Genomic DNA, 56,083 nt, shown 5'->3' on the forward strand with positions numbered 1-56,083 from the left:
GCCCGCGGCCGGCGCGCGGCGGCAGGCTGACGCCAGGCCCGGCCGCGTCGCCACGCCTCAGGCGGCGGCGCGCACGCCGGCAACCTGCGCCAGTGCCTCGTCGCGCGTCAGCACGGTGGCGTATTTCTGCGCCATGTCGAACAGGTTGGCGTCATGCGGACCCAGCGCGCGGTCGCCCACGCAATCCGACACCACCAGCGGGCGGAAGCCCAGCGACATCGCGTCAACCACGCTGGCGCGCACGCAGCCGCTGGTGACGCAACCCGCCACCAGCAGCGTCTGCACGCCACGCTGCGTCAGCCAGGCCGCCAGCGAGGTGCCGAAGAACGCCGACGGCACCGTCTTGCGCACCACCAGTTCGCCCGGCGCCGGCGCCAGCTCCGGCACGATCTTGCTGTTGTGGCCATCCTCCTTCAGCGTCAGCATGCCCGGCACCTTCAGCGTGAAGATGTTGTGGTCGCTGTCGTCGTCGGCGAACACGATGCGGCTGTGCGCCACCGGCCAGCCCTGCTCGCGCGCGGTGCGCAGCAGCGGCTGGGTATTGCGGATCGCCTCGGGGATGTTGCCGCCGCCAAACACCGCCGGGTCGGCGAAGCCGTTGACGAAGTCGATGATCAGCAGGCCGTATGGGGCCTTCAGTGGAATCGACGCGCCGAAGCCCTGACGCTGGTAAGTCTGCACGGCGTCATCCATGGCACGCGTCCTTGTAGAGAGAAGCGGCCGGCGCGTGGTGGCCGTCCATCACCTTGCCGCGCACCACCACGGGCTCGCCGTCCAGGCTGACGGTGCAGTGGCGCACCGGGATATCGATATGGCAGGCCGTGGTGCGGCTGCCGCCGGCTTCGTTGTTGGGACCGAACGAGCACAGGAAGTTGCCCTCGTAGGCACGCGCATCCATGCCGATGGTGGCCTCGCGGTCGTACATCGCCAGCGCCGACCAGCTGGCGCGCGGCTGCAGGCCCCAGCCGATATGCGACATGGCATAGGCCTCGGGGTCGTTGAACGAGGCCATGTAATCGGCCAGCAGTTCGGCGTCCACGCCTCCCTCGATGCGGCGCACATAGCCGGCTTCGACCGTGATGCGGATCGGCGCCTGGATGTAAGACTTCATCGGCAGCAGGATGTCGCCGCGGTCCAGCACGATGGTGCCGTTGGTGCCGCCCTCGTCCGGCCAGGTCAGCACGAAGCCGCTCGGCCAGTGGTCCCAGCGGCCGGGCTCGTCGACAAAGCCGTACTCGCTGATCGCCGGGAATTCGCCCAGGCGGCAGCGCAGGTCCATGCCGGCGTCGGACACGATATGCATCTCGCGCGCCTTGCCCAGCCGCGCGGTCGCGGCCTTGACGCGGGCACGGTCGGCCTCGGTCGGCACCAGCCGTGCCAGCACTTCGGGCGGTTCCACCGCCAGCAGGATCCTGGTGCCTTGCGCCAGGATCTCGTGCTGCTCGGGCGAGAACAGCAGCGTCATCAGGTCCAGCACCAGGTCGCTCGCCTTGAGCGCAGCGATGGCGGCGGGATTGCCGGTGAGCGGCGTGGTACCGAGGTAGGCCAGCGCGTCGCGGCTGAGCGCCTTTTCGCCGTTGACAGGCGGCAGGTCGAGCCGGTTGACGATGGCGCCCATCGATGCCGCCGCCACCATCGCGGTGCGCAGCGTCTGCGGATGCGTGGCGGCGCCGGTCAGCACGGTGACGGTCTGTCCCGGCTCAAGCTTCGACAGCGTCAGCACCTGCTTCCACGCCGCGGTCAGGTCATAATCGCTTACGGGCATGTTCGCTCCTTGATCAGTTCAGCGCCGCACCCAGGAAGTCGCCGAAGGCGCGGTAGAAGCCGGCCTCGTCGTCCCACGGGATCATGTGGCCGGCGTTGGCGACATGCGCAAGCAGCAGCGCGGGCAGCAGCTTGCGCATCTCCTGCACGTCTTCCTCGCGGATCACGTCGCCGCGGCCGGCGGTCATCAGCAGAGCCGGCACGGCGACGTGCGGCAGGTTGGCGTGGATATCGTCCTCATGGAAGCCATTGAAGCTGGCCAGGATCGCGCGCTCGTCGCAGGTATGCAGCCATTGCGCGCGCAGGCGCAGCTGGTCCTCGGTCCAGGTCGGGCAGAAGCGGCGCATGCCTTCCACGTCGATGCCCTGCTGCGCCAGCCGGATCGAATCGATGTACCACGGCAGTTGCGACGGATACGGGCGGCGGCCCGGGCCCGACACCGGCGGATCGACCAGCACCAGGCGCGTCAGGCCTGCCGGCTTGCTGCGCGCGGCGCGGATGCCGATGCGCGCGCCCATCGAATGGCCGACGATGGCGTAGCGCTGCAAGCCAAGCGCTTTGGCAAACGCGATCACATCGGCAGCCTGCGCATCGAGGCTGTAGTCCAGCTCAGCGCCGGCCTGCGACAGGCCGCGGCCGCGCACGTCGAGCACATAGGTATCGAACTGCCGCCCGAACTGCTCGCCGACAAAGCCCCAGGTCACTGCCGGGCTGGTGATGCCCGGCACGATGATGACGGCATCGCGCTGCGCGCGCGCGCCGCCCTGCCCACCATAGCGCAGGTAGTGCTGGCGGATGCCGTTGGCGTTCACGTTGGCGCCGTAGAGAAAGGTGCTGTCTGCCATGGCCGCCCCCTTCAGTACGCGCCCGACAGCAGCGCGCCGGCGCCCGGCACCACCGGCTCCAGCCCGAGCCGCTTCAGCAGCGCATAGGTGGTGGCGACGGCGGCGGTAACCACCGGCTTGCCGGTCATTGCCTCGACCTTGGCCACGGCCGGCAGCGACGGCATCTGCACGCACGCCGACAGCACGATGACATCGGCGTCGGCCGTATTCATCTGCGCGACGATCTCCGGCAGCCGCGCCGGGTCATGGCGGCCCACCTCAAGGTTGTCGGGGATTTCCAGCGCGCGGTAGTCGACCACCTCATAGCCTTCATTGCGGATGTAGTCGACCACCAGCTCGGTCAGCGGCTTCATATAGGGTGCCACCACGGCGATGCGCTTCGCGCCCATCACCTTGAGCGCATCCACCAGCGCGCCGGCGCTGGTGATCACCGGCGCGTCGCCGCCGTTCTCGGCGGTATGCGCCTGCAGGCGCTGCTCGGACACGCGGTGGTAGCCGTGGCCCATGGCCATGATGGCCACCAGGCAGGCGTAGCCGAGCACGTCGACGCGGGCGTCGCTCAGTTCCACCGCGCAGCGGTCGGATTCGGCGTCCATGGCCGCCAGCTCTTCCTTGACCACCTTCTTCATCCGCATCCGGCTTGAGTGGAAGGTGAAGCGTTCCGGGCGCACCAGCTGGCGCGCGGCCAGCATCGCCGGGATCTCGGTTTCCATGGTGGTGTTGGAGCTCGGCACGATCTGGCCGATTCGGAAAACTTTCTGCACTGTCGACTCCGTCATCTGTTTGTCTGTCTACCCTGCCTGCTTCGCCCTGGCGGGCCCTGCATGCTGCGATTTATTTTAGTGTACACACTTTATCTAGGCAAACAGAATCTGCGCCGCCGCGAATTCACTCGTTCAGTGCATACTTAACCAATCAATCCCTGTTTTTGCGCGTAAATTCACCGATACAGCGCGATGTGCGGCGTCTTCACGTTTTCAGTAAGGGTTTTCCATAGGTTCATCAATTTCTTCTTTTACTTTGATATTTTGAGTGTGTACACTCGTTTTCAACGGTCGGCCGAGTGGCCGCCCCAGCCCCCATCGACCTTGTGTCATTGCCAGGAGAAAGAACGTGCAAGGCAAACCGCGAATCGCAGTTGTCGGCGCCGGACTCGGAGGGACGGCCGCGGCCGCCCTGCTGCAGCGAGCCGGCTTCCAAGTCAGGCTGTATGAACAGGCACCGGCGTTCTCGCGCCTGGGCGCGGGCATCCATGTGGGGCCCAACGTGATGAAGATCATGCGGCGCATCGGCATCGAGAACGCGCTCAACGACATGGGCTGCCACCCCGACTACTGGTACAGCCGCGACGGCCTGAGCGGCGAGGTGATCGCGCAGATCCCGCTGGGCGACTACGCGGAACGCCACTACGGCGCCAGCTACCTGACTGTGCACCGCGGCGACTTCCACAAGTTGCTGACCGACGCCGTGGCTCCCGACACGCTGTTCTTCAACAAGAAGCTGGAAAGCGTCACCGACCAGGGCGACGTGGTGCAATTGCGCTTCACCGACGGCACGGTCGAAGAGGCCGACATCGTGATCGGCGCGGACGGCGTCAACTCGCGCATCCGCGAGACGCTGCTGGGCGCCGAGCCGCCCAAGTACACCGGCTACGTGGCGCACCGCGCGGTGTTCCCGATCTCGCGCGTCAAGGGCTTCACGCATGAGCGCTGCACCAAGTGGTGGACCGACGACCGCCACATGATGGTCTACTTCGATACCAGCAAGCTCGACGAGATCTACTACGTCACCGGCGTGCCCGAGCCCGACTGGGACATGAGCAAGAGCTGGGTCCCGAGCAGCATCGAGGAAATGCGCGCCGCATTCGACGGCTGGCACGAGGGTGTGCAGTCGCTGATCGAAGGCACCGTCGAAGTGACCAAGTGGCCGCTGCTGGAGCGCGACCCGCTGCCGTTGTGGAGCCGGGGCCGCCTGGTGCTGCTCGGCGATGCCTGCCACCCGATGAAACCGCACATGGCACAAGGCGCCGCGATGGCGATCGAGGATGCCGCGATGCTCACGCGCTGCTTCACCGAGACCGGCGTGGACGACTTCGCCTCGGCATTCGCGCTGTATGAAGCGAACCGCAACGAGCGCGCGAGCAAGGTCCAGCTGGTCTCGCACAACAACACCTGGCTGCGCAGCAACGAGAACCCCGACTGGTGTTTCGGCTACGATGTCTTCAACGTGCCGCTGGTGTCGGCCGGGACCGGGACGCTGTCCGCAGCGGCCTGACGCCTGACCAACCCTGTCCGCCGCAGCCCCTCATCGAAGGGGCGCGGCGCAGCGATGCGTGATGTTCAAACCGCCCCCAGCCCCCCGATGAACACGCCCCGCCCCCTGACGCTGCAAGTCAATCACGCCGAGCACACGCTGAGCGTGGCCCCTGACACGCCGCTGCTCTACATCCTGCGCAACGACCTGTGCTGCAACGGGCCTAAGTACGGCTGCGGCCTGGGCCAGTGCGGCGCCTGCACGGTGCTGGTGGACGGCATGCCGGCGCGCGCCTGCGTGCTGCCGGTCAGGGCCGTGGTCGGGCACGCCGTCACCACGCTGGAAGGACTGGGCACCGATGCGCAGCCCGACCCGGTGCAGCAAGCGTTTATCGACGAGCAGGCCGCGCAATGCGGCTATTGCCTGAATGGCATGATCATGACCGCCAAGGCGCTGCTCGCGCAGAATCCCGATCCCGATGAGGCCCAGATCCGCGAGGCGCTGCGCTTCAACCTGTGCCGCTGCGGCACCCATGTGGAAATCGTGCGCGCGGTGCAACGTGCCGCGATGCTGCAACGGCAGACGGCCGGGGGGTCGGCATCGTGAATGAAGGACTCGTGCCCCAGGCCACCCCTGCGACCGCGGTCGCGGGCAGCATGCCGCCGCCCGCCGCCGACTGCCTGGTTGCCCGGGTGCTGACACCGCCTGGCCTGCGCTGGATCGACGGCAAGCCGCTGGCGGCACGCCTGCTGGGCGCGCAGCACGAGGCCGCGCTGGCGCTGCCGGGCGTGCGCGCGGTCGTCATCCGCAACAACTTTGCCGGCGTGGCGGCGGCTTCCGGCGCACAGGCCGCCAACGCAATCCAGGCGCTGCAGGCACGATGGTCCGCCCCGCCCCGCGCCGACGACGCACCGGTAACGCGCCACGCGCTGGCCCGGCGCGGCAATGCCGATGCGGTGCTGGCCGGCGCCGACGCGCGCCACACGCAGCACTACCAGTGGCCGCTGGCCGGCACCCGCGGCGAGGCGTATTGCACAGCCGTCGCCGACTGGCGCGACGGCAAGCTGACCGTGTGGCTGCCGAGCACGCGCCCTGGCGCGCTGCGCGCCGAGCTTGCCGCGCTGCTGGGCATCGCGCCGCAACAGGTGGTGCTGGCCTGCTGGCAATCGCCCGATGACCGCGCGGACCCGGCGCTGCTCGCGCCGCACGCCGCCGCCGACGCGGCGCTGCTGGCCCACGCCGCCGGACTGCCCGTGATGCGTCGGCTGTGTGCCGCCGATGTAGGCCTTGCCGATGCCGCGCTCGATGTGCGCGTCGACACCGCGCTGGCCGGCACTGCCATCGAAGCCTACGCCGCAACGCTGGCGGGCACCGCCGCCCCGGCCGTACCGCTGGCGCTGTGGCTGACGCATACGGCATCGCCCGTGGCGGACGGCATCGATGCCGACCATGCAGGCGCCACCACCATGCCGCCCTATCGCATCCCGCATGTCGACCTGGTTGCGACAGGCAACGCCGCCGCGTTCGATGCCGCGCCACTGGCGGCCGCCCGGGCCCAGGTGTTCGCCCGGGAATCCCATCTCGACGAGCTTGCCGCCGCCTCCGGCACCGATCCGGTCGCACTGCGGCTGGCGCATCTCGACGATGCGCGCGGCACGGCACTGGTACGGCAAGTGGCCGAGCGCGCCGCCTGGACGCCGGCCGCGCCCCGCGCCAACACAGCGGCAGGCAACGTACAGCGCGGCCGCGGCTTTGCCTATGCCCACACCATCGATCACGAAGCCGGGCAGACCTGGTCGGCATGGGTGGCCGAGGTCGAGGTCGACGGCACCACCGGCGAGCTGGCGGTCACGCGCGTGACGGTGGGGCATGACAGTGAATCGCTGCCGCGCGCGCAAGCCGCGCCGTCCGCGCGCTCGCTGGAGCTGGCCGTGGCCGATGCTGCCCTGCAGCTGACGTCGGCCACGCCCGCCTTCGACACCTGGCCGGCCGAGGCGCCATCTGCCAGCCAGGCGCTGCCGGCCGTGCCGGGCAGCGCCCTGCCGGAAGTCCGCCTGGCCGGCACGCTCGCCCCGCATGACGCGCTGGCTGCCAGCCCGACCGGCACCATGCCCGCCGCCGCGGCCGTGGCCAATGCCATCTACGATGCCACCGGCGTGCGCCTGCGCGCGCCGCCCTTCAGCGCCGACCGCATCCGGCTGGCGCTGGCCGAGGCCAGGCCCGGCAACCAGCGCAGCAAGCGCGGCTGGATCGCCGCAGCCGCCGCAGCCGCTGCCGGCGTGTGCGCCACGCTGATGCCCTGGCGCGCGCCGATCGCACCGGTGGCGCCGCCCGAGGCCGGCTTCTACTCCGCCGCCACGCTCGAACGCGGCCGGCTGGTGGCCGCCGCGGGAGACTGTGCGGTTTGCCATACCGCGCCGGGCGGCGTGAAGAACGCCGGCGGCCTGCCGCTGGAGACGCCCTTCGGCACGGTCTACAGCACCAACATCACCCCGGATGTGCGGACCGGCATCGGCAACTGGTCCTTCGCCGCGTTCGAGCGCGCCATGCGCGAGGGCATCCACCGCGACGGGCGCCGCCTGTATCCCGCGTTCCCGTACACCGCATTCGCGAAGATCAGCGACGGCGACATGCAGGCGCTGTATGGGTACCTGATGTCGGCAGAGCCGGTGAAAGCCGAAGTCCCGCAGACGCAGCTGGCGTTCCCCTTCAACCTGCGCCCGCTGCTGGCCGGCTGGAACCTGCTGTTCCATCGCAACGAGCGCTTTACACCGGACCCGTCGCGCTCCGCGCAATGGAATCGCGGCGCGTACCTGGCCGAAGGGCTGGGCCACTGCAGCGCCTGCCATTCGCCGCGCAACGCGCTCGGCGGCGAAAAGGGCGGCCGCCAGTACCTGACCGGCGGCAGCGCCGAAGGCTGGGAAGCGCCGCCGCTGACCGCGCTGTCGCAAGCACCGCTGCCCTGGACCGAAGCGGCGCTGTTCACCTACCTGCGCGGCGGCTATGCGCCGCACCATGGCGCCGCGGCCGGACCGATGGCACCGGTGGTCGAGGAACTGGCGCAACTGCCTGAGTCCGACGTGCGCGCGATTGCGCACTACGTGGCCTCGTTCGGCACGCCAGCGCCCTCGCCTGCCGTACTGGCCGCACAGGCAGCGCAGCTCGAGCAGCGCAGCGCGCAGGCCGCGCGCACCCTGGGCGGTCCCGGCGAACGCCTGTACCAGAGCGCATGCGCGGTCTGCCACCAGTCGGACCAGGGCATCGCCCAGTTCGGTGTCAAGCCTTCGCTGGCGCTCAATACGAACCTGCACAGCAAGCTGCCGGACAACGTGATCCAGGTGCTGCTGCAAGGCATGCCGGCACCGCCCAACAGCGAACTGGGGGCGATGCCGGCCTATGCCGACACGCTCGACGACCAGCAGATCGCGCAACTGACGCAGTACCTGCGCGCGCGCTTTGCGCCCGACAAACCCGCATGGCAGGACCTGGAGAACACCGTCGCGCGCCTGCGCGCGATGCCTGCCCACTAGGACTAGCAGACCCGGCGGGGCCGGCTCGCCGCGCCTACCGCATCCACGCTGACCGCACCTACGCCGTGCCTGGCAAGGCGCTTCGCCACCGGGCAGGGAACGTGCATTCCCGCGCCGGCGCCATGCGCGCCACGCGCGGGAAAACCCCGAGGAGGGAAAACGCAATTCGGCCTTGCCCGCCAGTTTCATGTAGCTTACGCTGAACGATCATGTAGTGCGCACTACATGAGTGCCGCGTGGCTCGCAGCGGTGCCGCCCCGCACAAGGACGGCGCGCCGCAAGCGGCAGACGAGACAACAAAACTAAAAGATTGGCCCTTTACATCACCGGAAGCGCTGGCCCGGGGCTTGCATAGTCCCCCGCAGCGCCGACCGGGAGGCCGGGCCTGGACCAACCAAGGGTAGACAACAAGGAGTGACTATGTCGTATCAGAACCAAGCAGGTGTTGCGAGCGTGCTACCGGGTCAGTTCTAGCCTCGCCAATTGGAGTACTCACCACGTTTCGTTGCAATTCGGTGCGATTGCCCCGGTGTGATCATCACGCATTAGTCAGTACCGTCTGGCCCTGCTTCGATACGTGTGCGTCCGAGTTCAAGAACCAGCCTATAAAGACAGGTAGACAACATGTCGTCATCAATTTCATCCATGGCAACAACGACCATCCCGGAAGTCACGCTAGGCGCGTCCCCACAGCCCAGCGCGCGGGGAGCGTCGCCTCAAACCATCACGATCGAGCAAGGCATCCGCGCGGCCGGCGTCGGCCGGTTCCAGTATCGGCTCTTCGTCATCTTCGGCCTGGTCTGGCTGGCTGACGCGATGCAGGTGCTGTCGATCGGCTTCACCGCGCCGTCGATTGCGGCGACCTTTGGCATTCCCGTACCGACCGCTCTGCAGACCGGGACGATGTTCTTTGTCGGCATGCTGATCGGCGCTTTCGTGTTCGGCCGGCTGGCTGACAGGATCGGCCGCCGGCCCGTGCTGATGATGGCGGTGGTCATCGACGCCATCTGCGGTGTCGCTTCCGCTTTCGCACCGGACTTCCAGTGGCTGCTGTTGCTGCGCTTCCTGACCGGCATCGGCGTCGGCGGCACGCTGCCCGTCGACTACACCATGATGGCCGAGTTCCTGCCCTCGGACCGGCGCGGTCGCTGGCTGGTCCTGCTGGAGTCGTTCTGGGCCGTCGGCACGATCCTGCTCGCCATTCTTGCGCTGATCGCCGTGTCGCGAGGCAATGATGCCTGGCGGCTGATTTTCCTCGTCACGGGCATCCCGGCCCTGGTCGGCGTGGTGTTCCGCTTCTTTGTTCCCGAGTCTCCGCTCTACCTGAATAAATCGGGTCGCTCGGCCGAGGCGCGCGCGGTGCTGCAGCGTGTCGCCACCGCCAATCGCGTGTCCGTTGAAATCGGCAACCTGGAGCCGCAGCCGATGGAGCGCAAGTCGGTCTTTGCGCTGTTCGCGCGCGGCTGCCGGCGCCGCACCATCTGCCTGCTTGCCGCCTGGGCGCTTATCTCGATCGCCTACTACGGCGTTTTCGTCTATCTGCCGGTCAAGCTGGCGGGCCAGGGCTTTGGCTTCATGCGCGGCCAGGTCTTCCTGATCGTGCTCGCGCTGGTGCAGCTCCCCGGGTTCGCGCTGGCCGCGCACGGCGTCGAGCGCTGGGGCCGCAAGCCGACCCTGATCGGCTTCCTGCTGCTCAGCGCGGCAGGCTGCATGCTCTACAGCCTGGGTACGTCCACCGCGCTTATCGTCGGCTCGACCCTGCTGATGAGCTTCTCGCTGCTCGGTACCTGGGGCGCCCTCTACGCCTTCACGCCCGAGGTGTACCCGACCGACCTGCGCGCCAGCGGGATGGGCACTGCGGGTGCGATGGCGCGCTTTGGCGGCCTGTTCGCGCCGTCCATCATTGCACCGATCATGGCCAGCCAGTTCACCCTCGCCCTGGCGCTGCTTTCGTCATTTCTTGCCGTGGCGGCGATCGCCATCTACATGGTGGATATCGAGTCGAAGAACCGCGCGCTTGACTAGCGCAAGGCGCCGCCGGACGCTCCCGGCGGTTCAGGGAGCCCGCCGGCGGCGCTGGCGTGGGCGGGTCCCGGAAGCGAAGCCACGGGCAGGGCGGCCCGCTTCCATTACAATCCGGCTGCAACGGCGCGGCGCGCTGGTCGACCCGATCTCGCCGCCCGCTTCACCTGCTTGCCCCTATCCCGCCGAGCCCTCGCCGCCAGCCATGAAACAAGACCCGCGCTTTCCCAACCTGTTCATCCTCGACCACCCGCTGATCCAGCACAAGCTCTCGCACATGCGCGACAAGGAAACGTCGACGCGCACCTTCCGCGAACTGCTGCGCGAGATCACGCTGCTGATGGGCTATGAGATCACCCGCAACCTGCCGCTGACCACGCGCCGCATCGAGACGCCGCTGGTGGAGCTGGACGCGCCGGTGATCGCCGGCAAGAAGCTGACCATCGTGCCAGTGCTGCGCGCGGGCGTGGGCATGAGCGACGGCCTGGTCGAGCTGATCCCGTCGGCGCGCATCGGCCATATCGGCGTGTACCGCGACGAGCAGCACCGCCCGGTGGAATACCTGGTGCGGCTGCCCGACGTGGAGGACCGCAGCTTCATCCTGTGCGACCCGATGGTCGCCACGGGCTATTCGGCTGCGCATGCCGTGGATGTGCTCAAGCGGCGCGGCGTGAAGGACGAGGCCATCACCTTCGTTGCGCTGGTGGCGGCGCCCGAGGGCGTGGAAGTGTTCCAGAAGGCGCATCCGAACGTGCAGCTGTTCGTGGCCTCGCTCGACAGCCATCTCGACGAGCACGCCTACATCGTGCCGGGCCTGGGCGATGCGGGCGACCGCCTGTTCGGCACCAAGAACTGAGTGGCGCGCGGCGGGCTGGCTTGCGCTTGACCGGCCTCAATAGTCCGCGCCACAGGGCTCCCTACACTGGCGGCAGGCGCCGGCGAGACCTCGCCGGCGGCCATCGCCAAAGCAAAGGGAGCCAAGCATGGAAGCCTTCAAGATCCTGTTCAGTACCAGCACCGGCCTGATGAGCCTGGGCGTGATCGTCTTCATCATCGGCATGGGGTGGTTCTTTGCGCGGATGTTCGCGCGCAAGATGCGCGAGGATGCGGCAGCGGCCAAGGCGCAGCAACAAGCGCAGCGTCGCTAAGGGAAAGGGCCGCATCGTGCGGCCCTTTCCGTCATTGCGTCAGTCCGGGTCTTTACTTCTTCTTGCCCAGCAGGCTCCCCAGCACGCCGCGGATCAGCTCGCGCCCGACCTGCGAGCCCACCGTGCGCGCGGCCGACTTGGCCATCGACTCCAGGATCGAATCGCCGCGGCCGGTCTTGCCGGTGCCCTTGGTCAGCGTGCCGAAGATGTCGCCGGCCGTGCCGAGCCAGCCGCTGTCCTGCTCGCCCGCTGGCTGCCCCGCCGGCGCGCCTCCGGCGCCCTTGCCGTTGCCATTGCCGACCGTCGCCACGCTGCCGCGCAGCTTTTCATAGGCGGATTCGCGGTCCACGGTCTTCTCGTAGGTGCCCGCCACCAGCGAACCGGCGATCAGCTGCTTGCGCTCTTCCTCCGTCGCCGGGCCGATGCGGCTGCCCGGTGCCAGCACCCAGGCGCGCTCGGTCACGCAGGGCGTGCCCTTGGCATCCAGGAACGACACCAGGGCCTCGCCCACGCCCAGTTCGCCGATCGCGGTTTCCAGGTCCAGCTTGGGGTTGGCGCGCATGGTGGTGGCCGCCACCTTGACCGCCTTCTGGTCGCGCGGGGTAAAGGCGCGCAGCGCATGCTGCACGCGGTTGCCCAGTTGGCCCAGCACGGTGTCGGGGATGTCGATCGGGTTCTGCGTGACGAAGTACACGCCCACGCCCTTGGAACGCACCAGCCGCACCACCTGCTCGATCTTGTCGAGCAGCGCCTTGGGCGCATCGTTGAACAGCAGGTGGGCCTCGTCGAAGAAGAACACCAGCTTGGGCTTGTCCAGGTCGCCGGCCTCGGGCAGCTTCTCGAACAGCTCGGACAGCATCCACAGCAAGAAGGTCGCGTACAGCCGCGGCGCGTTCATCAGCTTGTCGGCGGCCAGGATATTGACCACGCCCTGGCCCTTCTCGGTCTGGATGAAGTCTTCCAGGTTCAGCATCGGCTCACCGAAGAAGACATCCCCACCCTGCGATTCCAGCGCGATCAGCCCGCGCTGGATGGCGCCGATCGAGGCGGCCGAGATATTGCCGTACTCGGTGGTGAACTGGCCGGCGTTGTCGCCGACGTACTGCAGCATGGCGCGCAGGTCCTTGGCATCGAGCAGCAGGAGGCCATTGGCGTCGGCAATGCGGAACACCAGGTTCAGCACCCCCTGCTGGGTGTCGTTCAACTCCAGCATGCGCGACAGCAGCAGCGGGCCCATGTGCGAAACCGTGGCGCGCACCGGGTGGCCCTTCTCGCCGAACACGTCCCACAGCGTGGTCGGGCACGCGCCCCATGCCGGCTCCGGCAGGTTCAGGTCGGCCAGGCGCTGCTTGAGCTTGTCGGACGGCTGGCCAGCCTGCGAAATGCCGGTCAAGTCACCTTTGACGTCCGCCATGAAGACCGGCACGCCCAGTCGCGAGAAGCCCTGCGCCAGGGTCTGCAGCGTGACGGTCTTGCCGGTGCCGGTGGCGCCGGTGATCAGCCCGTGCCGGTTGCCCATCTGCGGCAGCAGCACCAGTTCATGTTCGGCGTTCTTGGCGATGAGGATGGGGTCGGCCATGATGTTCCTGGGGTTTTGAGGTCTGGCACCGCGGGACTCGCCACGGCAGCGGCGCGGGCAGGCCCGCGTGATAAAATCCTGGGCTGATTATAGCCAGCCGCCAGGCATATCCGTCACCTGGCGCGCGCTGTCCGAGGGCTTTGCCACCCCGGCCACGGCGCGCATGGCAACCCCGCACAACATCACCGCAGATCACCGCATTCCGCTTCGGAGAGAATCATGGCCGGTCACTCGAAATGGGCCAATATCAAACACAAGAAGGCCGCCGCTGACGCCAAGCGCGGCAAGATCTGGACCCGCCTGATCAAGGAAATCACCGTTGCCGCCAAGCTCGGCGGCGGCGATGTCGACTCCAACCCGCGCCTGCGCCTGTCGATCGACAAGGCCATGGACGCGAACATGCCCAAGGACAACATCCAGCGCGCGATCCAGCGCGGCGTGGGCGGCATGGAAGGCGCCAACTACGAAGAAATCCGCTACGAAGGCTACGGCCTGGCCGGCGCGGCCATCATCGTCGACTGCCTGACCGACAACCGCACCCGCACCGTGGCCGAAGTGCGCCATGCGTTCTCCAAGCACGGCGGCAACATGGGCACCGAAGGTTCGGTGGCGTTCATGTTCACCCACTGCGGCCAGTTCCTGTATGCCCCCGGCACGCCGGAAGACAAGCTGATGGAAGCCGCGCTCGAAGCCGGCGCCGACGACGTCGTCACCAACGACGACGGTTCGATCGAAGTCACCTGCCCGCCCAACGATTTCTCGGCGGTCAAGGCCGCACTGGAAGCCGCCGGCTTCAAGGCGGAGGTGGCCGACGTGGTGATGAAGCCGCAGAACGAAGTCAGCTTTGCCGGCGACGACGCGGCCAAGATGCAGAAACTGCTCGACGCCCTGGAAAACCTGGACGACGTGCAGGAAGTCTTCACCAACGCGGTGATCGAAGACTAAGCTGCAACAAGCCCCCATCGGCGGCGCCCCGGACACAGCCCAGGCCGCCGCCTTTTAGTATGTGTTTCTTTTCTGGCAGTGATCATGAAAGTATTGGTTGTCGGCTCGGGTGGACGTGAACACGCGCTGGCCTGGAAATTGGCCCAGTCCCCCAAGGTGCAGGTGGTGTACGTGGCGCCGGGCAACGGCGGGACCGCGCTCGACAAGCGCCTGCAGAATGTTCCGCTGACCGACCCCGAGGTCATCGCCGCCTTTGCCGAGCGCGAGGGCGTGGCCTTCACCGTGGTTGGCCCCGAGGCCCCGCTGGCCGCCGGCATTGTCGATATCTTCCGCGCCAAGGGCCTGCGCATCTTCGGGCCGACCCAGGCTGCCGCGCAGCTGGAATCGTCCAAGGACTTCGCCAAGGCGTTCATGGAGCGCCACGGCATCCCGACCGCCGCTTACCAGACCTTCTCCGACGCCACCCAGGCGCACGCCTACATCGACGCCCAGGGCGCTCCGATCGTGATCAAGGCCGACGGCCTGGCCGCGGGCAAGGGCGTGGTGGTGGCGATGTCGCTGGAAGAAGCGCACACCGCGGTCGACATGATGCTGGCCGACAACAAGCTCGGCGACGCCGGCGCGCGCGTGGTGATCGAAGAGTTCCTGGACGGCGAGGAAGCCAGCTTTATCGTGCTGGTCGACGGCAAGAACGTGCTGGCGCTGGCCACCAGCCAGGACCACAAGCGCCTGCTGGATGCCGACGCCGGCCCCAACACCGGCGGCATGGGCGCGTATTCCCCCGCCCCGGTGGTCACGCCCGCGCTGCATGCGCGCGCGCTGCGCGAGATCATCCTGCCGACCGTGCGCGGCATGGAAAAGGACGGCATCCCGTACACGGGCTTCCTGTACGCCGGCCTGATGATCGACAAGGACGGCAACCTGAAGACGCTGGAATTCAACTGCCGCATGGGCGACCCCGAAACCCAGCCGATCCTGGCGCGCCTGAAGACCGACCTGGTCGATGTGATGGAGCACGCCGTCAACGGCAAGCTCGACAGCATCGAGCTGGACTGGGACCGCCGCACCGCGCTGGGCGTGGTGATGGCGGCCTACGGCTATCCCGACAGCCCGCGCAAGGGCGATGCCATCACCGGCATCCCGGCCGAGACCGACGACAGCGTGACCTTCCACGCCGGCACCACCCTCAAGGACGGCACCCTGCTGACCTCGGGCGGGCGCGTGCTGTGCGTGGTGGGCCTGGCCGACACCGTCAAGGCAGCGCAGCGCGCCGCCTATGCCGCGGTCGAGCAGATCCGCTTCGACGGCATGCAGTACCGGACCGACATCGGCTACCGCGCCATCAAGCGCTGATCCTTCCCGGCAAACGCCGTTCCGGCCGGCATGGCTGATCCGCCTTGCCGGCCAGCTTTGGACCTGCGCGACCCGCCGGCCGCCTCAGCCGGTACAATCGTGACAACGCTGTGACGCGCCCGGCAGCCGCCAAGGCTGCCGGGCTGCCCTCAGCCCGGTCCATCCGCTTTCCGCCAACCATGATCGATTCCCAGGCAGTCCGTGCCTATCTGCTCGGTCTGCAAGACCGCATCACCGATGCCATCGGTGCCATCGACGGCCAGCCGTTCCTGACCGACGCCTGGGAGAAACCGCCCACCGAACGCCTGCGCGGCAGCGGCCGCACCCGCATCCTGGAAGGCGGCGCGGTGATGGAGCGCGCCGGCGTGGGCTTCTCGCACGTGAGCGGCGACACCCTGCCGCCGTCGGCCACCGCCAACCGGCCGGAGCTGGCCGGGCGCAGCTTCGAGGCCATGGGCGTGTCGCTGGTGTTCCACCCGCGCAATCCCTATGTGCCCACGGTCCATATGAACGTGCGCTGCTTCCTGGCGCTCAAGCCGGGGGCCGAGCCGGTATGGTGGTTCGGCGGCGGCATGGACCTGACGCCCTACTACGGCGACGCCGGCGACTGCGCGCACTTCCACCGCGCCTGCCAGCAGGCGCTGGCGCCCTACGGCGACGACCTGTACCCGCGCTTCAAGCAGTGGTGCGACGAGTATTTCTTCCTGCGCCACCGCAACGAGGCGCGCGGCGTGGGCGGGATCTTCTTCGATGACTTCTCCGCGCTGGGCTTCGAGCGCAGCTTCGCCATGATGCAGTCGGTCGGCGACGCCTTCCTGGACGCCTACCTGCCGATCCTGCAGGCGCGCAAGGACACGCCCTACGGCGAGCGCGAGCGCGGCTTCCAGGCCTACCGGCGCGGGCGCTACGTCGAATTCAACCTCGTGTTCGACCGCGGCACGCTGTTCGGCCTGCAGTCGGGCGGACGCGCCGAATCCATCCTGATGTCGATGCCGCCGCTGGTGACCTGGCGCTATGACTGGCAACCGGAACCGGACAGCCCCGAAGCGGCGCTGTACACCGATTTCCTGCCAGCGCGCGACTGGGCCTGACGCCTGACCTATGGCCAATCCAGCGCAACACCGCAAGCCCGCCGCCGACGCGGGAGAACCGCCGCAACCGTCCGCCCGCCCCTATCGCCTGGGTATCCTGGGCGGCACATTTGATCCTCCCCACGTCGGCCACCTGGCACTGGCGCGGCTGTGCATCGAACACCTTGGGCTGGATGAGCTGGTGTGGATACCCACCGGCCAGTCGTGGCAAAAAGGCGACGACGTGACCCCTGCCGCCGACCGCCTGGCCATGACCGAACTGGCCGCCGCGGCGCTTGGCGACAGCGGCGCCAGAGTCCGCGTGAGCCGCATGGAAGTGGACCGCGCCGGCCCCAGCTACACCATCGACACGGTACGCCAGCTGCGCGCCGAATACGGCCCCGAAGCCTCGCTGTGCTGGCTGATGGGCGCCGACCAGCTGCTGCGCCTGCACACCTGGCACGGCTGGCAGGCACTGTTCGAACACGTGCATCTGTGCACCGCCACGCGGCCGCGCTTTGAGCTGGCGGCACTGGAGGGTCCGGTGCTGGCGGCACTGGCCGAACGCCAGGCTGACACGCACCTGATACAATGCACGCCCTCCGGCCGGATGTGGATCGACCAGACGCTCGCCGTCGACCTGTCTTCCACCCACCTGCGCCAGCGGCTGGCAGCCGGCCAGCCGGCAGATGACCAACTGCCGCCCGGCGTGGCACACTACATTGCCAACCACGGGCTGTACCGCGACGCCCCGGCCAGGGCATGACCGGGGTTGCACCAGTCCCGGCGCCCACCCCCAACCGATCTCAGCTGAACAAGAAGACACCATGGATATTCGTAAACTGCAACGCGCCATCGTCGACGGCCTCGAGGATGTCAAAGCGCAGGACATCAAGGTGTACGACACCAGCCACCTGACTGAACTGTTCGACCGGGTGGTGATTGCCAGCGGGACATCCAACCGCCAGACCAAGGCGCTGGCAGCGTCGGTGCGGGATACGGTGAAGGGAGCCGGCGGCCATATCGTGGCGGTCGAGGGCCTGGAAACCGGCGAATGGGTGCTGGTCGACTGCGGCGACGCCGTGGTCCACATCCTGCAGCCGCAGTTGCGCCTGTACTACAACCTGGAAGAGATCTGGGGCGACAAGCCGGTGCGCATGAAGCTGGCCGCCGGCGGCCGCGGCCTGGCCAAGGCCAGCGAGCCGATGGACGAGGACGAGGACGAGGCCCCGGTGCGCACCGTGCGCCGCGCCAGCAACCTGCGCCCCGCGCTGGCCCGCCTGCCCGAAGGCATGAAGGAGCCGTCGCCGCCGATGGGCCATGAGGACACCGACGCGGACGCCATCGCCACCATCCGCAAGCCGGCCCGCAAGACCGCCACCAAGACGGCAGCGACCAAGACCGCCGGCACCCGCGCCGCGGCGCCGCGCAAGACCGCTGCCGGCACCACCGCGCGCAAGACTGCAACCAAGACCGCGGCCAAGAAGGCCCCGAGCAAGACCGCTGCCAGCAAGAGCGCAGCAGCCAAGCCGGCCGCGCGCAAGCGCACCACCCGCTCGGCCTGAGTCCCGGCGCGCGGCCGCCCGGCGGCCGCGCAGCATGACCCATCCCCTGCCCCATGCAACTGGTGATCGTGGCCGTCGGCCACAAGATGCCCGGCTGGATCGAAACCGGCTTCAGCGAGTACGCCAAGCGCATGCCGCCCGAGCTGCGCATCGAACTGCGCGAGGTCAAGCCCGAAACCCGCTCGTCCAGCAACAACGCCGCCACCGTGATGCAGCGCGAAGCCGCGCGCATCGAGGCGGTGCTGGGCTCGCTGTCGAAGCAATGCCGCATCGTCGCGCTGGATGAGCGCGGACGCGACTTCACCACCGTGCAACTGGCCGCGCAGCTGACCGACTGGCAGCGCGAGGGCGGCGACGTGGCCTTCCTGATCGGCGGCGCCGACGGGCTCGACCCCGCCCTGAAAGCCCGCGCCAGCACCCTGATCCGGCTGTCCAGCCTGACCCTGCCGCACGGCATGGTGCGCGTGCTGCTGGCCGAGCAGCTGTACCGCGCCTGGTCCGTCACACACAACCACCCCTATCATCGGGCCTGATCCCGGCTGTCGCCGGAAGGCCCCTCCGCCGCGATGCCCGACACCCTGCACGACTATCTTTACCTCGCCTCGCAGAGCCCGCGCCGCCGCGAGCTGCTGACCCAGCTCGGCGTGCGCTACGAACTGCTGCTGGCCGATGACGACGAGGATGCCGAAGCGCTCGAGGCCGTCCAGCCCGGCGAGACCCCCGACGACTACGTCCAGCGCGTCTGCGCGCTGAAGGCCGAAGCTGCGCTGCGCCGTCGCGAACGCCGCGCGCTGCCCGATGCGCCGGTGCTGACCTCCGACACCACGGTCTGCCTGGGCGGCCGCATCCTGGGCAAACCCGCCGACGGCGCCGATGCCGCGGCCATGCTGGGCGCGCTCTCGGGCAGCACCCACCGCGTCCTGACCGCTGTGACGATCGTGTCGACCACGGGCATGCGGCATGCGCTGTCGATCTCAGAAGTCACCTTCCGCCCGATGCAGCCCGCCGAGATCGAACGCTACGTCGCCAGCGGCGAGCCGCTCGGCAAGGCCGGTGCCTACGGCATCCAGGGCCGGGCGGCCGAGTTCGTCGAGCGGATCAGTGGCAGCTATTCAGGTATCATGGGCTTGCCCTTGTTTGAGACGGCGGCGTTACTTCGCCAGGCCCGCCTGCAGTTCTGAGCAGCGCCCTCCGTGCCCAGACAAGACCCGGCCCAGCGCCGGGCCACCCTATACAGCCGGGCCACCGGCGACGCGTTTCACCCGCTATGACTGAAGACATCCTCGTCAACATCACGCCCCAAGAGACCCGCGTCGCCATCGTGCAGCAGGCCGCGGTGCAGGAATTGCATGTCGAACGCACGCTCACGCGCGGGCTGGTCGGCAATATCTACCTGGGCAAGGTGGTGCGCGTGCTGCCCGGCATGCAATCGGCCTTTATCGATATCGGCCTGGAGCGCGCCGCCTTCCTGCACGTGGCCGACATCTGGCATCCGCGTGATGCCGACCGCAACAATTCCACCCCGCAGCTGGCCATCGAGAAAACCCTGTTCGAAGGCCAGGCACTCATGGTGCAGGTGATCAAGGACCCGATCGGCACCAAGGGGGCGCGCCTGTCCACCCAGGTGAGCATCGCCGGGCGCACCCTGGTGTACCTGCCGCAGGACCCGCATATCGGCATCTCGCAGCGCATCGAGGGCGAAGTGGACCGCGAGGCGCTGCGCAGCCGCGTGCAGGGCCTGGTGCCCGACGACGAGCGCGGCGGATTTATCGTGCGCACCATTGCCGAGGAAGCGACCGACGAAGAACTCGGCAACGATATCGCCTACCTGCGCAAGATCTGGGGCGCGATCCGCCAGAACGCCACTACCCTGCCCGCACCCAACCTGCTTTACCAGGACCTGAACCTGGCCCAGCGCGTGCTGCGCGACTTTATCAACGACGCCACCGGCGTGATCCAGATCGACTCGCGCGAGAACTACCAGATGCTGCTGGAGTTCGCCAAGGAATACACCCCGGCGGTGCTGCCGCGGCTGTCGCACTACACCGGCGAGCGCCCGATCTTCGACCTGTTCAATATCGACGCCGAGATCGAGAAGGCGCTGTCGCGCCGGGTGGACCTGAAGTCGGGCGGCTACCTGATGATCGACCAGACCGAGGCGATGACGACCATCGACGTCAACACCGGCGGCTACGTGGGCGCGCGCAACTTCGACGACACCATCTTCAAGACCAACCTGGAGGCGGCCCACACCATCGCGCGGCAGCTGCGCCTGCGCAACCTCGGCGGCATCATCATCATCGACTTCATCGATATGGAGAACGCCGAGCACCGCGACGCGGTGCTGTCCGAGCTGAAGCGAGCGCTCGCACGCGACCGCACCCGCATCACGGTCAACAGCTTCTCGCAACTGGGCCTGGTCGAGATGACGCGCAAGCGCACGCGCGAGTCGCTGGCGCATGTGCTGTGCGAGCAATGCCCGGTCTGCCACGGCAAGGGCCAGGTCAAGACGCCGCGTACGGCCTGCTACGACATCCTGCGCGAGATCATGCGCGAATCGCGCCAGTTCAACCCGCGCGAATTCCGCATCCTGGCCTCGCAGGAAGTGATCGACCTGTTCCTGGAAGAAGAAAGCCAGCATCTGGCGATGCTTGGCGACTTCATCGGCAAGCCGATTTCGCTGCAGGTGGAATCAACGTTCCACCAGGAACAGTACGACATCATCCTGATGTGAAGATGCCGGCGCAGGCATGGAAAGGCCCGCTCACTGGCGGGCCTTTCTGCATTCTGGCCGGACTAGGGCCGGATCACAACTTGCGGACTCACCACGAAGGCAGGTTCGGGCTGGTAATACACAGCCGGCGGCGGCTGGTACACGACCGGCCGGTCCTTGCACTTGCGCTCTTCCTTGTACTCGCCGTTGTCTTTCCACTTGCGCTTGATCTTGCAGTTGCCGACCCAGAACTCTTCCTTGTAGTCGCCGCCCTTGTGCCGGCGCGCGTAGCGGTGATCATCATCGTCGTCCCAGTCGTCATCGCCATGGGCGGCGGCGGAGAGGGTGCCAAGGAGCACGGGCAATACGATGAGGGCAACAAGGGCGCGGGGCTTCATTTTGGCGGCGGCGAGCGATGGTTGAGAAAGGCTAGCACGCCGCGTTCCGCATCTGTGTATCAAGCTGTTTACGAACGTAACTGCGCTGCAGCGCCTGCGCGTGTCCGCTAGCGTCCGTCTCCTTACGGACTCGGTGATGGTCCTACTCCAATTCCGTTTGCCATCCGCTATAACTAAGCCAAGGTAGTCAGCGGCATCCGCACGGATGCCGCGCCCGGCTTGCCGCCCCGATGCGGGGCGCGGCCCGGTCGGCAAGCAAGGAGTCCGGCATGAACGCCACGAACCATGGGACCTGTCTGCTGGCCCTTCTGTTGTCGGTGGCGTGCGCGCCATTGCCGATTGTCAAGCGCGCCCCCGCACCGCCGCCCGAGGCGAAGGGCGAAGCAATCGCCGCCGCGCCCAAGGAGCGCGCCACCCCGATCGCGAACAAGACCATCAACATTGCCGCCGCCTGCAAGCGCACCGAGGAAGACGGCTTCCGCGAAGACGCGCTGATGGACGTCAAGGCCAACGAGGTGCGTGCGCTCAAGTGGAAGCTATGGGTATCGCGGCGCGGCAGTTGCGAATTCAACCTGGCCGAGTTCCGCCAGGTCCGCGCGACCCCGCACATCGAACTGCAGGCCATCGACGGCAGCCAGTGCAAGCTGCTGGTGTGGCAGGATCCGCGCCGCGTGACGCTGGCCCATAACCGCTGCGAGAAGCACTGCACGCCCGGCATCTACGAGCAAGCGTGGCCGGTGCTGTTCGACCCAAAGAGCGGTGCCTGCGCCGAGGTGCGCTGAGCCGCTGCGGCATTACTTCGCTTTCGGCACCCGGCCCATCAGGTAGAACTCGTCGTTCGGGCGCATGCTGACGGTGTTGGCCATCCGGTTCGACAAGCCGAAGAACGCCGTGATCGCGGCAATATCCCAGGCATCCTCCTCGGAAAAACCGTGCTCGCGCAGCGCAGCAAAGTCGGCATCGCCCACTTCATGCGACGCCTTGCACACCTTCATCGCGAAGTCGAGCATCGCGCGCTGGCGCTGCGGAATATCCGCCTTCAGGTAGTTCACCGCCACCTGGTCCGCCACCAGTGGCTTCTTCTCATAGATGCGCAGGATCGCGCCATGCGCCACCACGCAGTACAGGCACTGGTTGGCACCGGAAGTCGCCACCACGATCATCTCGCGCTCGCCCTTGGTCAGGCCGCCCTCCTTGAGCATGAGCGCGTCGTGGTAGGCGAAGAACGCGCGGAACTCGTCGGGACGGTGCGCCAGCGCCAGGAAGACGTTGGGGACGAAGCCGGCTTTTTCCTGGACTTCCAGGATGCGGGCGCGGATGTCGTCGGGGAGGTCGGTCAGCGCGGGAACGGGGTAGCGGCTGATGGCGAATGCCGGGTCGGACATGGTGGTCTCCTGTTGGATAGGCGTCATCGATCGTGAGCTTCTGATGCAGATACTAACGGATCGGCATGGGTGTGGCGGGCGCCATGTCGCCCATGCATCGCACGGACACATGTCCCCTGCATAAGGCATACTACGCACCTTCCGAACCAGGCAGGCATACTGCCCACCATACTGTTCCTGATGAAACGTATTCTCATCGTCAAGCTGACCTCTCTCGGCGACATGGTGTTCACCCAGCCGCTGGTCGCGGACCTGCAGCGGGCCTTTCCCGGCGTCAAGATCGACTGGATCGCCGACTCATATTGCGCCGACGTGCCGCGCTGGAATCCGAATATCGAGCGTGTGATTTCCGCGCCGCTGCGCGGCTTCAAGAAATCGCGCAATTGGGCTGGCTTGCGTGCGATCTTCAGCGCGCTGCGTGAACTGCGTCGCGAGAAGTACGATGCGGTGCTGGACGTCCACGGCGTCTACAAGAGCGCCATCGTGACGTTCCTGGCACGCACGCGCAATCGCTATGGCTACCCCGTGGCAGAGTTGGGCGAGAGCGGCGCCCGCTTCGCCTACAACCATGTGTTCCAGCCATTTGTCGAAGAAGATTGCGCGCGGCAGCGGATGCGCCGCGCCGTCAGCCGCGCCCTGGGCTATGAGCTGACCAGGGACATGGACTACGGCCTGGAGATGCCAGCAGACACGCCGGCGCCGGCCGCCAAGGGTCCGTACGCGATGCTGTTCCATGCCACCTCGAGCGAGGAAAAGAAGTGGCCGGTCGCCGACTGGATCAGCGTGGGCAGCGCGATCTCGGCGCGCGGGCTGCGCGTGCTGGTGCCCTGGGGCAACGACGCGGAGCGCAAGGAAGCCGAAACCATCGCCGCCAGCGTGCCCAACGCCGAAGTGATGCCACGCCTGAGCATCACCGGTGTGGCGCAGATGGTAGGCAAGGCATCGCTGGTGGTTGGCATGGACACCGGCTTCGTGCATATCGCCGATGCGCTGCGCCGCCCGACCGTGATCCTGTTCACGACCACGTCGCGCCACCTGTACGGCGTCGATGCGCCGGGCCGCGCGGTCTCGCTGGGCGGCGGCGGCGTGGTGCCGCGGCGGGATCAGGTGCTGGCTGCCATCGATGAAGTGCTGGGCGTGCAGCCGCCCGTCACCTCGCCAAACTGAGCACGAAGGAAACGACAAAGGCCGGCGCAAGCGCCGGCCTTTGTCGTTGGCAGGTCCGTTACCCTTGCTGCGTCGCGAACTGGATCCGGTGCAGCCCGGCGTACAGGCCGTTGGCCGCAAGCAACTGCGCGTGCGTGCCCTGCTCCGCCACGCGCCCGTGGTCCAGCACCGCGATGCGGTCAGCATTCTCGATGGTGGACAACCGGTGCGCAATCACCAGCGTGGTCCGGCCCTTCATCAGTTCCTCCAGCGCCGCCTGGACCTGGCGCTCGGACTCCGAATCCAGTGCCGAAGTCGCCTCGTCCAGGATCAGGATCGGCGCGTTCTTATACAGCGCCCGGGCAATCGCCAGCCGCTGGCGCTGACCGCCGGACAGCTTCATGCCGTTGTCGCCAATATTGGTGTTCAGGCCCTCCGGCAGCCCCTTGACCGTTTCCGTCAGGTAAGCGGCCGCCAGCGCGCGCTCAACGCGGGCCATGTCGATCTCGCGGTCGGATTGCGCGCCATATGCCACATTGGCGGCGACGGTGTCGTTGAACAGCACCACGTCCTGGCTGACGAAGGCAATCTGGTTGCGCAGGTCCTTCAGCGACAACTCGGTCAGCGGCGTGCCATCCAGCAGGATGCGCCCGCCAGTCGGGTCGAAGAAGCGCGGCACCAGGTTGACCAGCGTGGTCTTGCCGCTTCCCGACGGGCCCACCAGCGCCACCACTTCGCCCGGACTGACGCGCAGCTCAATGCCCTCCAGCGCGGCGCGCGATGCTTCACCGTAGCGGAAGCCGACTTGCTCGAAGGCCAGCTCGCCACGGGCACGACCCAGCATCTTGCCACCGTCCTGCGGCTCGATCGGTTCATCGATCAGCCGGAAGATCATCTCGGCTGCGGTGATGCCGCGTGTCAGCGGCTGGTTGATGTCGGTCAGGTGCTTGAGCGGCGAGATCAGCAGCAGCATCGCCATCACAAAGCCGGTAAAACCGCCCACCGTGGTCTGGTTAGCCTGCGCCTGCACCATCGCAATGGTGATGATCACCGACAGCGCCAGCGCGGCCAGGAAGGCCGTGACCGGCTGGTTCAACCCGCCGGCAACCGCCATGCGCATCGAGTAGTTCTTGAGCCGCTCGGCCACGGTGCGGAAGCGGCCCATCTCGTAGGCCTCGCCGCCGTGCAGCTTGACCACCTTGTAGCCGCCCACGGCCTCTTCCACGACATAGGCAGCGTTGTTGGTAAAAGCCTGGTGATCGCGGTTGAGCTTGCGCAGCCGGCGGTTGATCTTCGACATCAGGTAGCCGATCACCGGCAGGATCACCGCCACGATCAGCGTCAGGCGCCAGTTGGTATAGAACAGGTAGATCAGCAGCGCGACAACCGTCAGCGAGTCCCGCACCAGCGTGATAAAGACGCTGGTCAGGATCTGCAGCACCTGGTTGACCTCGAAGATCACGGCGTTGATCAGCGAAGCCGCCGTGTTGCGGTGGAAGAACGACGCCGGCGCCTGCAGCAGGCGCTCGAACATCTGCAGGCGCATCTTCAGCAGCACGCGGTTCGAGATCAGGTTCAGCAGGTAGCCCGAGGCAAACTGCGCCACGCCGCGGATCAGGGCCACGCCGGTCAGGATGGCGGGGACATGCCACAGCGTGCCGGCGTAGTCGCCGCCGAAGCCCTTGTCGAGCAGGTCATTGACAACCTTGGGGATCACCCCTTCGCTGCCCGCAACCACGGCCATGGCGAGGATAGCGCCGATGAAGATGCGTAACTCGGGGCGCAGGTAAGACCAGAGCCGGCTGGCCATGCTGGACGGCACGGCGGCACCTGGCGAAATGGGCGGTTTGGATGTGGTCACTGATATTTCTTGTGTGTGGAGGCGGCGTGCCGGCCCGGCGCTAGCCCGGCCGCTTCTGCCGGGCTACCCGAAGGAAGGGCCTGACGATGAGCTGGAACAGGAAGCGCTGATAGACGTAGCGGCGCAGATAATAGCCGATGCTGCGCTGAGCCTTGTCGGTGGCGTCCAGGTCGGCGCGATGCGTTTCGAGCGACGAGGTCTCGGCCAGCTCGGTCAGGCCGATGCAATATGGCACCACCGCACTGACCGACACCAGGCCCTGCTTTTCGAAGGCCGACCAGTAGTCGGCCGCGCACCACATCGGCTGCAAGCCCGCCAGCAGCCGTCGCGCTGCGGCACGCGTCACCACGTAGCCGTGCGCGCGCCACCATTCGCCGTAGCGCCTGACCAGGCGTCGTTCACCGCCGAGCCTGCGGGCACCCCAGCGGGTGTACTTGTCGACATGGGACAGCAGCACTACCTCGGCCCGGTCCGGATCCAGGCGCGACTCCAGGTCGGCCAGCACGGTTGCCAGGTCGGGGCCAGGCGAAGCATCGTCCTCCAGCACCAGCGCAAAGGCGGCGCCGTCGTCGAGCATCTTGCGGTATACACCGAGGTGGCTCAACCCGCACCCGACCTCGCCCCGGCTCATTGGCCGGTAGCGCGCGGCGGCGGCCGCGGCATCGTACTTGCTGGCCACTTCCTGCTCCGCCAGCACGCGGCCATCCACGGCCCGGAACACCTGGAACGGGATGCCAAGGCCCGCCAGCTGGCCGGAAATGCGCTCCCGGCGTTCCCGCGCGGAGTCGAGATTGATGACGTAGGCGCCGATCATGCGGCCAGCACCAGTGTGTCCAGTCTTGCCCGGATTGCAGCCGGCAACAGAGAGACCAATGCTGCACGCGCAGGCAGAAGGAAGACTTCTTCCATCCCGGCGGAACGGAACAATTGTGCTCGTATCATCAATTTGAGTTTCAGGGAGCGGCCCGCTAGCCGACTCGATGGCATCAGGGTCCGCGGAGGGCGCCATGCGCCAGTGCGGTAGAATACGCGGTCTCGATCCAGCGCCTGGCGCCGTGGGCGACTCCGGCGGCCCGTCGGTCTTGTCCGACCTGCGTGCCTCCCCTATGTTCCATGAGAGTCTCGGCCGTCATCATTACCAGGAATGAAGCTCACAATATCGGGCCATGCCTCGAAAGCGTGTCCTGGTGCGAAGAGGCGATTATAGTGGATTGGGCCAGCACGGATGACACTGTGGCGATTGCGCGTGCCGCCGGCGCCACCGTCATCCAGACCGACGACTGGCCTGGCTTCGGCCCGCAGAAGAACCGCGCGGTTGACGCCGCCACGGGCGACTGGATCCTGAGTCTCGACGCCGACGAACGTGTCACGCCCGCCCTGCGCGACGAGATCCTGGGCCATCTGAAGCGGTCCGACGCCCACGCGCTTGCGCTGCCGCGCCTGTCAGCGTTCTGCGGCACCTTCGTGCGCCACGCCGGCTGGTACCCGGACTATGTGACCCGCGTCTTCCGCAAGGGCCGCGGCCGCTTCACGGATGACCTGGTCCACGAACACCTGAAAGTGGACGACCCGGTCACCCATCTGCGCGAGCCGCTGATCCATTACAGCTACCGCACATTGTCGGACGTGCTGCGCAAGATCGACAGCTACTCCAGCGCAGGCGCGCAGCAGGCCTACGCGCGGGGCAAGCGTAGTTCGGTGGCGTCCGCCGCGGGCCACGGCCTGTGGGCCTTCATCCGGACCTACCTGCTCAAGCGCGGCTTCCTGGACGGCAGCGCAGGCTTCGGCGTGGCGCTGATGAATGCGCAGGCAAGCTACTACAAGTACGCCAAGCTGGCGCAGTTGCAGGCCGACACCGATCTCAAGGCAGCCGCCCCTGAGGTCACCCGTTGAGGCGCCGGCCGCCCCTCCCCTTTATTCCATGCATCGATGAAAGTTGGCATCTCCTGCAATCGCTTCGGCGCTGGCGGCGGCCTGGAACGCTATGCGCTCGACATCAGCCGGGCCATGGCAGGCCGCGCCGGCACCGAGGTGTCGGTCTACGCGCGCCGCTTCGACGCCGGCGTGGCAGAGTCGGCCGGCATTGTCCCGCACCGGATCGTGGTGTCGTGGCTGCCCGGCAAGCTGCGCGACCGCTACTTCTCGTGGCGGCTGCAAGCGCGCCGTCCCGCGGACGAAGTGCTGATCGGCTGCAACCGCGTGCGCGGCTCCGATATCGCCATCTGCGGCGGCACCCATCGCGGCTATCTCGGCGCGCGCGGCACGACAGCGCGCCGCTCCGACCAGTGGCAGATCGACCTGGAGAGTGCGCAGTATGCTGGCGCGCACCGCGTGGTGGCACATTCGGCGCTGATGCGCCGCGAGGTGATCGAGCTGTACGGGATGCCGCCGGACCGCGTGGAACTGATCTACCCGCCGGTCGACACGCAGCGCTTCACGCCGGTCGACGCCGACGCGCGCGCCGCGTTGCGCCGTGAGTTCGGTTTCGGTGACGATGAGGTCGTATTCCTGTTCCCGTCTTCGGGCCATGCCCGCAAGGGTTTCGACCTGCTTGCCGACTATTTCTCCAAATCGGACCTGCCGATCACGCTTGCCGTGGCCGGCCGTCCGGTCGGGCGCACCATCCCGCGGGTACGGGAACTGGGCTACAGCAGCCGCATCGACGCGCTCTACCGCGCCGCGGACTTCACCATCCTGGCGTCGGGCTATGAACCGTTCGGACTGGTCGGCGTGGAATCGGTGCTGTGCGGCACACCGCTGGTCTTTGCCGACAATATTGCCTGCCTGGAGGTGATCCGGCCGCAGGCGGTGCATGCCTTCGCACGCGATCGCGCCGAGACGCTCGAGCGCGCGATTCACGCCGCGGTCGACGCGGCACGCAGCGGCCAGGGCCGGCTGGCGAATCCGATGGCGATGCTCAACTACGATCCGGGCATCGAGGCCCACGTCGACGCGCTGCTAGCACTGGCGGCCAGCGCGCGCGCCGCCCGGCAGGCGGCCTGAGACCGCCGCTGCCGTCGGCTTATTCGTAGAGGGTACTGACGCTGTCCGGCGACAGTGCCAGCCGCAACGCGGTCAGCGCCTCGTCGGAGGGCACCACCTTCCAGTCCGCTCCGAGCATGGCCTCGCACGAAGCCGCCCCCGACTGGTAGTGGATGCGCACCGGCAAACCCTGTCCACCGCTGGCGCGGGCCAGGTGCGGCATCAGCAGTTCGCGCAGCATCCCGGTCGAGGAATTGCCATTCATCGACAACCGCACGGCGCTGGCAAACTTGACGCGTGCGGCCACCAGGTCCATCACCGATTCCGCCGTAAACCTCACCCCACCGGTAAACGTATCGTGCCGCGCGTTCCCCGTGGCGATCAGCAGCTCGTCCTCGCGGAACATGTGCCGGTTGGCGTCGAACAGCTCGTTGAACACCGTCATCTCGACCAGCCCGGTGCCGTCGTCGAGCGTGACGATCACCATCTTGCCGCGCTGCGTCATCTGCGTGCGGACGCCGCTGATCACGCCGGCGATGGTCTTGCCGCGCACGTCGCGGCCGAAGCCGCCGCCGTTGCCCTGCACTTCCTTTTCCAGCGCGGCCAGCGTGCCCTTGTTGAAGCGGCGCACCTCGTCGCGGTAGGCATCGAACAGGTGGCCTGAGAAGTAGTAGCCGAGCGCCTGCTTCTCTTCCTGCAGCGTGCGCTTGGGACTCCAGCGCGGCTCGTCGAGCAGCTCGGGGCGGTGCGCATCGCCGGCATCGCCCATCAGGTCGAACAGCGACACCTGGTTGGCGGACTCGGCCTTCTGCTCGGCGGCCTCCATCGCGATCGGCACCGAGGCCAGCAGCTGGGCGCGGTTGTCGTTCAGGCTGTCGAAGGCGCCGGCGCGGATCAGCGCCTCGATGGTGCGGCGATTGACCTGGCGGCGGTCGACGCGTTCGCAGAAGTCGAACAGATCGGTGAACGGGCGCTCCTCGCGTGCGCGCAGGATATCTTCGATCGCGCCCTGGCCGCTGCCCTTGATGCCGCCAAGGCCGTAGCGGATGGTCTTGGGGTCGGTCGGCGCGAAGCGGTATTCGCTGGCGTTGACGTCCGGCGGCAGCACCGCGAGCTTGTTGAACTTGCAGTCCTCGTAGAGGATCTTGACCTTGTCGGTGTCGTCCATGGCGAGCGACATGTTGGCTGCCATGAATTCGGCCGGATGGTGGGCCTTGAGCCAGGCGGTGTAGTACGCCAGCAGCGCATACGCGGCCGCGTGCGACTTGTTGAAGCCGTAGCCCGCGAACTTCTCCATCAGGTCGAAGATATCGTCGGCCTGCTGCGCGGAGAGGCCGTTCTTGTCGGCGCCTTCGCGGAACATGACGCGATGCTGGGCCATCTCCTCGGGCTTCTTCTTGCCCATGGCGCGGCGCAGCAGGTCGGCGCCGCCGAGCGAGTAGCCGCCGATGATCTGCGCCATCTGCATCACCTGCTCCTGGTAGACCATGATGCCGTAGGTCTCTTTCAGGACGGGTTCGACGCGCGGATCCGGGTACTCCACCTTCTCGCGGCCGTGCTTGCGCGCGCAGAAGCTGGGGATCAGGTCCATCGGGCCAGGGCGGTACAGTGCCACCAGCGCGATGATGTCCTCGAAGCGGTCAGGCTTGGCGTCCTTCAGCATGCCCTGCATGCCGCGGCTTTCCAGCTGGAACACGGCGACCGTGTTGGCGGTCTTGAGGATATCGAAGGCGGGACCGTCGTCGAGCGGGATATGGCTGCAGTTCCAGTCAGCCTTGCTGGGGTCGAGACGGCGGATATAGCGCTCGGCCCAGTCCAGGATGGTCAGCGTGGTCAGGCCCAAAAAGTCGAACTTGACCAGGCCGGCGGCCTCGACGTCGTCCTTGTCGTACTGGCTGACCACGCCGCTCATGCCGTCGTTCTGCGCGCCCTGCGTGTACAGCGGGCAGAAGTCGGTCAGCCGGCCGGGCGCGATCAGCACGCCGCCGGCATGCATGCCGACGTTGCGGGTCATGCCTTCGACGCGCTGTGCCAGCTCCAGCAGCTGGCGCACTTCTTCCTCGTTGCTCTCGCGCTCGGTCAGCAGCGGCTCTTCCTTCTTGGCTTCCTCGATGGTGACCAGCTTGCCCGGCTTGAACGGGATCAGCTTGGCGATGCCGTCGACAAAGCCGTAGCCGAGATCGAGCACCCGGCCCACGTCGCGCACCGCGGCCTTTGCCGCCATGGTGCCGAAGGTGGCGATCTGCGATACCGCGTCCTTGCCGTACTTCTCTTTCACGTACGTGATCACGCGATCGCGGCCGTGCTGGCAGAAGTCGATGTCGAAGTCGGGCATCGAGACCCGTTCCGGGTTCAGGAAACGCTCGAACAGCAGCGCGTACTTGAGCGGATCCAGGTCGGTAATGCCGAGCGCATACGCGACCAGCGAACCGGCGCCCGAACCGCGGCCCGGTCCCACCGGCACGCCGTTGTTCTTGGCCCAGTTGATAAAGTCCGCCACGATCAGGAAGTAGCCGGGGAAGCCCATCTTGATGATGGTGCCGGTCTCGAATTCCAGCCGTGCGTAGTATTCCGGGCGCTTGGATTCGCGCACCGCCTCGTCGGGGAACAGCACCGCCAGGCGCTTCTCCAGCCCGTCCTTGGCCATGTAGACCAGGTAGTCGTCCAGCGACATGCCGTCGGGCGTCGGGAACAGCGGCAGGCGCGGCTTGCCCAGTTCCAGCGTCAGGTTGCAGCGGCGCGCGATCTCGACCGCGTTCTCCAGTGCCGAGGGGATGTCGGCGAATAGCGCGCACATCTCGTCCTGGGTCTTGAAGTACTGGTCGGTGGTAAAGCGCCGCGTGCGGCGCGGATTGGCCAGCAGCTCGCCCTCGGCGATGCACACGCGCGCCTCGTGCGCGGTGTAGTCGTCCGGCGTCATGAACTGCACCGGATGCGTGGCCACCACCGGCAGTTGCAGTTCCGCCGCCAGTTGCACGGCCTGCTGCACGTAGGCATCGGTGCCGGCATTGCCGGCGCGCTGCAGTTCGATGTAGAAGCGCTGCGCGAATACCGTGGACCAATGCTGTGCCGCGCGGCGCGCACCGTCGGCATTGCCGTTGGCCAGCGCCATGCCGATATCGCCACCCATTGCGCCCGACAGGGCGATCAGGCCGGTCGCGAGCGGCAGGTCGTCTTCGCCGGGTTCCAGGAACCAGGCCGGATCGATCTCGGCGCGGCCGCGGTGCTGGTTGCCCAGCCACGCGCGCGACAACAGCATGCACAGGTTCAGGTAGCCGCGGCGGTCCTGCACCAGCAGCAGCAGGCGCGACGGCTTGTCGCGGTCTTCGGCGTTGGTGAGCCAGACGTCGGCACCGACCACCGGCTTCACGCCCTTGCCGCGCGCCTCCTTGTAGTAACGGATCAGCCCGAAGGCGTTGGCGAGATCCGTCAGGGCGAGCGCGCCCATGCCGTCGGCGGCAGCGGCCTTGACGGCGTCTTCCAGGCGGACGATGCCGTCCACGATGGAGTATTCGGAATGCAGGCGGAGGTGTACGAAGCGGGGTGCAGACATGGGCGACATTGTACCGGCTCGGGCCGCTGGCATGCCTCCGATATTGCGTGCGGGCGGCCTGGCGCGAGGGCCCGGCATAGCTGATCGGAGTGCTTGGGAATGCGCGGCGGCGGCGCCCGCACGCGTTATAATTTCACCTTTCCAATCAGGCAGTTATCGCAAGCCGTCGGCGCCCTTCGGGACGCGGCCGCGCAGGCGCAGTCTCCCATGCAGATCGTCAATATTTCCGCTTACAAATTCGTCTCGCTGGACGACATCGAGACCCTGCGCCCGGCCATGCGCGAGCGCTGCGAAGCGGCCGGCCTGAAGGGCACGATCCTGCTCGCGCCCGAAGGCATCAATATGTTCCTGGCCGGGCCGCGCGCAGCCATCGACGGTTTCATGGACTGGCTGCACGCCGATGCGCGCTTTGCCGATATCGCGCCCAAGGAAAGCCTGTCGGAAAACCAGCCCTTCAAGCGCATGCTGGTGCGCGCCAAGAAGGAAATCATCACCATGAAGATGCCGCTGATCCGCCCCGAGGAAGGCCGCGCGCCGTCAGTGCGTCCGGCCGAACTGAAGCGCTGGCTGGACCAGGGGCACGACGACGAAGGCCGCCCGGTGGTGATGCTGGACACGCGCAATGATTTCGAAGTCGCGGTTGGCACGTTCGAAGACGCCGTGGAATATGACATCGCCAAGTTCAGCGAATTTCCCGAGGCGGTGGCGGCCCACAAGGCGGAGCTGGAAGGCAAGACGGTGGTGTCGTTCTGCACCGGCGGCATCCGCTGCGAGAAGGCGGCGATCCATATGCAGGAAGTCGGCGTCGAGCGCGTGTACCAGCTCGAGGGCGGCATCCTGAAGTACTTCGAGGAAGTCGGCGGCAGCCATTATCGCGGCGACTGCTTCGTCTTTGACTACCGCACCGCGCTGAACCCCAACCTGGAGCCGGCCGGCCCCAAGCAGTGCTTTGCCTGCCGCGCGGTGGTCACGCCGCAGGAGCAGCAAAGCCCGCACTACGTGGTCGGCAAGAGCTGCCCCCACTGCATCGGCAGCAAGGACCAGGCCGCAGCGTAAGAAGCCGGCGGCTCAGGCGGCCAGCAGGTGGTAAAGATTGCGCAGCATGCCCGCGGTGGCGCCCCAGATAAAGCGGTGGCCGCCAGTCTCGCGCGGATAGGGCATGGCGTAGAACACCCGCTCGCCGTCGACCCAGCGGAACAGCCGCCGTTCGTGGTGGGATGGGTCCATCAGAAACGCGAGCGGCACCTCGAAGACATCGGCAACCTCCGAGGCATCCGGGCGCAGCGTGAAACCGTCGCGCACCAGCCCTACCACGGGGCTCACGTGGAAACCGGTGCCGGTAATGTAGTCCGGCAGCGCACCCAGCACTTCGACATAGTCGCGCGCCAGCCCCACCTCTTCTTCCGTCTCGCGCAGCGCGGTGTCGATACGGTTGACATCCCATGACTCCTGCCGCCCGCCCGGGAAGCTGATCTGCCCGGCATGCGCGCTCAGGTTGGCATTGCGCTGCGTCAGCAGCACCGTCAGGCCGTCATGGCGCTCCACCAGCGGCACCAGCACGGCGGCGTCGCGCAGTCCGCGGCTGCGGTCATAGACGCGCGATTCATCGGTCAGCTCCGGCGCCCAGGCCGGCGGCACCCGGAAGCGGTGCCGGATAAAGTCCACCTCAAGCCGCGGCGCGCTCAGGGCGCCGTTGCGCAGGTCGGTGTCGATGACGGGGAGGGATTCGGGATCGAAAGCAGGACGCATAACATCGCAAGTATGACAGAAGCGCGCATTCTGGCGCTGCAGCAAAAAGCGCCTGCCGCTTCCATCGTTGCGCCGCGCCAATGCAAAAAGGGCACCCTGGGGTGCCCTTCCTGAGGAAACGCTGGCCGGGCTGCCCCGGCCGGCATGCCCAGCTTACTGCGCAGCCTTGGCAGCGACAGCAGCCTTCGACACCAGCTTTTCCTTGATACGTGCGGACTTGCCCGAACGCTGGCGCAGGTAGTACAGCTTCGCGCGACGCACGTCGCCGCGACGCTTCACTTCGATGGCAGCGATCAGCGGCGAGTACAGCTGGAACGTACGTTCCACGCCTTCACCCGACGAGATCTTGCGCACGATGAAGGACGAATTCAGGCCGCGGTTGCGCTTGGCAATCACGACGCCTTCGTAGGCCTGCACGCGCTTGCGGTTACCTTCCACCACGTTCACGCTGACAACCACGGTGTCGCCAGGCGCGAATGCGGGGATGGTCTTGTTCGCGGTCAGACGCGCGATCTCTTCCTTCTCGATCTGCTCGATGATGTTCATCGTTTTTCTCCGTAGCCATCGTGCCGGCGTTGTATGCCCCAGGCATTGCCCGGGCCCCGGCAGAGGATGGGGTTTTACCTGGCGGGGGTCTCCCCCCGCCCTTCCTTCGCCGCCCATTCCGACAAGAACTTCTCGTCGGCCCGGGTCAGCAAACCTTGTTTGCGAGCGGCCTCGATCAGATCGGGACGCTTGCTCGCGGTATTGGCCAGCGCCTGCTGGCGCCGCCATTTCTCGATCTCGGCGTGATGGCCCCCGAGCAGGATCTCGGGCACCCGCACGCCTTCATATTCTTCCGGCCGCGTGTAGTGCGGACAATCCAGCAGGCCGTTGACAAAGCTGTCCTGCACGGCCGACTGCGCATCGCCCAGCACGCCCGGCAGATGCCGCACCACGGCGTCGATCAGCGCCATCGCCGGCAGTTCGCCGCCCGACAGCACAAAGTCGCCGAGGCTGATTTCCTCGTCCACGCGGCGGTCGATCAGCCGCTGGTCGATGGCCTCATACCGGCCGCACAGCAAAACCAGGCCCGGCCGTTCGGCCAGTTCCATCACCTTGGCATGCGACAGCGTCTTGCCCTGCGGCGACATCAGCACCACATGCGGCTCTGGCACGCCGGCCTGCGCCTGAGCCGCCACCGCGGCATCGATCGCGTCATCCAGCGGCTTGGCCAGCATCACCATGCCGGGGCCGCCGCCGTAAGGACGATCGTCGATGGTGCGGTAGTTGTCGACCGTGAAATCCCGCGGATTCCAGGTACGCAAGCCATAGCGCTGCTGCTTTGCCGCCCGGCTGGTGATACCCCAGTCGGTCAGCGCGCGAAACATGTCGGGAAACTGCGTGATCACATCGAACTGCATCCGCTCTCTCCCTTCCGAACCCCGCACCGCGAAGGCACGGGTTCAGTAATCGAGCCCCCAGTCGACCACGATGCGCTTGCCCGCGGTATCGACCGAGCGCAGGAACGCATCGACAAACGGGATCAGCCGTTCACCGGCCTTGCCGTCAGGGAGCACGCAGGCCACCTGCAGGATCTGGTGGGCACCGTTGTCGATCAGCCCGGACACCTCGCCCAGCAACTCGCCTTGCTCGTTGCTGACGGTGCAGCCGATCAGGTCGACCCAGTAGAACTCATCTTCTTCCGGCGCGGGAAAATCCGCACGCCGGATCCACACGCGACGGCCCTTGAGCGCTTCCGCAAGATTGCGGTCGGCCACGCCGGACGCTTGCGCCACGACGGTGCCGCTGTGCTCGCGCGACTGCGCGATCTTCACGCAGACGGGCTGGGCACGCGACGCATCGGCCGCCACCAGCCCCGCCTGCGGCGGTGCCAGCAGCCACCAGCGGCGGGCATGCAGCAGGGCCGAAGCATCATCGGCATGCGGCAAGACCTTGATCCAGCCGCGGATGCCGTAGGCAGCGCCAATATAGCCGACCTCCACCAGGTCTTCCGGCAGGGGGTCGGCATACAGGAGCGCCGCGGGCAGTTTGCAAGCCTTTTGCGGCTCGCCCTGGGGCTGAACCAGCGGTCGGTTCAGCGGCCGGGCGGCGCCCTGCTTTCGTTCAGTCACGTGTGCAATAAGAACGCGCCCGGCCGGCCGCAAAAACGGCTCGACGGGGCGCGCTGCAGGCGACTATCAGGCAGCAGCCTTGGCGGCGCCTTGCTTGACCAGGCGGGCAACGGTCGGCGACAGCTGAGCGCCAACACCTTGCCAGTAGGCCAGGCGGTCTTGCGCCAGGCGCAGGCCTTCTTCACCTTCCGTAGCCAGCGGGTTGTAGAAACCAACGCGCTCAATGAAACGACCATCGCGACGGTTGCGCGAGTCGGTGGCGACGATGTTGAAGAACGGGCGCTTCTTGCTGCCGCCGCGAGCCAGACGGATAACGACCATGGAATGATTCCTCAGAAAACGGGGTGTTCGAGGACGTTCGAACACGAAACGCAAGAGTATAGCCCAATTACCGAGGCCAAACAAACACTTAGGTGATTGACGCGCGCCTGCCGTGCAGGCATCGTGGCAAAAACCGCGACAGGAGGCCCGACATGCGCCCCGTTCTGCACTTCATGGCCCGCACCTTACGGCCTGCTTCCCTGCTCGCCATTGTACTGCTGGCAGGCACCGGGTCCGCGCCGGCCGCCCTGCCGCTGGACCAGGTCCGGCTGCCGCCTGGTTTCCGCATCGAGGTGCTGACGCAGGACGTGCCGGGTGCACGCGCCATGGCGATGTCGCCGTCGGGCACGCTCTTCGTCGGCTCGCGCAGCGAAGGCAAGGTCTACGCGGTGACCGACGCGCTGGGGGCCCGGCCGCGCGTGCGCACGGTCGCCACCGGGCTGCGCATGCCGGTCGGCGTGGCGTTGCACGACGGCAGCCTGTACGCATCCTCGGTGTCGAAGATCGTGCGGATCGACCATATCGAGGCCAGCCTCGACCAGCCGCCGGCACCAGCGGTGGTGAGCGACCGCTTCCCGACGGACGGGCATCACGGCTGGAAATTCATCGCCTTCGGCCCCGACGGCTACCTCTACGTGCCGGTCGGCGCGCCATGCAATATCTGCGCGCCGGACGAGAACCGCTACGCCAACATCATGAAGATGAAGCCCGACGGCAGCGACCTGCAGGTGGTGGCACGCGGCGTGCGTAACACCGTCGGCTTCGACTGGCACCCGGCCACGCGCGAGCTGTGGTTCACCGACAACGGGCGCGACCGCATGGGCGACGACGTTCCCGACGACGAGCTCAACCGCGCCACCGCTGCCGGCCAGCATTTCGGCTACCCTTACTGCCATGCCGGCACGGTTGCCGATCCCGAATACGGCAGCCAGCGCCCCTGCGCCGAGTTCGTGCCACCGGTGGCCCGCCTGGGTGCGCACGTCGCGGCCCTGGGCATGCGCTTCTACACCGGCACGCAATTCCCGGCGGCCTACCGCCACAACGTCTTCATTGCCGAGCACGGCAGCTGGGACCGCAGCGAGCCGTCCGGCTACCGCGTGGTCCGCGTGGCGCTGGACGATGCCGGCAAGGCGGTGCGCCAGGAGGTGTTCGCGCAGGGCTGGCTGCGCGGCGGCAGGCCGTGGGGCCGCCCGGTCGATGTCCTGGTTGCGCCGGACGGTTCGCTGCTGGTCAGCGACGACCTTGCCGGGGCCATTTACCGCATCCGCTACCGACCCTGAATCCCGCTGAAAACCCCACGGAACGGGGGTCTTGGTGGCCGAAACAATCCGTTACACCGGTAACGGGATTGGCATAGGCGCCCCGATGGCCCATGCGTACCATGAACCCATCTTCCAACAGCAACACAGTGCGTCAGGAACCTGGGAATCCGCATGCTCACCCGCTCTCTCCTGCGCGACCTGGTGGCTGGCATCCTGGTGGCCTCGGGCCTGGTCGGCGCGGTTGCCACCAGCCATGCCCAGGTCGCGTTCTGGCAACAAGTACGGCCCGATAGCCGGTCCGCACGGATGCAGCCGCAGCCCCGCGACGGCTGGCAGATGGCCAGCGTGCGCGCCGAGAGCCGCGAGCACGTGCAAGCCCAGATCGACCGCATGGAAGCACGTGCCCGTGCCGACGACCGCCTGAGCGGGCGCCGCGCCGCGCTGGCTGGTGCCCGCGACGACAACCGCGGCCGCGGCCAGGAACGCGACAACCCCAATGAAGCCCGCAACGACTCCCGGCCAGGCAACGTCGGCCCCGGCTGGCAGGCACGTGGCCGCGACAATGGCCGATAACGGTCGCTGCTGACGGCTGTCGGCGCAACCCCGCCCATTGCCGCACGGCCCAACGGTCTTTCGGCTGTTCGCGGAACTCCGCCCCCGCTCTCCCTGTCTCTATTTAAGTGTGTGCCCCGCTTTCCGGGTGCCACGCACAGGCTGCCGCCCGGCGCTGTCCGGGGCTCACAGCGTGCCGTCCAGTGCAGACGGCAATCGAACTGACCTGCCTCTGCCCGACACCTCCTGCCGGACCCGATCAAGACGGCACGGGCGCAGCCTCCAGAAAGACAATAACAATAATTCTGTGAGGTTTATCATGCCATCCCTTCTTAGCGACCTGGCCGAACATGCCGGCCAGTTATCGCTGTCGATCCTGTTCATGGGCATCCTGACCCTGGTCCTCTACGGCGAAACACATATCAGCGAGCACGCGGTGGCCTTCCTGGACGGCCTGCAGTCAGGCTGGCATTAGCGCCGTCCTGCGCGTCTTCTGACGCACTTCCCTTTCTTGCGCTGACTGCCGGCGTACAATGTGGGCCGGCCGGTACCCATGTGCCGCCGTTCCTGTGCCGGTGCATTGCCGGCCCGCAACCGCCGGAAATCCGACCATGCCTGCAGCCACGCCAGCCCGCCATTCCTCGACGCTCGCCTCGCCGCCCGCCCGCGGCAAATCGAAGCTGCTGACGGTGGCGCTGGCGTTCCTGTGCGGCAGCCTGGGCGCGCATCGCTTCTACCTGGGCGGCCTGCGCGATCCGTATGGCTGGGTGCACCTGCTGGCGCTGCTGGCAGGCGCGATCGGCGTGGCCTCGATGGCGACCGGCGCGGGCAGCCCGGCGCTGAACTGGACCTTCGCCGTCGCCGGCGGAGCCTCTGTCATCAGCGCCTTCCTGGCGGCCATCGTCTACGGGCTGCGCCCGGACGACAAATGGGACGCGCGCTTCAACCAACTCGGCAAGCCTACACGCTCCGGCTGGCCGGTAGTGATCCTGGTGATCCTGTCGCTGCTGATCGGCACCGGCCTGCTGATGGCCGGGCTGGCATTCAGTTTCCAGACCTTCTTCGAATCGCAGGTCGAGGCCGCCCGCGCGTTGTCGCAATAGCTGCCGCGGCGACATTGGCGCCGTGCATTTCGACCTGCTCGACATCGCCGTCTTCGTCCGCGCCGCGGCGCTGGGCAATCTGTCGGCCGCCGCGCGCGACCTGGGCTTGTCCACCTCCAGCGCCAGCGCCCGCCTGGGCCGGCTGGAACAGTCGCTGGGCAGCCGCCTGCTGCATCGCACCACCCGGCGGCTGGCACTCACCGCCGACGGCGAGCGCTTCCTGCCACATGCGGAGCAGTTGCTTGCCACCGCGGCTCTTGCCAGCGCATCGGTCGGCACCAGCGCCGAGCGCCCGCGCGGGCAGTTGCGCGTGACCGCGCCGGCGTCCTTCGGGCGCCAGCATGTCTCGCCGGCGCTGCCCGAATTCCTTGCCGCCTACCCCGATATCGCGCTTGACCTGCGCCTGACCGACCAGGTGATCGGACTGGTCGATGCCAGCATCGACGTGGCGCTGCGCATGGGCGTGCTGCCCGATTCCACGCTGGTGGCACGCGCGCTCGCACCCAGCCACCGCGTGATCTGCGCCTCACCCGCCTACCTGCAGCGCCACGGCGTGCCGCGCCACCCGGACGACCTGCGCCAGCACAACTGCCTGGTGCTGGCCGACCAGTCGGCGTGGCGCTTCAATACGCCGCTGGGCGAGACCGTGGTGCACGTGCGCGGCAACCTGCGCGTGGATAACGGCGAAGTGCTGCGTGATGCGGTGGTGGCCGGCGTCGGCATCTCGCTCAAGTCGACCTGGGATGTGGGCCCGCTGTTGCGCAGCGGCGCGCTCGTGACAGTACTGGACGAATACCCGGTGGTGCCGGCAGTGTCGATCTGGGCAGTGTTTCCCAGCCGGCACCTGGTACCGCCCAAGACACGCGCCTTCGTGGATTTCTTCGCCGAGCGCTTCGGCAACCCGCCCTATTGGGACCGGCCCGATACCTAGAGCGCACTGCGCGCTTGCGCACGATCAAGGCCGGCGCAAACGGCGGCTCTCCTTTCCGCCAATTCGCCCATACTGTTAGAGCCGACCGATTCCGGCGGCGTCACGCGCGGCGGGGCCACACCCTGGCGCAAAGGAGCAAGCATCGACATGCCAACCTATGAGGAAGGACGCCTGGCGGCGATCGCTGTCAGGCTGGCGCTGTCCTCGGGACTGCCGCCATCGAGCGCGAAGGCCGCGCTGGAACTCGCCAGCAGCATGATCGGCGACCAGCAGGCCACCGAACGCGCCCGGAAGACTCAGAACAGCGAACCCTGCGGATCGTCCTTGCCGCGGGGCCCCCTGACTGGCGGGCGGAAACGCGACGTATCCAGCTCGAACCGGTTGTAACGAAACCCTAGCCGTTCGGCGGCCTTGTAGAAACGCTGGCGCAGCAAGTCCGCCCACACGCCCGTACCGCGCATGCGCGAGGCAAAGCTGGCATCGTAGGCTTTGCCCTCGCGCATGTCGCGCACGCGGTTCATCACCCGTTCCGCGCGCTCGGGAAAATGCGCCAGCAGCCATTCCTCGAACAGAGGCCGCACTTCCCAGGGCAGCCGCAGCACGATGTAGTTTGCATAGACGGCGCCCGCTTCGTGCGCCGCTTCCAATACACGCTCCAGGTCGGGTTCGGTGATGAACGGGATCACCGGGGCGATGCTCACACCCACCGGGATGCCGGCGTCGGTCAGCGTGCGGATGGTGCGCAGCCGGCGTGACGGCGTGGCCGCGCGCGGCTCCAGCGTGCGCGCGATGCCAGCATCCAGCGTGGTGATGGTGACCGCCGCCACCGCCAGCCGCTTCGCCGCCATCGGCGCGAGCAGGTCGATATCGCGCTCGATCAGAGACGACTTGGTAATCAGCGCCACCGGGTGGTCGCACTCGTTCAGCACCTCCAGCACGCCGCGCGTGATGCGCTGTTCGCGCTCGATCGGCTGGTAGGCGTCGGTGTTGACGCCCAGCGCGATGGTCTCGCAGCGGTAAGACGGCCGTGCCAGCGCCTCGCGCAACCGCTCGGCGGCGTTGGCTTTGGCATAAAGCTGCGTTTCAAAGTCCAGCCCTGGCGACAGGTCCAGGTAGGCGTGCGTCGGCCGGGCGAAGCAGTAGATGCAGCCGTGCTCGCAACCGCGGTAGGGGTTGAGCGAGACATCGAACGGGATGTCGGGCGATGCATTGCGCGTCAGGACCGAACGGGCGCGCTCGATATGGACTTCCGTGCGCAGCGGCGGCAGCGGCGCTGCCTCCGGCGACGGTGCGGCTTCGGTGGTACGCGGCGCCTCTTCTGGTGCACTGCTCCAGCCATCGTCGAACGCTTCACGCAGGTCGCGCTCGAAACGCCCCTGCAGGTTGCTCACGGCGCCTCGGCCCTTGCGCGCCACGGGCGGCCGCGGGCCTGCCTGCGGCGCGAGTGCGTCGGGGTCGGCATCGGGCCGCGTCGGGCGGCTGCCGACAGGCTTGGGTTTCGGCGGGGGGCGCTCCATGCTGGCCTTGGTCACACTGCCTGGCTCTTCTCCTCGACGGAAATCGCCAGCGTCTCCTTGATCTCTTCCATCACCACATAGCTCTTCGACTGCGCTGCGCCGGGCAGCTGCAGCAGGATGTCGCCCAGCAGCCGGCGGTATTCACCGATCTCGCGGATGCGCGCCTTGATCAGGTAGTCGAAATCGCCCGATACCAGGTGACATTCCAGCACTTCCGGGATACGCAGCACCTCGCGCCGGAACTGCTCGAACATATTGCCCGACTTGTTGCCCAGCGAGATCTCGACGAACACCAGCAGCGCGCTGCCCAGCAGCGCCGGGTTCAGCCGTGCGTAGTAGCCCATGATGACACCATCGCGCTCCAGGCGCTTGACGCGCTCGATGCAGGGCGTGATGGTCAGCCCGACCGCTTCGGCCAGGTCCTTCATCGACATCCGGCCGTCGCTCTGCAGCGCCGTCAGGATCTTGCGGTCGAGCCGGTCGAGGGTGCGCATGGGCTGGCGACTCGTTCTCATGAGTTTTTCCTGTTTTCCTGAGAAATTCGATAACAATGACTGGATTGGTTTCAATAGTATAGAGATAAATCCTTTATCAACTTGTCACCGCAGTTGGAGCCCCCGGACATGCGCGTTCTCGTACTAGGCAGCGGCGTTATTGGCGTCACCAGTGCGTGGTATCTGGCCAAGGCCGGTCACGAAGTGACCGTCGTCGACCGCGAGGCCGGGCCCGCGCTCGGCACCAGCTTTGCCAACGCGGGGCAGATCTCGCCCGGCTATGCGTCGCCGTGGGCGGCGCCGGGCGTACCGCTGAAGGCGATCAAGTGGATGTTCCAGCAACATGCCCCGCTCAGCATCCGTCCGGACGGCACGCTGTTCCAGCTGCAATGGATGTGGCAGATGCTGCAGAACTGCAGCGCCGAACGCTACGCCGTCAACAAGGAGCGCATGGTACGGCTGGCCGAATACAGCCGCGACTGCATCCGCGCGCTGCGCGCGGAGACGGGCATCGCTTATGAAGGCCGCCAGCAAGGCACGCTGCAGGTGTTCCGCACCGACGAGCAGCTGCAAGGCGCGGCCAAGGACATCGCCGTGCTGGAAGAAGCCGGCGTGCCTTACCAGTTGCTTTCGCGCGAGGAACTCGCCGCGAGCGAACCGGCGCTGGCCGCCGTCCGCCACAAGCTGGCCGGCGGCCTGCGCCTCCCCAACGATGAAACCGGCGACTGCGCGCTGTTTACGCAACGGCTCGCGGGCATGGCCGAGCTGCTGGGCGTGAAATTCCTGTACAACCGCTCGATCGACAGACTGATGACCCAGGGCGATGCCGTCACCGGCGCCGTGGTCGACGGCCAGCCGATGGATGCCGACCTGGTGGTGGTGGCGCTGGGCAGCTGGTCGACGCAGCTGGTCAAGCCGTTCCTGCGTGGCATGTCCAACCTGCCCGTGTATCCGCTCAAGGGCTTCTCGATCACGGTGCCGCTGAGCGATCCGTCGCGCAGCCCGGAGTCCACCGTGCTGGACGAAACCTACAAGGTTGCCATCACCCGCTTCGACGACCGCATCCGGGTGGGCGGCATGGCGCAGATCGTCGGCTATGACCGCAGCCTGGATCCGGCCAAGCGCCGCACGCTCGAACACGTGGTCACCGACCTGTTCCCGGGCGCCGGCGATGTCAGCCAGGCCACCTTCTGGACCGGCCTGCGCCCGATGACGCCGGACGGTACGCCGATCGTCGGCCCGACCCAGGTGCGCGGCCTGTGGCTGAACACGGGCCACGGCACGCTCGGCTGGACCATGGCCTGCGGCTCGGGCAAGCTGCTCTCGGACCTGGTCTCTGGCACGTCGCCGGCGATCCGCGCCGACGACCTGTCGGTGGGCCGCTACCTGAAGCCGGCGCGCCATCACCTGGCGCCCAGGCCGGCCACTGCCTGAAGCAGGCTGCCTCGATAAGCAAAAAGGGCGGCCCCGCGGGGCCGCCCTTTTTCTTTCCGGCGACTGTCAGACCACTCAGAACTGCTCGGCCGTCATCGCATTCACCGGTGCCGCACCACTGACGATGGCATCGCGCAAAGCCGACGCCTGCGACAGGATGTGCTCCGCAAAGAAATGCGCGGTGGCGATCTTGGCGTCATAAAAGCCCGGATCCTCGGCCCGCTTCGCATCGGCGGCCAGCATCGCACGGCCGAACTGCCAGCCGGAGAACACGATGCCGCACAGCTTCAGGTAAGGCACGCTGCCGGCAAAGACGGCGTTCGGGTCGGACTTGGCATTGGCCACGACAAACGCCACCACGTCTTCCAGCGCCGCGCGACCCTTGGCCAGTTGCGCCTGTACCGCGGTGAACCCGGCGCAGCTGTGATTGCCCAGCGCAGCCTCGGTCTCGGCGATCTGCGCGCAGATCGCACGCGCCACGGCGCCGCCGTCGCGCACGGTCTTGCGGCCGATCAGGTCGTTGGCCTGGATTGCCGTGGTGCCTTCGTAGATCGGCAGGATACGCGCGTCGCGGTAGTGCTGCGCCGCGCCGGTCTCCTCGATAAAGCCCATGCCGCCGTGCACCTGCACACCCAGGCTGGTGACGTCGATCGACAGCTCGGTGCTCCAGCCTTTCACCACCGGCACCAGGAACTCGTAGAAGGCCTGGTTCTGCTGGCGCACCGCTTCGTCGGGATGCTGGTGCGCCGCGTCGCTGGCGGCCGCGGCCACGTAGGCCACGGCGCGCGCGCCTTCGGTCAGCGCGCGCATGGTCATCAGCATGCGCTTGACGTCAGGGTGGTGGATGATGGTCACCGCCTCGCGCGCCGAACCATCGACCGGGCGGCTCTGCACGCGCTCGCGCGCAAAGGCCACCGCCTGCTGGTAGGCGCGTTCGGATACGGCGATGCCCTGCATGCCGACCGAGAAGCGTGCCGAGTTCATCATGATGAACATGTACTCGAGGCCACGGTTCTCTTCGCCGACCAGCGTGCCAATGGCGCCGCCATGGTCGCCGAACTGCAGCACGGCCGTGGGGCTCGCCTTGATGCCCAGCTTGTGCTCGATCGAGACGCAATGCACGTCGTTGCGCTCACCGGTGCTGCCGTCGGCGTTGACCATGAACTTCGGCACGATGAACAGCGAGATGCCCTTGACGCCCTCGGGCGCGGTGGGCGTGCGGGCCAGCACGAGATGGACGATGTTCTTCGCCATGTCGTGCTCGCCGTAGGTGATGAAGATCTTGGTGCCGAACACTTTGTAGGTGCCGTCGCCCTGCGGCTCGGCACGGGTGCGCACTGCGGCCAGGTCCGAGCCGGCCTGCGGCTCGGTCAGGTTCATGGTGCCGGTCCACTCGCCCGAGATCAGCTTGGGCAGGAAGGTGGCCTTCTGTTCATCCGTACCGGCCGTCAGCAGCGCTTCGATGGCACCATCGGTCAGCAGCGGGCACAGCGCGAACGACAGGTTCGCGGTGTTCAGCATCTCGTTGCAGGCGGTGGCGACCAGCTTGGGCAGGCCCTGGCCGCCAAACTCCTGCGGATGCAGCACGCCCTGCCAGCCGCCCTCGCCGAACTGGCGGAAGGCCTCCTTAAAGCCGGGCGTGGTGGTGACCACGCCGTCCTTCCAGCTGCTCGGGTCCAGGTCGCCGGCGCGGTTCAGCGGCGCGACGACCTGCTCGTTGAACTTGGCGGCCTCGTCCAGCACTGCCTCGGCCGTTTCCGGCGTGGCTTCCTCGAAGCCCGGCAGTTTGCTCACGGCCTCTAGCCCGGCCAGCTCGTTCATGACGAACAGCATGTCCTTGATCGGCGCACGGTAAGTCATCGATGTCTCCCAACATGTATGAAAAAGCCGTTCGCGGGTCACCCCCGGAACGGCTCGTACTTGCTACCAGTGCCGGCCGCCTGGCGGCCGGCAAGGCATCAGCCCAGTGCTGCCACCAGCTCCGGCACCACGGTGTTCAGGTCGCCTACCAGGCCGTAGTCGGCCACGGAGAAGATCGGGGCTTCGGCATCCTTGTTGATCGCAACGATCACCTTGGAGTCCTTCATGCCGGCCAGGTGCTGGATCGCGCCGGAGATACCGACGGCGATATACAGCTGCGGCGCGACGATCTTGCCGGTCTGGCCGACCTGGTAGTCGTTCGGCACGAAGCCGGCGTCCACGGCGGCGCGCGAGGCACCCAGCGCGGCGCCCAGCTTGTCGGCCAGCGGCGTCAGCACCTTGGTGTAGTTCTCGCCCGAACCCACGCCACGGCCACCCGAGACGATGATCTTGGCGGCGGTCAGTTCCGGACGGTCGCTCTTGGCCACTTCGCGCGAAACAAACTGCGAAACGCCTGCGTCGGCCACGGCCGGCAGGGTCTCGACGGCAGCCGAGCCACCTTCGGCGGCGGCGGCGTCAAAGGCGGTGCCGCGCACGGTGATGACCTTGATCTTGTCTTCCGACTTGACCGTGGCGATGGCGTTGCCGGCGTAGATCGGGCGCTCGAACGTGTCCGGGGCGTCGACCTTGGAGATTTCCGAGATCTGGGCCACGTCCAGCTTGGCAGCCACGCGCGGCAGGATGTTCTTGCCGTACGGGGTGGCCGGAGCCAGGATATGCGAGTAGTCGTTGGCGATGGCCAGCGCCTGCTCGGCCACGTTCTCGGCCAGGCCGTCACCGAAGTACGGGGCGTCGGCCAGCAGGACCTTGGTCACGCCGGCGATCTTGGCGGCCGCATCGGCCGCGGCCTTGGCGTTGGCACCAGCCACCAGCACGTGCACGTCGCCGCCGCACTGGGCAGCGGCAGTCACGGTGTTCAGCGTGGCGGCCTTGATGGATTGATTGTCGTGTTCAGCAATGACGAGTGCAGTCATGTTATTTCTCCCCCGCGCTCAGATAACCTTGGCTTCGTTCTTCAGCTTCTGCACCAGCGTCGCAACGTCCGGCACCATCACACCCGCGCTGCGCTTGGCAGGCTCGACCACCTTCAGGGTCGACAGGCGCGGCTTGACGTCGACGCCGAGGTCTTCCGGCTTGACGATATCGAGCTGCTTCTTCTTGGCCTTCATGATGTTCGGCAGCGTCACGTAGCGCGGCTCGTTCAGGCGCAGGTCGGTCGTCACCACGGCCGGCAGCTTGAGCGACAGCGTTTCCAGGCCGCCATCGACTTCACGCGTCACCGAGGCCTTGCCGTCGGCAACCACCACCTTGGAGGCGAACGTGGCTTGCGGCAGGCCAGCCAGCGCGGCCACCATCTGGCCGGTCTGGTTGGAGTCGTCGTCGATGGCCTGCTTGCCCAGGATCACCAGTTGCGGCTGTTCCTTGTCGATCAGCGCCTTCAGCAGCTTGGCCACGGCCAGCGGTTGCAGGTCTTCGTTCGATTCCACCAGGATGCCGCGGTCGGCACCGATGGCCATCGCGGTGCGCAGGGTTTCCTGGCACTGCGTGACACCGCACGAGACGGCGATCACTTCGGTGACAACACCGGCTTCCTTCAGGCGCACGGCCTCTTCCACGGCGATTTCGTCGAAGGGGTTCATGCTCATCTTCACGTTGGCCAGATCGACGCCGCTGCCGTCCGCCTTGACGCGGACCTTGACGTTGTAATCCACCACCCGCTTGACTGCGACGAGTACTTTCATGCGCTCACTCCACTGATAGCTGATAGTCAGAAATTTTGTTCGCTCGTCATTATAACCACCGGGTTGGCGGCTCTCCTGTTTTTCGAACGATCGTACTATTTTATCGGCAAAATGATGCCGGGCATAGCCCGGCAGATCCCAGCCGTCCGACGATTGTGCCGCAAACCGGGGCTTGCGGGCATCGTCTGATTGGATGAAACCCTCAAAGTGACGTCGGATTACCAGGCGGTAATGACCGAGTCCTTGAAGGTCGATGTGACGTATTGCTTGATTTCCGGCGAGTGATAAGCCTTCACCAGCTTGGCCACCCAGGGCTTGCTCTTGTCAGCCTCGCGGATCGCGATCAGGTTGGCGTACGGACCCTTCGGGCCTTCGATGGCGATGGCATCCTTGACGGGCGACAGGCCGGCCGATTCCGCGTAGTTGCCGTTGATGGCGGCGGCATCCAGGTCATCCAGCGAGCGCGGCAGCTGCGCGGCGTCCAGCTCGACGATGCGGATCTTCTTCGGGTTCTCGACGATGTCCAGCGGCGTGGCCTTCAGGCCGGCGTTAGGCTTGAGCTTGATCACGCCCTTGCTCTGCAGCAGCAACAGGCCGCGCCCGCCGTTGGTGGGATCGTTGGGCACGCCCACGCGCGCACCCTGCTTGAGCTGGTCGAGCGACTTGATCTTCTTCGAGTACACGCCCATCGGGAACGTCACCGTATAGGCGATATGCGTGAACTTGTAGCCGCGGTCCTTGATCTGGGCTTCCAGGTACGGCAGGTGCTGGTAGCTGTTGGCGTCCAGGTCGCCGGCGGCCAGCGCGGCGTTGGGCTGGATGTAGTCGCTGAACTCGACCACCTGGATGTTCAGGCCGTCCTTGGCGGCGACCTTCTTCACCTGTTCCATGATCTGGGCGTGCGGGCCGCCGGTCACGCCGATCTTGATCGGCTTTTCCTGGGCGACGGCGCCCGTTGCCAGCGTTGCGCCGATCGCGGCGCCGAGAATCCATTGCAGCAGGTTGCGACGTTGCATGATATGCGTTCCTGTTTCAGAAAATAATTGACTTGGCGTTGACGGATTAGCGGTGGCTGATACGGCGGACAAGCCAGTCGCCGAAGCTCTGCACGGCCTGCACGAACACGATCAGGATCACCACCACCGCCACCATGACCTCGGTGATATAGCGCTGGTAGCCGTAGCGGATGCCCAGGTCGCCCAGACCGCCGCCGCCGATCGCGCCGGCCATGGCCGAATAGCCGACCAGGCTGACAAAGGTGATGGTCAGGCCGGCGACGATGCCGGGCATGGCCTCGGGCAGCAGCACCTTCCACACGATCTGGCGGGTGGTGGCGCCCATCGACTGAGCGGCCTCGACCAGGCCCTTGTCGACCTCGCGCAGCGCGCTTTCCACCAGGCGCGCGATAAACGGGATCGCCGCGATGGTCAGCGGCACGATCGCCGCGGTGGTGCCGATCGACGACCCGACGATAAAGCGCGTGAACGGGATCACCACCACCAGCAGGATGATGAACGGGATCGAGCGCACCGCATTGACCACCACGCCGATGCTGCGGTTGAACAGCGGATGCGACAGCACGCCGCCGCGGTTGGTCAGGTGCAGCAGCACGCCCAGCGGCACGCCCAGCAGCGAGCCGACCACGCCCGAGATCGCCACCATCAGCAGGGTCTCGTTGAACGAGGTCAGGAACAGGTCAAACATTTCAGACCACATGCTCGAACTCCTCCACCACGACGCCTTGCGCCTGCAGGTATTCCATCGCAGCCTTCACGTCGGCCAGTTCGCCCGTGGCCATGATCGCCAGCGAGCCGAAAGCCTGCCCCTGGATCTCGTCGATATGGCCGTGCAGGATATTGAAGTCCAGCCCGTAGCGGCGGATCGCCTGGGCCAGCACCGGCTGGTCCACGCCCTCGCCGGTGAAGGCCAGGCGGTAGACATGGTCGCGCCCGTTGCCGAGCCGGCTCTCCACGCGCTTGAGCACGCTGGCCGGCAGTTCCTGCGAGATGACGTCGCCGATCATGGCGCGGGTGACGTCGTGCTGCGGGCGCAGGAATACGTCGATCACGCGCCCGGTCTCCACCACCTGGCCGGCTTCAAGCACGGCCACGCGGTCGCAGACCTGCTTGATGACTTCCATCTGGTGCGTGATCATCACGATGGTCAGGCCCAGGTCGCGGTTGATCTGCTTGAGCAGTTCCAGGATGGAGCGGGTGGTTTCCGGGTCCAGCGCGGAAGTGGCCTCGTCCGAGAGCAGCACCTTGGGCTTGCTGGCCAGGGCGCGCGCAATGCCCACGCGCTGCTTCTGCCCGCCGCTGATCTGCGCCGGATAGCGGCCCTTCAGCGCCGACAGGCCCACCAGGTCCAGCAGCGGCAGCACCGTCGCGGCAATCTCAGCCTTGGGCTTGCCGGCCAGTTCCAGCGGCAGCGCCACGTTCTCATACACCGTGCGCGACGACAGCAGGTTGAAGTGCTGGAAGATCATGCCGATCTCGCGGCGTGCCAGGCGCAGCGCGCCCGTGTCCAGCGCGGTCAGCTCCTGGCCCGCGACGATCACGCGGCCGCTCGAGGGCCGGTTCAACAGGTTGATGGCGCGTACCAGCGTGCTCTTGCCGGCGCCGCTGCGGCCGATAATGCCGAAGACCTCGCCCGCCGCTATCGACAGGCTGACGTCCCGTAATGCATGCACGTCGCCAGACGCGCCCGGGAAGCGCTGCGACAGTCCTTGCAGTTCGATCATGGAAAGGTGACCAAAAGAAAAACGGCAACAGGCGAGGGATCTCCAGCGCTGTTGCCGCTCGTTATTTTTCTGAAGCGCGTATTTTATGCGATTCGCTTCATACCATAAACGACTTTTTACCGATGTCTTTATACGTTCCCGGCATATAAGGGGCAAAAAAGTCGATCATGAACCACGCCAGGACGGCGAACGCTTGTCAATGAAGGCCTGCACCCCCTCCAGCGCCGACTCGTCCATCATGTTGCAGGCCATGGTCTGGCCGGCCAGCTGGTAGGCGGCCTCGATGCCCATTTCCAGCTGGCGGTAGAACAGACACTTGCCGGCGGCCACCGCGGCGGCCGGCTTGGCGCAGATGCTGGCGGCCAGGCGCGCCACCTCTTCGTCGAGCTGGCCAGCGGGCACCACCCGGTTCACCAGCCCGCGCTCACGGGCGGTTTCGGCGTCGATCATGTCGCCGGTCAGCAGCATCTCCATCGCCTGCTTGCGGTGCAGGTTGCGCGTCAACGCCACCCCGGGCGTCGAGCAGAACAGGCCCAGGTTGACGCCGGACACCGCAAAGCGCGCATCGTCGGCGGCCACCGCAAGGTCGCACATGGCCACCAGCTGGCAGCCCGCCGCCGTGGCAATGCCCTGCACGCGCGCAAGCACCGGCTGCGGCATCTTCTGGATCGCCATCATCATGCGCGTGCAGCGGTCGAACAGGCGCCGGTAGTAGTCGTGCGACGGCGAGGCCCGCATCTCGCGCAGGTCGTGCCCGGCGCAGAAGGCCTTGCCGGCGCCGGCCAGCACCACCACGCGCACGGTATGGTCCGACGCCAGCCGGCCGAGGGCTTCGGTCAGCGCGTCGAGCAGCGCTTCTGACAGTGCATTGAACGCCTGCGGCCGATTCATGGTCAGCCGCACCACGCCCGCGGTGTCGCGCGATTCGGTCAGCAGCGGCGCGTCCACGCGCGCATCGGTCTCGGCCATGGCCATGCTCTCCTATCGTTCCAGCAGCACCTTCAGGTGCGCCAGCACGCTGCGGCCCAGCGCGCTCAGGTTGTAGCCCCCCTCCAGGCAGCTGACGATGCGGCCCTGCGCATGGGCGCGCGCAACGTCCACCAGCTGGCCGGTGATCCAGGCGTAGTCCTGCTCCACCAGGCCCATCTGGCCCAGGTCGTCCTCGCGGTGCGCGTCAAAGCCGGCGGAGATAAACAGCATCTGCGGGCGGAACTCATTGAGCCGCGGCAGCCAGATGGTCTCGACCACTTCGCGCACGGCCATGCCGTTGGTATAGGCCGGCAGCGGTATGTTGACCATATTGGGCGCGAGATGCTCGGTGCCGCTGTACGGATAGAACGGGTGCTGGAAAATGCTGCACATCATCACCTGCTCGTCGCCGCGGAATGCCGCTTCGGTGCCATTGCCGTGGTGCACGTCGAAATCGATGATGGCCACGCGCTCCAGCCCGTGCGCCCGCAGCGCGTGGCGCGCGGCGATGGCGACGTTGTTGTAGAAGCAGAAGCCCATCGCGCGGTCGGGCTCGGCGTGGTGGCCGGGCGGGCGCACGCAGCAGAACGCGTTTTCGAACTCGCCGGCGATCACCGCATCGGTGGCCGCCACCGCCGCGCCCGCGGCCAGCGTGGCGGCGGCAAGCGTGTGCGAGTTCATCGAGGTATCCGGATCGATCGCGTGATAGCCGCTGGCCGGGCTGGCGCGCTCGAGTGAATCGACATAGTCGGGCCGGTGCACGCGCTCAAGCTGCTCGCGCGTGGCGGGCGGGGCTTCGCGGCGCTCCAGCAGCCCGTCCAGGCCGTGCGAAATCAGGTGATCCTCGATCGCCTGAAGGCGTTCCGGGCACTCCGGATGGAAATGCCCCATCTCGTGCCGCTGGAACTCGGGGTGCGTGTAATAGCCTGTCGGCATCTCTTATCGTCGCGATGTTGTCTCCAATCGCTACGTTAGCACACGCCAGCCCAAGCCACCCAGCGGCGCCGGCGCGCCATCTCGTGACGACTTGCCGGCAGTTGCCGCAGTGGCATCCGCTATACTCGGTGCGACTTGCAAAGGACATCATGACCGACACCCAGCGCTCACTGCGACGCCCCCTGCTGGGCGCCGCGCTTTCCGCTGCCGCACTCGGACTCTGCGGCCTCTCCCCCAGCCTGCTCGCCGCGGGCAAGCGCCGCGTCAGCATGCGCGAGGAAGAGATCGAACCCGGCCGCTACCGCGACAATCCGCAGACCCGCGCATTTATCGACGAGATGGTGGCCCGCCACCGCCTTGACCGTGGCATGCTGCAGGAGTGGTTTGGCCAGGCGGTCTATTCCGCCACCGTGGTGCGTCTGATCATGCCGCCCGCCACCACCGGCCGCAAAAGCTGGCGCACCTACCGCTCGCGCTTTATCGAGCCGATCCGCATCAACGCGGGCGTGCGCTTCTGGCAGGACAACCGCGACACGCTGCGCCGCGCCGAAGCCGAGTTCGGCGTGCCGGCATCGGTCATCGTCGGCATCATCGGCGTGGAAACCATCTATGGCCGCGACATGGGCACCTTCCGCGTGCTCGATTCGCTGTCCACGCTCGCCTTCGACTACCCGGACACGCCCAACCGCGAAGCCCGCACCACGCTGTTCCGCAACCAGCTGGCCGACTACCTGCTGTGGTGTCGCGACACCCGCACCGACGTGTACTCGGTGCTGGGCTCCTTCGCGGGCGCGATCGGCATCCCGCAGTTCATGCCGACCAGCCTGCGCGAATACGCCATCGACTACGACAACAACGGCCGCATCGACCTGCGCAACAGCCCTACCGACGCCATCGGCAGTGTCGCGCGCTTCCTGCAGCTGCACGGCTGGGAGCCGGGCCGCCCGGTGGTGTGGCGCATTGCCGGCGACGCCGGCAGCCTGGGTATCGCCACCGCCGCGGCCGACGGTGAGCCGTGGCCCACGCGCACGCTCAACCAGCTGACCCGCGCCGGCCTGCGCGTGGACGAGCCGATCGACCCCGCGCGCGAAGGCGAGACTGGCGTGCTGGTGGTGGACTTGCCCACCCCCGACCAGCCGACCGAGTACCTGCTCGGCCTGCGCAACTTCTACGTGCTGACGCGCTACAACCGCAGCTTCTTCTATGCGCTGGCGGTGTACCAGCTGGGCGAGGCGGTCAAGGCGGCGATGGGCTGACGCCAGCTGCCCGCCAAAGCAAGAAAGGCCTCGCATTTGCGAGGCCTTTCTTGTTGGCACCGGTTCAGGTCACGCCGGGAACACGCCGGTCGACAGGTAGCGGTCGCCGCGGTCGCACACCACGAACACGATGGTGGCGTTCTCCACTTCCTCGGCAATGCGCAGCGCCACGCAGAGCGCGCCCGCGGCCGAAATGCCGCAGAAGATGCCCTCTTCGGACGCCATGCGCCGCGCCATGTGCTCGGCATCGCCCTGGCTCACCGGCTCGGTGCGGTCGATGTAGCTGGCATCGTAGATCTTGGGCAGATACGCCTCGGGCCACTTGCGGATGCCCGGGATGCGCGAGCCTTCGGCCGGCTGCGCGCCGATGACCTGGATCTCCGGGTTCTGTTCCTTCAGGTAGCGCGACACGCCGGTAATGGTGCCGGTGGTGCCCATCGCCGAAACGAAGTGGGTGATGCGGCCGTCGGTATCGCGCCAGATCTCCGGCCCGGTGCCCTCGTAGTGCGCCTGCGGGTTGTCCGGGTTGGCGAACTGGTCGAGGATCACGCCCTTGCCATCGCGCTCCATCGAATCCGCCAGGTCGCGGGCGTACTCCATGCCGCCCTTGACCGGGGTCAGGATGATCTCGGCACCGTAGGCCGCCATGCTCTGGCGGCGTTCGAGGCTCAGGTCCTCGGGCATGATCAGCACCATCTTGTAGCCGCGGATGGCGGCCGCCATGGCCAGCGCGATGCCGGTATTGCCGGAAGTCGCCTCGATCAGGGTGTCGCCCGGCTTGATGCGCCCGCGCGCCTCGGCCCGGGCGATCATCGACACCGCGGGGCGGTCCTTGACCGAACCGGCCGGGTTGTTGCCTTCGAGCTTGCCGAGGATCACATTGCCGCGCGCGTCGTTGGCGGCACCGGGGATGCGCTGCAGTCTGACCAGCGGCGTATTGCCGATGGTGTCTTCAATTGTCTTGTAGGCCATGGAGCGAGGGGTCGCGAAAGGGGGTCGCAAACGGGGGATTCCAATTCGCCGGCCATTGTAATCCAGACACCTATCCCTCGCCGGCAGGCGGGATTTACGCAGCCACCCGCCCGCCTGCGCCCATCCTGCCCTGGCTCAGCCCTCTTCGTGGTTGCCTTCGCCCAACAGGTGGTACAGCAGGATGCAGCCGAAGGTGGCAGTCCCGATGCCGCCCAGCGTCATGCCGCCCAGTTTCAGCGTCAGGTCGCCGGCGGCCACCGTCAGCGTGGCGCCAACCGTGATCAGGTTGCGCGAGCTGGAGAAGTCCACCTTGTTCTGCACCCAGATCCGGCCCGCCGTCGCCGCGATCAGGCCGAACACGACGATGGTCAGCCCGCCGATCACCGGACCCGGGATGGTCAGGATCAGCGCACCGAACTTGGGCGAGAAGCCCAGCAGGATGGCCACCGCGGCCGCGACCACGAAGATCAGCGTCGAGTAGATCTTGGTGACCGCCATCACGCCCATGTTCTCGGCATAAGTGGTCACGCCGGTGCCGCCGCCGCTGGCCGACAGCATGGTCGCGATGCCGTCGCCGATGAAGGCACGGCCGATATACGGGTCCAGGTTGCGCCCGGTCATCACGCCGATGGCCTTGATATGGCCCAGGTTCTCCGCCACCAGCACAATCGCCACCGGGGCGATCAGCAGCATGGCGCTGAGCTCGAAGGTCGGCGCCGTGAACGCCGGCAGCCCGAACCAGCTGGCCGCTGCCACGCTGGAGAAGTCGATCGGCTTGCCCAGCCCCATCATATTGGTGCCCAGGTAGTAGGCGAGGTAGCCGGCCAGGCCGCCGATCAGCACCGGCAGGCGCCCGATCATGCCGGGCGCACGCACCGCCACCAGCCCCACGGCCACCACCGTCAGCAGGCCCACCCAGGTATCGAGGGCCGCCCCGCTGACCGCCTTGACCGCTACCGGGGCCAGGTTCAGCCCGATCGCCGCGACGATGGCGCCGGTCACCACCGGCGGCATCAGCTTTTCGACCCAGGCGTAGCCCACCGCCTGCACGATCAGGCCGATCACCGTGTACAGCGCGCCGGCGGCGATGATGCCGCCCAGTGCCACCGGGATATTGAGGTTGGGGCCGCTGCCCGCGTAGCCGGTGGCGGCGATCACCACGGCGATGAAGGCAAAGCTGGAGCCAAGATAGCTCGGCACCCGCCCGCGCACGCACAGGAAGAAGATCAGCGTGCCGATGCCGGAAAACAGGATGGCGATATTCGGGTTGAAACCCATCAGGATCGGTGCAATGGCGGTCGAGCCGAACATCGCCACCACGTGCTGGATGCCGGCCAGCAGCGTCTGCCCGGCGGGCAGCCGCTCATCCGGCCCGATCACACCTTCGGTCTTGAGCCGCCATTGCGGCAGGAATCCCGCGTCCTCGCCATTCGCCATATTGTTCTGCTCCCTGTGGTCCGGGCTGGCCGCCTGGTCGGCGGCCGCCGCGTTTGTGCCTGGTTGTTTGGTAGATGCGTGCCTGTCGGCAGTCACGCGCGGCAGATCCTGCCGGCGCGGCGTCCGCATGATACTCCGCCGCCACGGGGCGTGCGAAGCGGCAAGGGTCTAGCACAACCCATACCAGCAAGGAGAGCGCCCGGCCACGCGGCAGCCGGGCGCCAGCCCCTGCGCCTGCTAGCGCGCCGGCTTGGTGGCCGCCGCGGGCGCTGCCTTGGCGGCCTTGGCCGGGGCCGCTGCTGCGGCTCCCTTCGGGCCAATGGCGAGGCCAGCGTCCTGCAGCTTCGCCACGGACTTCGGCCCGATGCCGCTGACGCGCTCGGCCAGGTCCGCGGCGTCCTTGTAGGGCCCACGCTTGTTGCGTTCGTCGATGATGTTGCGGGCGGTGGCGGCTCCCACGCCCTTGACCGAGGTCAGCGCCGCCTCGTCCGCCGTGTTGACATCGATGGCGGCATGCGCGGC

The 56,083-nt window shown here is 67.1% G+C and carries 54 protein-coding genes (1 of these 54 cut by a window edge); 26 read left to right on the forward strand and 28 right to left on the reverse strand.

Annotated features, from left to right (window positions below; translation table 11 throughout):
* Positions 1-57: 57 nt before the first annotated feature.
* The 4 genes from C265_RS08180 to C265_RS08195 are packed head-to-tail and all read right to left on the reverse strand — an operon-like array spanning position 58 to position 3,373.
* Positions 58-693 (reverse strand): N-carbamoylsarcosine amidohydrolase, encoded by a 636-nt coding sequence (locus tag C265_RS08180; RefSeq protein ID WP_010812894.1) that lies wholly within the window; start codon positions 691-693, stop codon positions 58-60.
* Entirely contained in the window at positions 686-1,765 is a 1,080-nt protein-coding gene (locus C265_RS08185) for a hypothetical protein (protein ID WP_010812895.1), read from the reverse strand. Before C265_RS08185 ends, C265_RS08180 begins: the two co-directional genes overlap by 8 nt.
* A 13-nt stretch (positions 1,766-1,778) precedes the next feature.
* Positions 1,779-2,609, reverse strand: a complete 831-nt coding sequence (locus tag C265_RS08190; RefSeq protein ID WP_010812896.1) for an alpha/beta fold hydrolase — start codon at positions 2,607-2,609, stop codon at positions 1,779-1,781.
* A gap of 11 nt (positions 2,610-2,620) precedes the next feature.
* A complete protein-coding gene (locus tag C265_RS08195; protein WP_010812897.1) occupies positions 2,621-3,373 on the reverse strand; it encodes an Asp/Glu racemase in 753 nt (250 codons plus the stop codon).
* A gap of 349 nt (positions 3,374-3,722) precedes the next feature.
* On the opposite strand from C265_RS08195, the gene C265_RS08200 reads away from it, so the two are divergent.
* The 6 genes from C265_RS08200 to C265_RS31295 all read left to right on the forward strand — a co-directional run bounded on the left by C265_RS08200 (position 3,723) and on the right by C265_RS31295 (position 11,562).
* Positions 3,723-4,883: an FAD-dependent monooxygenase gene (locus tag C265_RS08200; RefSeq protein ID WP_010812898.1), complete on the forward strand. Its 1,161-nt coding sequence runs from the start codon at positions 3,723-3,725 to the stop codon at positions 4,881-4,883.
* 87 nt (positions 4,884-4,970) lie between these two features.
* Entirely contained in the window at positions 4,971-5,468 is a 498-nt protein-coding gene (locus C265_RS08205) for a (2Fe-2S)-binding protein (RefSeq protein ID WP_010812899.1), read from the forward strand.
* Positions 5,469-5,518: 50 nt separating this feature from the next.
* Complete coding sequence (locus C265_RS08210) at positions 5,519-8,392, forward strand: c-type cytochrome (protein WP_099045600.1); 2,874 nt, start codon at positions 5,519-5,521, stop codon at positions 8,390-8,392.
* A 624-nt stretch (positions 8,393-9,016) separates the two neighbouring features.
* Positions 9,017-10,417, forward strand: a complete 1,401-nt coding sequence (locus tag C265_RS08215; protein ID WP_011614790.1) for an MFS transporter — start codon at positions 9,017-9,019, stop codon at positions 10,415-10,417.
* A gap of 202 nt (positions 10,418-10,619) precedes the next feature.
* Positions 10,620-11,270, forward strand: coding sequence for a uracil phosphoribosyltransferase (gene upp, locus C265_RS08220; RefSeq protein ID WP_010812902.1), 651 nt, complete (start codon positions 10,620-10,622; stop codon positions 11,268-11,270).
* A gap of 127 nt (positions 11,271-11,397) precedes the next feature.
* Complete coding sequence (locus tag C265_RS31295; RefSeq protein ID WP_010812903.1) at positions 11,398-11,562, forward strand: DUF3149 domain-containing protein; 165 nt, start codon at positions 11,398-11,400, stop codon at positions 11,560-11,562.
* A gap of 52 nt (positions 11,563-11,614) precedes the next feature.
* Here C265_RS31295 and C265_RS08225 read toward each other — a convergent pair whose 3' ends face one another.
* Positions 11,615-13,141 (reverse strand): helicase HerA-like C-terminal domain-containing protein, encoded by a 1,527-nt coding sequence (locus C265_RS08225; protein ID WP_010812904.1) that lies wholly within the window; start codon positions 13,139-13,141, stop codon positions 11,615-11,617.
* A gap of 219 nt (positions 13,142-13,360) precedes the next feature.
* Here C265_RS08225 and C265_RS08230 point away from each other — a divergent pair, with 219 nt between their 5' ends.
* The 8 genes from C265_RS08230 to rng all read left to right on the forward strand — a co-directional run bounded on the left by C265_RS08230 (position 13,361) and on the right by rng (position 20,808).
* A complete protein-coding gene (locus C265_RS08230) occupies positions 13,361-14,086 on the forward strand; it encodes a YebC/PmpR family DNA-binding transcriptional regulator (RefSeq protein WP_010812905.1) in 726 nt (241 codons plus the stop codon).
* 84 nt (positions 14,087-14,170) lie between these two features.
* Positions 14,171-15,439 carry a phosphoribosylamine--glycine ligase gene (gene purD / locus C265_RS08235; RefSeq protein ID WP_010812906.1) on the forward strand — a complete coding sequence of 423 codons (1,269 nt, stop codon included), beginning with the start codon at positions 14,171-14,173 and terminating at the stop codon, positions 15,437-15,439.
* Positions 15,440-15,618: 179 nt separating this feature from the next.
* A complete protein-coding gene (gene hemF / locus C265_RS08240) occupies positions 15,619-16,530 on the forward strand; it encodes an oxygen-dependent coproporphyrinogen oxidase (RefSeq protein ID WP_010812907.1) in 912 nt (303 codons plus the stop codon).
* 10 nt (positions 16,531-16,540) lie between these two features.
* Positions 16,541-17,275 (forward strand): nicotinate-nucleotide adenylyltransferase, encoded by a 735-nt coding sequence (locus C265_RS08245; protein ID WP_010812908.1) that lies wholly within the window; start codon positions 16,541-16,543, stop codon positions 17,273-17,275.
* Between the two features lie 61 nt (positions 17,276-17,336).
* A complete protein-coding gene (gene rsfS / locus C265_RS08250) occupies positions 17,337-18,074 on the forward strand; it encodes a ribosome silencing factor (RefSeq protein ID WP_010812909.1) in 738 nt (245 codons plus the stop codon).
* Positions 18,075-18,127: 53 nt separating this feature from the next.
* Positions 18,128-18,607 carry a 23S rRNA (pseudouridine(1915)-N(3))-methyltransferase RlmH gene (gene rlmH, locus C265_RS08255; RefSeq protein WP_010812910.1) on the forward strand — a complete coding sequence of 160 codons (480 nt, stop codon included), beginning with the start codon at positions 18,128-18,130 and terminating at the stop codon, positions 18,605-18,607.
* 33 nt (positions 18,608-18,640) lie between these two features.
* The gene (locus tag C265_RS08260; RefSeq protein ID WP_010812911.1) at positions 18,641-19,255 is read left to right on the forward strand and encodes a nucleoside triphosphate pyrophosphatase; all 615 of its coding nucleotides are present in this window, start codon (positions 18,641-18,643) and stop codon (positions 19,253-19,255) included.
* 86 nt (positions 19,256-19,341) lie between these two features.
* Entirely contained in the window at positions 19,342-20,808 is a 1,467-nt protein-coding gene (gene rng / locus C265_RS08265) for a ribonuclease G (protein WP_010812912.1), read from the forward strand.
* A gap of 62 nt (positions 20,809-20,870) precedes the next feature.
* Here rng and C265_RS08270 read toward each other — a convergent pair whose 3' ends face one another.
* Positions 20,871-21,185 (reverse strand): hypothetical protein, encoded by a 315-nt coding sequence (locus C265_RS08270; protein WP_010812913.1) that lies wholly within the window; start codon positions 21,183-21,185, stop codon positions 20,871-20,873.
* A 269-nt stretch (positions 21,186-21,454) separates the two neighbouring features.
* Here C265_RS08270 and C265_RS08275 point away from each other — a divergent pair, with 269 nt between their 5' ends.
* Complete coding sequence (locus tag C265_RS08275) at positions 21,455-21,967, forward strand: hypothetical protein (protein WP_010812914.1); 513 nt, start codon at positions 21,455-21,457, stop codon at positions 21,965-21,967.
* Between the two features lie 12 nt (positions 21,968-21,979).
* Here the strand turns inward: C265_RS08275 and C265_RS08280 are convergent, their stop codons facing one another.
* Entirely contained in the window at positions 21,980-22,570 is a 591-nt protein-coding gene (locus C265_RS08280) for a peroxidase-related enzyme (RefSeq protein WP_010812915.1), read from the reverse strand.
* A 180-nt stretch (positions 22,571-22,750) separates the two neighbouring features.
* Here C265_RS08280 and waaC point away from each other — a divergent pair, with 180 nt between their 5' ends.
* The gene (waaC, locus tag C265_RS08285) at positions 22,751-23,737 is read left to right on the forward strand and encodes a lipopolysaccharide heptosyltransferase I (protein ID WP_010812916.1); all 987 of its coding nucleotides are present in this window, start codon (positions 22,751-22,753) and stop codon (positions 23,735-23,737) included.
* 58 nt (positions 23,738-23,795) lie between these two features.
* Here waaC and msbA read toward each other — a convergent pair whose 3' ends face one another.
* A complete protein-coding gene (gene msbA / locus C265_RS08290; RefSeq protein WP_010812917.1) occupies positions 23,796-25,526 on the reverse strand; it encodes a lipid A export permease/ATP-binding protein MsbA in 1,731 nt (576 codons plus the stop codon).
* 91 nt (positions 25,527-25,617) lie between these two features.
* Positions 25,618-26,391: a glycosyltransferase family 25 protein gene (locus C265_RS08295; protein ID WP_010812918.1), complete on the reverse strand. Its 774-nt coding sequence runs from the start codon at positions 26,389-26,391 to the stop codon at positions 25,618-25,620.
* Between the two features lie 299 nt (positions 26,392-26,690).
* Between C265_RS08295 and C265_RS08300 the strand changes: the two genes are divergently transcribed.
* Entirely contained in the window at positions 26,691-27,470 is a 780-nt protein-coding gene (locus C265_RS08300) for a glycosyltransferase family 2 protein (protein WP_037023915.1), read from the forward strand.
* Positions 27,471-27,506: 36 nt separating this feature from the next.
* A complete protein-coding gene (locus tag C265_RS08305; RefSeq protein WP_010812920.1) occupies positions 27,507-28,580 on the forward strand; it encodes a glycosyltransferase family 4 protein in 1,074 nt (357 codons plus the stop codon).
* 19 nt (positions 28,581-28,599) lie between these two features.
* On the opposite strand, the gene dnaE is transcribed toward C265_RS08305, so the two are convergent.
* Positions 28,600-32,112 (reverse strand): DNA polymerase III subunit alpha, encoded by a 3,513-nt coding sequence (gene dnaE, locus C265_RS08310; protein WP_010812921.1) that lies wholly within the window; start codon positions 32,110-32,112, stop codon positions 28,600-28,602.
* A gap of 207 nt (positions 32,113-32,319) precedes the next feature.
* On the opposite strand from dnaE, the gene C265_RS08315 reads away from it, so the two are divergent.
* A complete protein-coding gene (locus C265_RS08315) occupies positions 32,320-33,168 on the forward strand; it encodes a sulfurtransferase (RefSeq protein WP_010812922.1) in 849 nt (282 codons plus the stop codon).
* Positions 33,169-33,180: 12 nt separating this feature from the next.
* Here the strand turns inward: C265_RS08315 and C265_RS08320 are convergent, their stop codons facing one another.
* The 5 genes from C265_RS08320 to rpsP form a co-directional block, all read right to left on the reverse strand.
* The gene (locus C265_RS08320; RefSeq protein WP_010812923.1) at positions 33,181-33,861 is read right to left on the reverse strand and encodes a CoA pyrophosphatase; all 681 of its coding nucleotides are present in this window, start codon (positions 33,859-33,861) and stop codon (positions 33,181-33,183) included.
* Positions 33,862-34,014: 153 nt separating this feature from the next.
* A complete protein-coding gene (gene rplS, locus C265_RS08325; protein WP_010812924.1) occupies positions 34,015-34,407 on the reverse strand; it encodes a 50S ribosomal protein L19 in 393 nt (130 codons plus the stop codon).
* Between the two features lie 74 nt (positions 34,408-34,481).
* Positions 34,482-35,264 (reverse strand): tRNA (guanosine(37)-N1)-methyltransferase TrmD, encoded by a 783-nt coding sequence (gene trmD, locus C265_RS08330; RefSeq protein WP_010812925.1) that lies wholly within the window; start codon positions 35,262-35,264, stop codon positions 34,482-34,484.
* Between the two features lie 42 nt (positions 35,265-35,306).
* Entirely contained in the window at positions 35,307-35,930 is a 624-nt protein-coding gene (rimM, locus tag C265_RS08335) for a ribosome maturation factor RimM (protein ID WP_051398514.1), read from the reverse strand.
* A gap of 111 nt (positions 35,931-36,041) precedes the next feature.
* The gene (gene rpsP / locus C265_RS08340; protein WP_010812927.1) at positions 36,042-36,296 is read right to left on the reverse strand and encodes a 30S ribosomal protein S16; all 255 of its coding nucleotides are present in this window, start codon (positions 36,294-36,296) and stop codon (positions 36,042-36,044) included.
* Positions 36,297-36,448: 152 nt separating this feature from the next.
* Between rpsP and C265_RS08345 the strand changes: the two genes are divergently transcribed.
* From C265_RS08345 to C265_RS08360, 5 genes are all read left to right on the forward strand, one after another.
* Positions 36,449-37,576 carry a sorbosone dehydrogenase family protein gene (locus C265_RS08345; RefSeq protein ID WP_010812928.1) on the forward strand — a complete coding sequence of 376 codons (1,128 nt, stop codon included), beginning with the start codon at positions 36,449-36,451 and terminating at the stop codon, positions 37,574-37,576.
* Positions 37,577-37,729: 153 nt separating this feature from the next.
* The gene (locus tag C265_RS08350) at positions 37,730-38,131 is read left to right on the forward strand and encodes a hypothetical protein (protein WP_010812929.1); all 402 of its coding nucleotides are present in this window, start codon (positions 37,730-37,732) and stop codon (positions 38,129-38,131) included.
* A 298-nt stretch (positions 38,132-38,429) separates the two neighbouring features.
* On the forward strand, positions 38,430-38,585 hold the full coding sequence (locus C265_RS32480; protein WP_010812930.1) for a hypothetical protein: 156 nt from the start codon (positions 38,430-38,432) through the stop codon (positions 38,583-38,585).
* A 136-nt stretch (positions 38,586-38,721) separates the two neighbouring features.
* Complete coding sequence (locus tag C265_RS08355) at positions 38,722-39,213, forward strand: TM2 domain-containing protein (protein ID WP_010812931.1); 492 nt, start codon at positions 38,722-38,724, stop codon at positions 39,211-39,213.
* Between the two features lie 22 nt (positions 39,214-39,235).
* A complete protein-coding gene (locus C265_RS08360) occupies positions 39,236-40,144 on the forward strand; it encodes a LysR family transcriptional regulator (protein WP_010812932.1) in 909 nt (302 codons plus the stop codon).
* A gap of 296 nt (positions 40,145-40,440) precedes the next feature.
* On the opposite strand, the gene C265_RS08365 is transcribed toward C265_RS08360, so the two are convergent.
* A complete protein-coding gene (locus C265_RS08365) occupies positions 40,441-41,661 on the reverse strand; it encodes a PA0069 family radical SAM protein (RefSeq protein ID WP_371258345.1) in 1,221 nt (406 codons plus the stop codon).
* Positions 41,662-41,672: 11 nt separating this feature from the next.
* Positions 41,673-42,176 (reverse strand): Lrp/AsnC ligand binding domain-containing protein, encoded by a 504-nt coding sequence (locus tag C265_RS08370; protein ID WP_010812934.1) that lies wholly within the window; start codon positions 42,174-42,176, stop codon positions 41,673-41,675.
* Between the two features lie 108 nt (positions 42,177-42,284).
* Here C265_RS08370 and C265_RS08375 point away from each other — a divergent pair, with 108 nt between their 5' ends.
* A complete protein-coding gene (locus tag C265_RS08375; protein ID WP_010812935.1) occupies positions 42,285-43,589 on the forward strand; it encodes a D-amino acid dehydrogenase in 1,305 nt (434 codons plus the stop codon).
* Positions 43,590-43,664: 75 nt separating this feature from the next.
* Here the strand turns inward: C265_RS08375 and C265_RS08380 are convergent, their stop codons facing one another.
* The 8 genes from C265_RS08380 to C265_RS08415 all read right to left on the reverse strand — a co-directional run bounded on the left by C265_RS08380 (position 43,665) and on the right by C265_RS08415 (position 51,896).
* Positions 43,665-45,449, reverse strand: coding sequence for an acyl-CoA dehydrogenase (locus C265_RS08380; protein ID WP_010812936.1), 1,785 nt, complete (start codon positions 45,447-45,449; stop codon positions 43,665-43,667).
* A 98-nt stretch (positions 45,450-45,547) separates the two neighbouring features.
* Positions 45,548-46,483 carry an electron transfer flavoprotein subunit alpha/FixB family protein gene (locus C265_RS08385; protein WP_010812937.1) on the reverse strand — a complete coding sequence of 312 codons (936 nt, stop codon included), beginning with the start codon at positions 46,481-46,483 and terminating at the stop codon, positions 45,548-45,550.
* 18 nt (positions 46,484-46,501) lie between these two features.
* Complete coding sequence (locus C265_RS08390; RefSeq protein WP_010812938.1) at positions 46,502-47,251, reverse strand: electron transfer flavoprotein subunit beta/FixA family protein; 750 nt, start codon at positions 47,249-47,251, stop codon at positions 46,502-46,504.
* A gap of 218 nt (positions 47,252-47,469) precedes the next feature.
* The gene (locus tag C265_RS08395) at positions 47,470-48,267 is read right to left on the reverse strand and encodes a MetQ/NlpA family ABC transporter substrate-binding protein (RefSeq protein ID WP_010812939.1); all 798 of its coding nucleotides are present in this window, start codon (positions 48,265-48,267) and stop codon (positions 47,470-47,472) included.
* A 46-nt stretch (positions 48,268-48,313) separates the two neighbouring features.
* Positions 48,314-48,967, reverse strand: a complete 654-nt coding sequence (locus tag C265_RS08400; RefSeq protein ID WP_010812940.1) for a methionine ABC transporter permease — start codon at positions 48,965-48,967, stop codon at positions 48,314-48,316.
* On the reverse strand, positions 48,957-49,991 hold the full coding sequence (locus C265_RS08405; RefSeq protein WP_010812941.1) for a methionine ABC transporter ATP-binding protein: 1,035 nt from the start codon (positions 49,989-49,991) through the stop codon (positions 48,957-48,959). The genes C265_RS08400 and C265_RS08405 overlap by 11 nt, the downstream gene beginning before the upstream one ends.
* 165 nt (positions 49,992-50,156) lie before the next feature.
* Positions 50,157-50,960 (reverse strand): enoyl-CoA hydratase, encoded by an 804-nt coding sequence (locus C265_RS08410; protein WP_176844231.1) that lies wholly within the window; start codon positions 50,958-50,960, stop codon positions 50,157-50,159.
* Positions 50,961-50,972: 12 nt separating this feature from the next.
* Positions 50,973-51,896 carry a histone deacetylase family protein gene (locus C265_RS08415; RefSeq protein WP_010812943.1) on the reverse strand — a complete coding sequence of 308 codons (924 nt, stop codon included), beginning with the start codon at positions 51,894-51,896 and terminating at the stop codon, positions 50,973-50,975.
* 149 nt (positions 51,897-52,045) lie between these two features.
* On the opposite strand from C265_RS08415, the gene mltB reads away from it, so the two are divergent.
* Positions 52,046-53,152: a lytic murein transglycosylase B gene (mltB, locus tag C265_RS08420; RefSeq protein WP_010812944.1), complete on the forward strand. Its 1,107-nt coding sequence runs from the start codon at positions 52,046-52,048 to the stop codon at positions 53,150-53,152.
* Positions 53,153-53,221: 69 nt separating this feature from the next.
* Here the strand turns inward: mltB and cysM are convergent, their stop codons facing one another.
* The 3 genes from cysM to C265_RS08435 all read right to left on the reverse strand — a co-directional run.
* Positions 53,222-54,124, reverse strand: coding sequence for a cysteine synthase CysM (cysM, locus tag C265_RS08425; protein WP_010812945.1), 903 nt, complete (start codon positions 54,122-54,124; stop codon positions 53,222-53,224).
* 135 nt (positions 54,125-54,259) lie between these two features.
* Entirely contained in the window at positions 54,260-55,561 is a 1,302-nt protein-coding gene (locus C265_RS08430; protein ID WP_010812946.1) for a solute carrier family 23 protein, read from the reverse strand.
* A 237-nt stretch (positions 55,562-55,798) separates the two neighbouring features.
* Positions 55,799-56,083, reverse strand: partial view of a helix-hairpin-helix domain-containing protein gene (locus C265_RS08435; protein ID WP_010812947.1) — the 3' portion only. The gene runs 84 nt beyond the window's last position; only the last 285 of its 369 coding nucleotides appear in the window; its start codon lies beyond the right edge, outside the window — the gene reads right to left on this strand; it ends in the stop codon at positions 55,799-55,801.

This window comes from Cupriavidus sp. GA3-3 (genome assembly GCF_000389805.1).
GTDB classification, from domain to species: Bacteria; Pseudomonadota; Gammaproteobacteria; order Burkholderiales; family Burkholderiaceae; genus Cupriavidus; species Cupriavidus necator_D.

Excerpts from the sequence above, each read along its gene's own strand:
- C265_RS08245 (WP_010812908.1), top strand. The coding sequence starts at position 16,541 with ATGGCCAATCCAGCGCAACACCGCAAGCCCGCCGCCGACGCGGGAGAA.
- rsfS (WP_010812909.1), top strand. The coding sequence starts at position 17,337 with ATGGATATTCGTAAACTGCAACGCGCCATCGTCGACGGCCTCGAGGAT.
- C265_RS32480 (WP_010812930.1), top strand. The coding sequence starts at position 38,430 with ATGCCATCCCTTCTTAGCGACCTGGCCGAACATGCCGGCCAGTTATCG.
- waaC (WP_010812916.1), top strand. The coding sequence starts at position 22,751 with ATGAAACGTATTCTCATCGTCAAGCTGACCTCTCTCGGCGACATGGTG.
- C265_RS08210 (WP_099045600.1), top strand. The coding sequence starts at position 5,519 with ATGCCGCCGCCCGCCGCCGACTGCCTGGTTGCCCGGGTGCTGACACCG.
- C265_RS08350 (WP_010812929.1), top strand. The coding sequence starts at position 37,730 with ATGCTCACCCGCTCTCTCCTGCGCGACCTGGTGGCTGGCATCCTGGTG.
- hemF (WP_010812907.1), top strand. The coding sequence starts at position 15,619 with ATGATCGATTCCCAGGCAGTCCGTGCCTATCTGCTCGGTCTGCAAGAC.
- C265_RS08215 (WP_011614790.1), top strand. The coding sequence starts at position 9,017 with ATGTCGTCATCAATTTCATCCATGGCAACAACGACCATCCCGGAAGTC.
- upp (WP_010812902.1), top strand. The coding sequence starts at position 10,620 with ATGAAACAAGACCCGCGCTTTCCCAACCTGTTCATCCTCGACCACCCG.
- C265_RS08405 (WP_010812941.1), bottom strand. The coding sequence starts at position 49,991 with ATGATCGAACTGCAAGGACTGTCGCAGCGCTTCCCGGGCGCGTCTGGC.
- C265_RS08365 (WP_371258345.1), bottom strand. The coding sequence starts at position 41,661 with ATGGAGCGCCCCCCGCCGAAACCCAAGCCTGTCGGCAGCCGCCCGACG.
- C265_RS08430 (WP_010812946.1), bottom strand. The coding sequence starts at position 55,561 with ATGGCGAATGGCGAGGACGCGGGATTCCTGCCGCAATGGCGGCTCAAG.
- C265_RS08225 (WP_010812904.1), bottom strand. The coding sequence starts at position 13,141 with ATGGCCGACCCCATCCTCATCGCCAAGAACGCCGAACATGAACTGGTG.
- C265_RS08300 (WP_037023915.1), top strand. The coding sequence starts at position 26,691 with ATGAGAGTCTCGGCCGTCATCATTACCAGGAATGAAGCTCACAATATC.
- C265_RS08185 (WP_010812895.1), bottom strand. The coding sequence starts at position 1,765 with ATGCCCGTAAGCGATTATGACCTGACCGCGGCGTGGAAGCAGGTGCTG.
- rpsP (WP_010812927.1), bottom strand. The coding sequence starts at position 36,296 with ATGGTCGTTATCCGTCTGGCTCGCGGCGGCAGCAAGAAGCGCCCGTTC.
- C265_RS08380 (WP_010812936.1), bottom strand. The coding sequence starts at position 45,449 with ATGACTTACCGTGCGCCGATCAAGGACATGCTGTTCGTCATGAACGAG.
- C265_RS08375 (WP_010812935.1), top strand. The coding sequence starts at position 42,285 with ATGCGCGTTCTCGTACTAGGCAGCGGCGTTATTGGCGTCACCAGTGCG.
- C265_RS31295 (WP_010812903.1), top strand. The coding sequence starts at position 11,398 with ATGGAAGCCTTCAAGATCCTGTTCAGTACCAGCACCGGCCTGATGAGC.
- trmD (WP_010812925.1), bottom strand. The coding sequence starts at position 35,264 with ATGCAGTTCGATGTGATCACGCAGTTTCCCGACATGTTTCGCGCGCTG.
- C265_RS08415 (WP_010812943.1), bottom strand. The coding sequence starts at position 51,896 with ATGCCGACAGGCTATTACACGCACCCCGAGTTCCAGCGGCACGAGATG.
- purD (WP_010812906.1), top strand. The coding sequence starts at position 14,171 with ATGAAAGTATTGGTTGTCGGCTCGGGTGGACGTGAACACGCGCTGGCC.
- C265_RS08400 (WP_010812940.1), bottom strand. The coding sequence starts at position 48,967 with ATGTGGTCTGAAATGTTTGACCTGTTCCTGACCTCGTTCAACGAGACC.
- C265_RS08190 (WP_010812896.1), bottom strand. The coding sequence starts at position 2,609 with ATGGCAGACAGCACCTTTCTCTACGGCGCCAACGTGAACGCCAACGGC.
- C265_RS08355 (WP_010812931.1), top strand. The coding sequence starts at position 38,722 with ATGCCTGCAGCCACGCCAGCCCGCCATTCCTCGACGCTCGCCTCGCCG.
- C265_RS08320 (WP_010812923.1), bottom strand. The coding sequence starts at position 33,861 with ATGCGTCCTGCTTTCGATCCCGAATCCCTCCCCGTCATCGACACCGAC.
- C265_RS08370 (WP_010812934.1), bottom strand. The coding sequence starts at position 42,176 with ATGAGAACGAGTCGCCAGCCCATGCGCACCCTCGACCGGCTCGACCGC.
- C265_RS08180 (WP_010812894.1), bottom strand. The coding sequence starts at position 693 with ATGGATGACGCCGTGCAGACTTACCAGCGTCAGGGCTTCGGCGCGTCG.
- C265_RS08275 (WP_010812914.1), top strand. The coding sequence starts at position 21,455 with ATGAACGCCACGAACCATGGGACCTGTCTGCTGGCCCTTCTGTTGTCG.
- C265_RS08315 (WP_010812922.1), top strand. The coding sequence starts at position 32,320 with ATGCAGATCGTCAATATTTCCGCTTACAAATTCGTCTCGCTGGACGAC.
- C265_RS08410 (WP_176844231.1), bottom strand. The coding sequence starts at position 50,960 with ATGGCCGAGACCGATGCGCGCGTGGACGCGCCGCTGCTGACCGAATCG.
- C265_RS08345 (WP_010812928.1), top strand. The coding sequence starts at position 36,449 with ATGCGCCCCGTTCTGCACTTCATGGCCCGCACCTTACGGCCTGCTTCC.
- C265_RS08295 (WP_010812918.1), bottom strand. The coding sequence starts at position 26,391 with ATGATCGGCGCCTACGTCATCAATCTCGACTCCGCGCGGGAACGCCGG.
- rlmH (WP_010812910.1), top strand. The coding sequence starts at position 18,128 with ATGCAACTGGTGATCGTGGCCGTCGGCCACAAGATGCCCGGCTGGATC.
- mltB (WP_010812944.1), top strand. The coding sequence starts at position 52,046 with ATGACCGACACCCAGCGCTCACTGCGACGCCCCCTGCTGGGCGCCGCG.
- cysM (WP_010812945.1), bottom strand. The coding sequence starts at position 54,124 with ATGGCCTACAAGACAATTGAAGACACCATCGGCAATACGCCGCTGGTC.
- C265_RS08385 (WP_010812937.1), bottom strand. The coding sequence starts at position 46,483 with ATGACTGCACTCGTCATTGCTGAACACGACAATCAATCCATCAAGGCC.
- C265_RS08395 (WP_010812939.1), bottom strand. The coding sequence starts at position 48,267 with ATGCAACGTCGCAACCTGCTGCAATGGATTCTCGGCGCCGCGATCGGC.
- msbA (WP_010812917.1), bottom strand. The coding sequence starts at position 25,526 with ATGGCCAGCCGGCTCTGGTCTTACCTGCGCCCCGAGTTACGCATCTTC.
- rplS (WP_010812924.1), bottom strand. The coding sequence starts at position 34,407 with ATGAACATCATCGAGCAGATCGAGAAGGAAGAGATCGCGCGTCTGACC.
- C265_RS08280 (WP_010812915.1), bottom strand. The coding sequence starts at position 22,570 with ATGTCCGACCCGGCATTCGCCATCAGCCGCTACCCCGTTCCCGCGCTG.
- C265_RS08260 (WP_010812911.1), top strand. The coding sequence starts at position 18,641 with ATGCCCGACACCCTGCACGACTATCTTTACCTCGCCTCGCAGAGCCCG.
- C265_RS08305 (WP_010812920.1), top strand. The coding sequence starts at position 27,507 with ATGAAAGTTGGCATCTCCTGCAATCGCTTCGGCGCTGGCGGCGGCCTG.
- dnaE (WP_010812921.1), bottom strand. The coding sequence starts at position 32,112 with ATGTCTGCACCCCGCTTCGTACACCTCCGCCTGCATTCCGAATACTCC.
- C265_RS08205 (WP_010812899.1), top strand. The coding sequence starts at position 4,971 with ATGAACACGCCCCGCCCCCTGACGCTGCAAGTCAATCACGCCGAGCAC.
- C265_RS08270 (WP_010812913.1), bottom strand. The coding sequence starts at position 21,185 with ATGAAGCCCCGCGCCCTTGTTGCCCTCATCGTATTGCCCGTGCTCCTT.
- C265_RS08390 (WP_010812938.1), bottom strand. The coding sequence starts at position 47,251 with ATGAAAGTACTCGTCGCAGTCAAGCGGGTGGTGGATTACAACGTCAAG.
- C265_RS08230 (WP_010812905.1), top strand. The coding sequence starts at position 13,361 with ATGGCCGGTCACTCGAAATGGGCCAATATCAAACACAAGAAGGCCGCC.
- rng (WP_010812912.1), top strand. The coding sequence starts at position 19,342 with ATGACTGAAGACATCCTCGTCAACATCACGCCCCAAGAGACCCGCGTC.